The following is a 56037-nucleotide window of genomic DNA, read 5'->3' as shown; positions in this document are numbered from 1 at the left end:
GCGGCCGGAGGCCGAAGTCGACGCACAGGACGCGGAACAGATGAGCGGTGACTCCGCTCTCAAGGACAATGCAACCCCGGAGGGGGAGCTCTTGTCCGAGGAGATAGAAGGCGCGGTGCAGCGCACCATCGAGAAACTGCCCGACGACCTTCGCATGGCGATTACGCTGCGCGAAATCGAGGGACTGAGTTACGAAGAAATCGCGCAGACGATGGGATGTCCGATCGGTACCGTACGGTCGCGCATCTTCAGGGCCCGCGAGGCCATCGACCGGACCTTGCGTCCTTTGTTAGACGAAGAATGACGAGAAGCACCATGAAAGAACAAGTCACCAAGAATGAACGTCTATCCGCCCTCGTAGACGGAGAAACGGATGACTTCGAGACGCGGCGCCTGATCGACGAGCTGGTCAAGTCCGAAGAGGATCGCAATCAGTGGGAACGCTATCACCTGATCGGTGACAGTCTCCGCGGCGGGCTGCGCAACACGGCCCCCGCACATTTCATGGATGACATCCGCACGGCCCTGGCGGACGAACCCGCCCTGCAGGGTGTGCCCCGGCGCGAATCGCCGCGCTGGCTGAAGCCCGTCGCCGGCACCGGAGTGGCCGCGGCCGTGGCGATGGTCACGCTGGTGGGTATGCAGATGCTGGGGGATCAACCCGGTCAGGATGCGACCCCGGTGGCCGTGGAAAGCGGTACCCCGGCGGCTACGGGCGACGTGCAGACGGCCAGCTCCCGCGCCGGTGCCGAAGATCCCGCACAGGCGGAAGTTGGCGAGTCCCTGGATCCGCGGTTTGCCCGCTACCTCGAAAATCATGCCGAACTGACCGGCCCGGGCTCTTCGGCCTTGGGACGCGTACGCTACTCGGTCAGCGACGAGTAATACGTCATGTGGCGTGGGCTGCCGCTCGTTCTGGCCGCAACCGCGCTCTGCCTTCCGGCGCAGGTACTGGCGGACGAGGTCTCGCCGTCGGAATGGCTTGAGCGCATGACGACAAGCCTGCATGCGGAGAGCTATCAAGGCACCTTCGTGCTGCAGCGCGATGACCGCATCGATACCATCCGTGTGGTACATGTCGCCGATGATGGCGGTTACCGAGAACGCCTCGAGACCCTGACTGGCGCCGAACGCGAGATCCTGCGCTCGGTGGATCGCCTGAGTGCAATCAAGGGCGCGCGCGGTGCCTCGGGAGACGGGGCGCAGTCACCGTTGGGCCCTGCCGGCGCGCCGGTCTCCCTGTTGGAAACACATGACCTCTATGCGCTGAAGATCCAGGGCCTGGACCGCGTGGCCGGTTATCCATGCACCCTGATTATGGCGCGCGCGCGGGATGCCCTGCGCTACAGCCATCGCTACTGTCTCCATATGGACAGCGCCCTGCCGCTCCTGAGCGAGCTGTACGATCCCAAGGGCAAGCTGCTGGAACGGCTTGCCTTCACCGATCTGGAGTTGAGTGACGAGATCGCCGAGAGCGAACTCGAGCCGACGACCGATCAGGCCGAGCACATCGAGGTGCGCGCCGATCGCGGCCACAAGAAGCCCCAGTGGGACGACGACAATGGCCTGGGTGGCTGGAAGTTTGGTGAACTCCCCCCTGGCTTTCAGGCAGTCGCCGCCACGGAGCGCTCGCTGGGTAACGGGGACGAGGTCTCGCGCCACTTCGTGCTGAGTGATGGTCTGGCCTCGGTGTCGGTCTATGTAGAGCCGGCGGATGGCGAGAAGAGTTTCGAGGGTACAACCCGTGCCGGCGCCACGCATGCCGCTGCACGGGTGATGGCCGGACATCAGGTCACGGCGGTCGGCGATGTCCCCCATATTACGGTCCAGCAGGTGCTGGACGCGGTCTATTACCAAGGCGCCGCGGGCGAGTAAGGCCGGTGGGGCACTGGATCGAGGAACAAGGTGTCGTGCTCGCGGCCGAGGCGCACAGCGCGCGCGTGCGCATCGAGCGCCAGTCCACCTGCGGAAGCTGTTCGGCCCGCACCGGCTGCGGTAGCGGTGTGCTGTCCGAGGTGCTGGGGCGAAAGGCCGTGGAGGTGACCATCGGCCACCCGGGTCAGCTCCGCGCCGGCGATCGTGTGATCATCGGGATTCGCGACCAGGCCCTGGTCTCGGGGGCCCTGGCGATGTATCTGCTGCCACTGCTGGGCCTGGTCGCCGTGCCGGGGCTGCTGATGCTGGCCTGGCCGCTGCTGGGCGAGGGCTGGCTGATGCTGGCCGGTGCGGCGGGTTTCGTGCTGGGGCTCGGCGGGGTTCGGTACTGGATGCGCCACCGCGCACCGGATCTGGCGCCGGTATTCCTGCGCCGCGAGCCCGACGCCGGTGTGGTCCGGGCGCAGGGCCGTCCGCGTCCGATCGAATAATGCAGGCAATCGCCGGGAACTTGTCCCGGTACGAATTTTCTAGAGCATGAACGCACGAGCAAGAGCGGGTTCAATCATGACGCGACCGATGCAATGGGCCCTGCTGGGGCTGATCCTGTTTGCCTTCTCCCTGCCGGCTTCGGCGCGCATGCTGCCGGATTTTGTCCCGCTGGCGGAGGAGCACAGCCCCGCGGTGGTCAATATCTCCACCACGCGTGAGCGTGAGGGTGGCCAGACGGGCGGACACCCCGATTTCGAGGGCTCCCCGTTCGAGGACCTGTTCGAACGCTTCTTTGGCGCCCCCCCAGGTGGCGGACGAGGCGAGGGCGGCGAAGGCCGGATGCCGGAGCGCAGCTCGCTGGGGTCCGGCTTCATCTACACCGAGGATGGCTACATCATCACGGCGAATCACGTTGTGGAGGGGGCCTCCGAGGTCGTCGTGCATCTCTCCGACCGGCGCGTGTTCGACGCCGAGGTGGTCGGCAAGGACCCGCAAAGCGACGTGGCCCTGCTGAAGATCGATGCCGATGACCTGCCGACGCTGGAGCTGGGTTCCTCGGACGACCTGAAGGTCGGCGAGTGGGTGCTGGCGATCGGCTCGCCGTTTGGCTTCGACCACTCCGTGACGGCCGGGATCGTCAGCGCCAAGGGGCGCAACCTCCCGACCGAGAATTATGTCCCGTTCATCCAGACCGATGTCGCGATTAATCCGGGGAACTCCGGTGGGCCGCTGCTGAACCTGGACGGCAAGGTCGTGGGGATTAATGCCCAGATCTACAGCCGTACCGGTGGCTTCATGGGGCTGTCGTTCGCGGTCCCGATCGAGATGGTCGAGGACGTGGTCAAGCAGCTGCGCGAGCACGGCGAGGTCACGCGCGGCTGGCTGGGTGTGCTGATCCAGGAGGTCACGCGCGATCTGGCCGAGTCGTTCGGCATGGACAAGCCCAGCGGCGCCCTGGTCGCCCGCGTGCAGTCGGACAGCCCGGCGGAGAAGGCCGGCTTCGAGACGGGAGATGTGATCCTCAAGTTCAATGGGATCGAGGTCCCGAACTCCTCCGCGCTGCCGCCGATCGTGGGCCGCACGCCGGTCGGTACCGCGGCCGAAGTGGAGATCCGCCGCGGCGAGGAGACCAGGACCCTGACGGTCGAGATCGAACGCCTGCCGGACGATATCGCGGCGGAGCGCGGCGGTCGCCAGCCGGAGCAGGAAGAGCGTGCCGAGCCGCAAAGCCTGCTCGGGATGCACCTGGAGCCGCTGGATGCCGCCCAGGCCGACGAGCTGGGCCTCGACGGCGGGCTGGTGGTTACGGAGGTGACGGGTAATCCGGCCCGTTCCTCCGGCATTCGGCCAGGCGACGTGATTGTGCAGTTCGGTCGCCACTCGGTGGATTCGCTGGAAGAGCTGGAAGAGCAGATCGAGGCGGCCGGCACCGGGCGCACGGTCCCGGTCCTGATTCAGCGCGACGGCAACCCGACCTTTATCGCCCTGCGCATCCCGTCCGAATGATGGTCGTGCCCTGGCCCGGGCGTTGTGCGCCCGGGCGGCGGCAGCGATCATGATGCGGACTCTGACGCTGTATCACCGCGAAGGCTGCGGGCTTTGCGAGCAGATGCTCGCGGAGCTTTCGGCCCTCAAAAGTCGTTATACTTTCGCCCTCGAGATCGTCGACATCGACGAGGACCGGGACCTGCGCGTGCGTTTCAACGCGAAGGTCCCGGTGCTTGCGGTCGACGGCGACATTCTTTGCTGCCATTTCCTCGACCGAAAGGCACTGCTGGACCTACTGGCCCCTGCATGACCGAAACTCGCCTGACCCGCAATTTTTCCATCATCGCGCATATCGACCACGGCAAGTCCACGCTGGCCGACCGCCTGATCCAGGGCTGCCATGGCCTGACCGAGCGCGAGATGTCCGAGCAGGTGCTGGACTCGATGGACCTGGAGCGCGAGCGCGGGATCACCATCAAGGCACAGAGCGTCTCGCTGTTCTACGACGCCCAGGACGGCCAGCGTTACCAGCTGAATTTCATCGATACCCCGGGGCATGTGGATTTTTCCTACGAGGTGTCGCGTTCGCTGTATGCCTGCGAGGGCGCACTGCTGGTGGTCGATGCCTCCCAGGGTGTGGAGGCGCAGAGTGTGGCCAACTGCTACACCGCGATCGACCAGGGGCTCGAGGTCGTCCCGGTGCTGAACAAGATCGACCTGCCGGCGGCCGAACCCGACCGCGTGGCGGCCGAGATCGAGGACGTGATCGGCATCGAGGCCACCGACGCCGTGCGGGTCTCCGCCAAGACCGGCGAGGGCATCGCCGAGCTGCTGGAGGAGATCGTGCGCCGCATCCCGCCGCCGGAGGGGGACGCCGAGGCCGCGCCCAAGGCGCTGGTGATCGACTCCTGGTACGACAACTACCTGGGCGTAGTCGCGCTGGTGCGGGTGAAGGCCGGGCGCTTCTACGCGGGGCAGAAGATCAAGGCGATGTCGGTTGGGCGTGCCCACGAGGTCAGTCGGGTCGGGGTGTTCACGCCCAAGCCGGTGGACCGCGAGACCCTTGAGGTCGGCGAGGTTGGCTACCTGATCGCGACCATCAAGGACATCTCCGGGGCCAAGGTGGGCGACACCTTCACCGACTTCAACAACCCGGCCTCCGAGCCGGTGCCGGGCTTCCAGGAGGTCCAGCCGCGGGTGTTCGCCGGCCTGTTCCCGGTCAGCGCGGATGACTTCAACGACCTGCGCGAGGCGCTGGACAAGCTGCGCCTGAACGATGCCGCATTGTCCTTCGAGCCGGAGACCTCGCAGGCGCTGGGGTTTGGTTTTCGCTGCGGCTTCCTCGGCATGCTGCACATGGAAATCGTGCAGGAGCGCCTGGAGCGCGAGTACGACCTTGACCTGATTACCACCGCGCCCACGGTGGTCTACGAGGTGGAAAAGAGCGACGGCGAGGTGGTGATGGTGCACAACCCATCCGGGCTGCCGCCGAGCAACGAGATTGCCGAGATCCGCGAGCCGATTATCGAGGCGAACATCCTCGTGCCGCAGGACTACGTCGGCGCGGTGATCACCCTGTGCATCGAGAAGCGCGGGGTGCAGACCAAGATGCAATACCTGGGGCGTCAGGTGCAGTTGTCCTACGAGCTGCCGATGTCCGAGGTGATGCTGGACTTCTTCGACCGGCTGAAGTCCGCAACCCGTGGCTACGCCTCGTTCGACTACCAGCCGCGGCGCTTCCAGGCGGCGCCGCTGGTGCGCGTGGATATCCTGATCAACGGCGAGCGGGTGGATGCCTTGTCCGGGATCGTGCATCGTGACCATGCGGAGTCGCGCGGTCGCGAGCTGACCGAGCGCATGGCCAAGATCATCCCGCGGCAGATGTACGAGGTGGCGATCCAGGCGGCGATCGGCTCGAAGATTATCGCGCGATCCACGGTCAAGGCGATGCGCAAGAATGTGCTGGCCAAGTGCTACGGCGGCGACGTCTCGCGCAAGCGCAAGCTGCTGGAGAAGCAGAAGGCCGGCAAGAAACGCATGAAGTCGATTGGCAAGGTAGATGTGCCGCAGGAGGCCTTCCTGGCGGTGCTGTCGGTCGGCGACGACAAATAACGCGCCCGGGTCGGAGCGGGCACGCCGCAAGGCGGTGATCGAGGACAATACATGGCGAATCTGGAACTGATCCTGGTACTGGCCACGGCCGCAACGGGCCTGATCTGGCTGGGCTGGGTGCTCCTGCGGCGGCGGCTGAGCCCCGAGCGTCAGGCGCGCATGCCGTGGTTCGTGGACTATTCGCGTTCGTTCTTCCCGGTGCTGCTGATTGTGCTGGTGCTGCGCTCGTTCGTGGCCGAGCCGTTCCGCATCCCGTCGGGCTCCATGATGCCGACCCTGCTGGTGGGCGACTTCATCATGGTGAACAAGTTTTCCTACGGGATTCGCCTGCCGGTTACGCGTACCAAGGTCTTCGATATGGGCGAGCCCGAGCGTGGCGAGGTCGTGGTGTTCAAGTATCCGCGCAACCCGCAAGAGGACTACATCAAGCGAGTGATTGGGCTGCCGGGGGATACCATCGAGTTCCGCGATCGCGTGCTGTACGTCAACGGCGAGGCACAGTCGGCCGAGCGCGTGGGTACCTTCGAGGGCGAGGGGTCCGGGGAGATGATGTCCGGTGCCTCACTGTACGAGGAGACCCTCGACGGGCGCACCTACACGACGCTGATGCGCGAGGAACGCCCGAGCCTGGATGGCTCGGTGACGGTCCCCGACGGCCACTATTTCATGGTCGGCGACAATCGCGACAACTCGAACGACAGCCGGACCTGGGGGTTCGTCTCCGAGGATCTGCTGGTGGGGCGTGCCCTCTTTATCTGGCTGCATTGGGATTACAATGAAGGGCACAGGGACTTTTCCCGGATTGGCCAGGCGATTCGCTAGGCCTGTTTCGCGGGCGCAGGCAACCAGGGGGTAGGGCGATGCGGCATTCCAGACATTCCATGCGCGGGGCGGGTGCCCTGACGGTGATGGCATTGATCCTGCTGGCGCTGCTGGTCGGGACCTTCGTGATCAAGATGGGTACGCAGTACACCCAGTACCTGACGGTGCGCTCGATCATGCAGGACGTGGCGACCCAGCCCGGTGCGGCCGAGAAAAGCGAGCGCGAGCTGTGGCGCGAGATGAACCGCCGCTTCCAGATCAACTCGGTGTACGACGGGATCGAGGAGGACGACTTCTCGGTGACCGAGGAGGGCGATCGCCGGCAGATGCATCTGGAATACGAAGTCCGCCGCGAGTTCCTGGGGAACGTCGACGTGGTCGCGCGTTTCTCGCGTAGCGAAACCCTAGCGCCCTAGGGAAACGCTGTGGGATTGTCGGACCGTAACCTTCAACGATCGAGTGCGAGTCGCGATTTTCGCGATCTGCTGCCGGAGGCGGTGCGCGAGGGCGATGGCGTCCGCCAGGCCCTGACCCATCGCAGTGCCGGCGGGCGCAACAACGAGCGCCTGGAGTTTCTGGGCGATGCGGTCCTGGGTCTGGTCATCGCCGATGCCCTGTACGAGCAGCTGCCGGACGCGCCAGAAGGGGATCTCACGCGCCTGCGCGCGGCGCTGGTCAACCGCGAATCGCTGGCGGCCCTGGCGCGAGAGTCGGGACTGGAAGGCACGCTCAATCTCGGCCAGGGCGAACGCAAGAGCGGCGGCCAGCGGCGCGATTCCATCCTCGCCGACGCGGTCGAGGCCCTGATTGGCGTGACCTACCGCGAGGCCGGCATGCAGGCTGCGCGCGACTTCACCCTGGCACTTTATGCCGAGCGCCTAGGGAATCTGCCCTCCGCCGAATCCCTGAAGGACCCGAAGACCCGTTTGCAGGAACAATTGCAGGGTCGCAATGCGGAACTGCCCGTTTACGAAGTGCTGGAGGTGGTTGGCCCCGATCACCAGCGCCGCTTCACCGTCTTCGTACACCTGCCTACTCAGGGCTGGGGGCAGCAGGGCGAGGGCTCCTCTCGGCGCCGCGCGGAGCAGGCCGCGGCCGAGGCCGCGCTGCAGCGGTTGCAGCAGCAGGCACAGGAGCAGTGAACGGCATGGATAGCACTTCCGAGTCCGGAACGCGGTGCGGTATGGTCGCGCTGGTCGGCCGCCCGAATGTTGGCAAGACTACGCTGATGAACCGCCTGGTGGGCGAGAAGCTCGCAGCCACGACGCGGCGTCCCCACACCACGCGCAATCGCATCCTCGGCATCGTGACCGAGGGGAACGACCAGATCGTGCTGATGGACACCCCGGGGATCGATACCGAGCGCACGCGTCTGGTGAACCGGGTGCTGAACCGCACGGCCAGTCAGGCCCTGGCCGACGCGGATCTGGTGTGTTTCCTGGTCGAGGCGGGACGCTTTGGCGAGGGCGACGAGCGCATCGAGCAGCTGATTCGCCAGTCCGAGCGGCCGGCGCTGCTGGTGATCAACAAGGTCGATCGGGCGCGGGAAAAAGAAGAACTGCTGCCGTTTATCGCGGCGCGCATGGAGGCGATGCCGTATGCAGGTGTTGTCCCGCTGTCGGCGAAGACGGGCTCCAACGTCGCGGGCCTGATCGACGAGATCCGCGGCCACCTGCCCGCGGGGCCCTTCCTCTACGACCCCGAGCAGCTGTCCGATCGCCCGGAGCGCTTCCGCGCCGAGGAGATGATCCGCGAGTCCCTGCTGGAGAGCCTGGGGCAGGAGGTCCCGTACTCGGTGGCGGTGCGCGTGGAGCAGTGGTCCGACGAGCCGCGGACGACGCATATCGATGCCGTCATCATGGTCGAGCGCGACAGCCAGAAGGGGATCGTGATCGGCAAGGGTGGACAGCGCCTGAAGCGGATCGGGCAGGCGGCGCGTCTGCAGCTGGAAGAGCTGCTGGGGCGGAAGGTCATGCTGCGCCTGACGGTACGTGTCGAGGCGGACTGGACCCGGAATCCCCGCGCCCTGCGCGAGCTGGGCATCGAAGAACCCCGGTGAAGGCGCCGCGGCGCGCATGAGTGGCGCGGCGACGGCCGTCACCCAGGGTGTAGTGCTGCATGCGCGGGCACTGCGCGAGAACAGCCGCGTGCTGGAACTGCTGACGGGCGAGGCCGGGCGTGTGGCGGCGGTGGTGCGTGGCAAGGCGGGGTCGGTACAGCCCTTTGTGCTACTGGATCTGGCCTGGCGCGGCCGTGGCGAGCTTCCCACGCTGCAGGTGGCGGAGCAGCAGCGGGTCTTTCCGTTGACCGGGCGGGCGTTGGTCTGCGGTTTGTATCTGAATGAGCTGGTGTTGCGTCTCTATCCGCGTGACGCGCCGATCCCCGAGGCGTTGCCGGCCCTGCTGACGGCCTACGCGCGGCTGGCGGCCCGGGAGCGCGCGGACGTGGTGTTGCGCCGCGCCGAGTGGGCGCTGCTGCTGCCGATCGATTCCGGGCTCGAGCATGTCGATGCCGCCGAGCTTGATCCGGCGGCCTGGTATCGGTACGAGCCCGAGATGGGCCTGGAGCCCACGGCACCGGGGCGCGCGGGTGCCATCGCCGGGGAGGCCCTGTGGGCGCTCGCTTCGGGGCAGCCGGTCCCCGATAATCATGCCCGTCCGGCGCGTGACTTCATGCGCGCCCTGATTGACCATCACCTGGCCGGCCGCGTGCTGCGCACGCGAGCGCTGCTGTAGCCCCGGCCCTGACACGCATTCAAGCCCATACAAGGCCACACGTACCATGTCGCATCCCGCACCGCTCAAGCTGGGGGTCAACCTCGACCACATCGCCACGATTCGCCAGGCCCGCCACACGCCGTATCCTGACCTGATGCAGGCGGTACGCCTGGCCGAGGCCAGCGGCGCGGATTCGATCACCCTGCACCTGCGCGAGGATCGCCGCCATATCCAGGATGACGATGTCTTCGGGATCAAGCCGCGGCTTACGGTGCCGATGAACCTCGAGATGGCCGCCACCGAGGGCATGCAGGCGATCGCCTTGAAGCTGCTCCCCGAGGCTTGCTGCATCGTGCCGGAAAAGCGCGAGGAACTGACCACCGAGGGCGGGCTGGATGCGGCCGGGCAGCTGGAGCGGCTGCGTGATTTCGTGGCCCCGCTGACCGCGGCCGGGATCGAGGTCTCGCTGTTCGTGGAGCCGGATGTTCGCCAGATGGAGGCGGCGGTCAAGATTGGCGCTCCGGTGGTGGAGCTGCATACGGGCGCCTATGCCAATGCCCGTGATGCAGCCGAGCGCGAACGTTTGCTGGCCGGGATCAACCAGGCCGCCACTGCCGGTCAGGCCATGGGGCTGGTGATCAACGCCGGTCATGGGCTCGACTACGACAATGTACGTCCGATTGCCGCGAATCCGGTCTTTCACGAGCTGAATATCGGCCACTCCATCGTGGCCCGGGCGTTGTTTACGGGGTTGCCGGAGGCAGTCAGCCACATGCGCGGTTTGATGGATGCCGCCCGCGCTGGCCTGCCAGTCGGCCAGTACCCGGTGTGATCGCCGCATGATCCTCGGGATCGGCACCGACCTCGTCCAGGTGGCGCGCATGCAGGGCATGTGGGAGCGCCATGGCCGGCGGCTGGCCGAGCGTATCCTGCATCCGGTCGAGCACGCCGACCTGCCGTCGGAGCATCCGGCGGGATTTCTCGCCCGGCGCTTTGCGGCCAAGGAGGCCCTCGCCAAGGCGCTGGGATGTGGGGTCGGGGCCGACATGGGGCTGGCCGAAGCCGGGGTGACCCATGATGCCCGCGGGCGCCCCGAATTCGTGCTGGAAGGCCGCGCACGGGCGACCGCCGAACGCCTTGGGGTGAGCGCCATTCACCTCAGTATTAGCGACGAGCGCGAGTATGCCCAGGCCTTTGTGGTCCTCGAGGGTGGTGAGTAACCCGCTTTTCCCTCCGGTCGTGGTTGCCCGGGTGGGACCGGCTCCCTAGAATATGGCCCCTTATGCCCATCCGTGTCGGGTGAACGGATGGTGCCAGCCCTGAGCGAGTGACGGAGTCCAGTCCATGCCCTGGAACGAACCGGGAAATAGTAACCGCGACCCCTGGAGTGGGGGCGGCGGTGGCCAGCGCGGTGGTGGTAGCGGTGGCGGCGGGGGCAACCAGCCTCCCGATCTGGAAGAAATGATGCGCAAGCTGTCGCGCCAGCTGAATGGAATCTTCGGCGGTGGTGGCGACAGTGGCTCCGGGGGTTCCTCCGGTGGTGGCATGGGCCGTGGTACCCAGGCCCTGGTCAGTCTCGGGCTGATCATCGCTCTGGTCGTCTGGCTGGCCTCCGGCTTCCATATCATCTCCGAGGGCGAGCGCGGTGTTGTGCTGCGCTTTGGCGCCTTCCAGGAAGTGAAGAACCCGGGTCCCGGCTGGCATCTGCCCTATCCGATCGAGCGGGTCGAGATCGTCAACGTCGATAACGTGCGAACCATCGAGCACCGCGCGTTGATGCTGACCGGAGACGAGAACATCATCGATATCGATATCGCGGTGCAGTACCGCATCCTCGATCTGGTCGATTTCCTCTTCAACGTGCGCAACCCGGACTCCACTGTGAATCACGTAATGGAATCCGCGATCCGCGAACGTGTCGGGCGTTCCAACCTGGACTTCATCCTCGGCGAAGGGCGTGGGGAGATTGCCTCGTCGGCGCGTGTGGTGATGCAGGAGAATCTGGATTCCTACGGGGCCGGGGTTACGGTTACCGCCGTGTCCATGCAGCAGGCCCAGCCGCCCGAGCCGGTCCAGGAGGCCTTTGCCGACGCGATCCGCGCCCGCGAGGACGAGGTTCGCTTCCGCAACGAGGCCGAGGCCTACGCCAACGGCGTGATCCCGCGGGCCCGTGGTCAGGCGGCGCGTATCATCGAGGAGGCCGAGGCCTATCGTGATCAGGTCATTGCGCAGGCCGACGGTGATGCTGCGCGCTTCGATCAGTTGCTGGTGGAATACCAGCAGTACCCGGAAGTGACCCGCGACCGTCTGTATCTGGAGGCCGTCGAGGCCGTGCTCGAGGATTCGCGCAAGGTCATGCTCGACGTGGGCAGCAGCAACAACCTGATGATGCTGCCGCTGGATCAGCTGTTCCGTGGTACCGGTACCCGATCCAACTCGGGTGATACGCCGACCCCGCAACCCATCGATACCAGCCGCGGTGGCCTCGGTGCCACTCCTGGGTCAGGTGTCAATCGACTGGGTAGCCGTGATCCGGCGGCCCAGCGCTCGCGGGAGGTGCGCTAATGCTACGCATAGCCGGTATCGCCGTTGTTGTCATCGGGATCGTGGTGGCGCTGTCGACCTACACCGTCGATGAGCGCGAGCGCGTGATCAAGTTTGCCCTGGGGGAGATCCGTCAGGTCGATCCCGAGCCTGGTCTGCATTTCAAGTTTCCGCTGATCCAGAACGTCGAGAAGTTCGATGCCCGGATCATGACGCTGAACATCCCGCCGGATCGGTTCCTGACCTCCGAGGCGAAGAACATCATCGTCGACTTCTACGCCAAGTGGCGTATCGATGATATTGGTCAGTTCTACCGCGCTACCCGCGGTGACGAGCGGCTGGCCGAGGAGCGTCTGGCCCAGATCCTGCGCGACGGCATGCGTAACGAGTTCGCACGCTTCGAGTTGCAGGAAGTCGTCGCCGGCGAGCGCCTGGCGATCATGGGGGCGGTACGGCAGACCGCGCTGGAGACGGCGCTGGAGCTGGGGATTGACCTGGTCGACGTGCGCGTACGCCGGATGGATCTGCCCGACGAGGTCTCCGAGTCGGTGTACGAACGTATGCGTGCCGAGCGTGAGCGCGTGGCGCAGGACTTCCGTGCCCGTGGCCAGGAGGAGGCCGAGCGCATCCGCTCGCGCGCCGACCGTGACCGCACGGTCATCCTCGCCAACGCCTATCGCGACTCCGAGGAGATCCGGGGTGCCGGTGATGCGCGTGCCACCGAGACGCTGGGCCGCTCGTTCGGCGAGGACGAGGAGTTCTTCCGCTTCTATCGAAGCCTGATCGCCTACCGCAACAGCATGAGCGGCGAGAAGAGCACCTTTATCCTGGAGCCGAACTCCGAGTTCTTCCAGTTCTTCAACGCGCCGGGCGGGGAGCGGCCGGCGCCGCTGCCGACCCAGTAACACCGGGGCCGGGCGCCATCGCAGGTGTCCGGTGCGCGGTGACCGTTTGACTCGGGCCCGGTCTTCCGGGCCCGAGTCATGCCGGGACCCGGCCGGCGCGCATTGGGTGACACAAGGGAAACACTGATCAATGTACACACTCGCCGGACGCAAAAGCGCCTTGAGTGCGAGCGTGGACATTGATCAGTGTTTCCCTAGGACAAGGGCAGGGACGAGATGACCGAGATCAACCGCTGGCTACTGCCGGATGGCCTCGACGAGGCGCTGCCGGACGCCGCGCGGCGCCTGGAAGGACTGCGCCGTCGGGTGCTGGACCAGTTTGATACCTGGGGCTATGACCTGGTAATGCCGCCGCTGGCGGAATACCTGGAGTCCTTGCTGGTGGGCGCGGGCCATGCGCTGGATTTGCAGACCTTCAAGCTGACCGACCAGATGAACGGTCGGCTGATGGGGGTGCGCGCGGACCTGACCCCACAGGTGGCACGCATCGACGCCCATCGCCTGAAGGTCGAAGGCCCCAACCGCCTCTGTTATGTCGGCAGTACGCTGCGTACGCGTGCGGACGAGTGGTCCGGATCGCGCAGTCCCCTGCAGGCCGGGGCCGAGTTGTTCGGCCATGATGGTCTGGATTCCGACCTTGAGATCATCCGCCTGATGCTCGCCACACTGGAGGTTTGCGGGGTCTATCAGCCCAGCATGGATCTGGGTCATGTCGGTATCTATCGCGCGCTGGCGCGCGAGGCCGGTCTGGACAACGCGCGCGAAGAGGCCTTCTTCGACCAGTTGCAGCGCAAAAGCGTCCCCGAGATCGAGGGGACCCTCGAGGCGTGGGAGACGGAAGGCATGGATGCGGCTGTCTGCCGGCGGTTGCGCGCTCTGGTGGATCTCAATGGTGACGCCGGTGTCATTGCCGCGGCGCGTGAGGCCCTGGCCGGTGCGCCGGCCGAGGTCGAGGCGGCCCTGGATCACCTGCAGGCGGTGGCGGAACGTCTGGAGGCGACACAGCCGAACGTGGACCTCCACGTTGATCTCGGCGAGTTACGCGGCTATGCCTATCACACGGGCCTGGTGTTCGCGGTGTTCGTGCCAGGCTCCGGGCAGGCAATTGCACGCGGCGGGCGCTACAACGATATTGGTCGCGTCTTTGGCCGGGCGCGCGCCGCGACCGGCTTCAGTACCGATCTGCGCGAGTTGCTGCGCCGTGCCGAGGTGGCGCCGCCGGTGCCGCGTCGTACGGTGCGCGCGCCGGCCTCGGGTGACGTGGCCATGGAGGCCGCAATCGCCGACCTGCGTGCGCGCGGTAATCGCGTGGTGCGCGATCTGGAAGGGCAAACCAATGAACCCCCCGCCGATGCGCGCCTGGAGCTGCGCGACGGGGCCTGGACGGTAGTGGAGTACTGAGCCGATGGGACGTTTCGTAGTCGTACTGGGCAGTCAGTGGGGTGACGAGGGCAAGGGCAAGATCGTCGACCGCCTGACCGAGGACGCAGCCGCTGTTGTCCGTTTTCAGGGTGGGCACAATGCCGGGCATACCCTGGTGATTGATGGCGAGAAGACCGTGCTGCACCTGATCCCGTCGGGGATCCTGCGCGAAGGCGTGGAATGCATGATCGGCAACGGGGTGGTGCTTTCGCCCGAGGCGCTGATTACCGAGATGGAAGAGCTCGAGGCCAAGGGCGTGCCGGTTGCCGACCGCCTGCGGCTGTCGGACGCCTGCCAGTTGATCCTGCCCTATCACGTGGCGCTGGACCATGCGCGCGAGAAGGCGCGCGGCAAGGCTGCGATCGGGACCACCGGGCGCGGGATCGGCCCCGCCTACGAGGACAAGGTCGCGCGTCGTGGCCTGCGCCTGGACGACCTGTTCCACCGCGAGCGTCTGGCCGCCAAGCTGGGCGAGGTGATGGACTACCACAACTTCGCATTGAAGCATTATTTCAAGGCCCCCACGATCGACCAGCAGGAGGTGCTGGAACAGTGCCTGGCGCACGCCGAGCGCCTGCAGCCGATGGTCGCGGATGTCGCCGGGCGACTGCACGAGTTGCGGGCCCAGGGCCGGGACGTGATGTTCGAGGGGGCACAGGGCACCCTGCTGGACATCGACCACGGGACCTACCCGTTCGTCACCTCGTCCAATACCACCGCCGGGGGCGCCTCGACGGGCTCCGGTGTCGGTCCGCGCGATATCGACTACGTGCTGGGGATCACCAAGGCCTACACCACCCGTGTCGGGGCCGGCCCGTTTCCGACCGAGCTGTTCGATAACATGGGCGAGCACCTGGCCACCCGCGGCAACGAATTCGGTTCCACCACTGGGCGCGCACGGCGCTGTGGCTGGTTCGATGCGGTCGCGCTCAAGCGCGCGGTCGCGATTAACAGCATCAGCGGCCTGTGCATGACCAAGCTGGATGTGCTGGACGGGCTGGAGAGCGTGCAGATCTGTGTCGGCTATGACTGTGGCGGCAAACGCCACGAGGTACCGCCGTCCGGAGCCGAGGCCTATGCGGCCTGCAAGCCGATCTACGAGGAGATGCCGGGGTGGCAGGAATCCACCGTGGGGATTCGCGAATACGAAAAGCTGCCGGCCGCGGCGCGAGCCTATCTGGAGCGCCTGTCCGAGGTGGTGGGTGTCCCGATCGACATGATCTCCACCGGGCCGGATCGCGACGAGACGCTTGTGCTGCGCGACCCGTTCGATTGCTGATCCAGGCGCGTTTGGGATATCGCTTGGACGTGCGGTGCGGGCCAGGCCCGTGCCGTACGCGCGGACAGACATAGTTCCACCGCTACACGGAGATCCGTGCGGAGAACGGGGCGGGTATTTTCGTCTCGGGGGATCGGGAAGCAGAGAAATGGTGCCGAGGAGAGGACTTGAACCTCCACGAGCTTTCGCTCACTAGCACCTGAAGCTAGCGCGTCTACCAATTCCGCCACCTCGGCACGAGGTCGGATCGCCGGTTCGAGACCGGGTCCTGCGCTTCAGGAGCGCGCAATATAGTGCGCGGCCAAAAGCCTGTCAACGCCCGCAAGAATGTCCTGTGCCATGGGCGCGGACGTGAGGCTGGGTTCGCGCGTCCCTCGGCGCTTCCGGCAGCAAATCTTTACTTGCCGCATAATAGGGCGCTTGCGTTGCCAGCCTTCCGCTGGCGGCCACCGAATCATCCAACGAGTTGTTTGAATGCCAAGAAAAAGAAGCAAGGCGCCGGCCGATCCCAATTTCGAGCGCGAGGCGCAGAAGTACGACAATCCCATCCCCAGCCGCGAGTTCATCCTCGGGCTCCTGCAGGAAGCCGACAACCCCCTGTCCTACGACGAGATCGCCGAGCGGCTGGAGATCGTCGACGACGACCGTCTCGAGGCCCTGCGCCGTCGCCTGAAGGCGATGGAGCGCGACGGGCAGGCCCTTTGCAACCGGCGCGGCGCCTATCTCCCGGTCAACCAGGAAGACCTGATTCGCGGTCGCGTGATCGGCCACCCGGACGGCTTCGGTTTTCTGGTGCCGGATGAACAGGACGACGATCTGTTTCTCTCGCCGCGCCAGATGCGCGGTGTGTTCCATGGTGACCGCGTGCTGGCGCGGGTCATGGGCGTGGATCGTCGCGGTCGCCGCGAGGGCGGCATCGTCGAGGTCCTCGAACACAACACGACCCAGGTGGTCGGGCGCCTGCGCATCGAGGACGGGGTGGGCATCCTGACCCCGGACAACAAGCGCATCACGCACGACATCCTGGTGCCGCCCGATGGTCTGGGCGAGGCCGAAGACGACCAGATCGTGGTCGTGCGTATCCGCGAGTCCGCGTCGCGCACGGCACGCCTGCGCGGGGACGTCATCGAGGTGCTGGGCGAACACATGGCGCCCGGCATGGAGATCGATATCGCGATCCGTGCGCACAGTCTGCCGCACGAGTGGCCAGAGGAGGTCGCTGCCGCAGCCGATGAGCTGGGGGCCGAGGTCAACGAGAAGGCCAAGAAGGGCCGCCTGGACCTGCGCGAGCAGCCATTTGTGACTATCGATGGCGACGACGCGCGGGACTTTGATGACGCGCTGTACTGCGAGCGCGACGGCAAGGGCTGGCGCCTGTGGGTGGCCATCGCGGACGTGTCGCACTACGTCGAGCGGGATGCGGCGCTGGACCGCGAGGCACGTACGCGCGGGACCTCGGTGTATTTCCCGAACAACGTGATCCCGATGCTGCCGGAGGTCCTGTCCAACGGGCTCTGCTCGCTGAACCCGAAGGTCGATCGCTTGAGCATGGTCTGCGAGATGGAGATCGGTGCTCGCGGTGCCCTGAAGAACTATCGCTTCCACGAGGGGCTGATCCGCTCGCATGCGCGCCTGATCTACGAGGACGTCGCCGCGATGCTCGATGGCGACGAGCAGCTGCGCGAGCAGAATGGGCATGTGATGCCCCACCTGGAGGTCCTGCACGAGGTCTTCAAGGCGCTGCACGCCGCGCGCAACCGCCGCGGGGCGATCGACTTCGATACCACCGAGACCAAGATCCTGTTCGGCGAGGATCGCAAGATCGAGCAGATCGTGCCGACCGAGCGCAACGACGCGCATCGCATGGTCGAGGAATGCATGATCATGGCCAACGTGGCGGCCGCGCGCTTTCTCAAGAAGCACAAGGTGCCGGCGCTCTACCGTATCCATGACCAGCCGCCGACGGACAAGGTCGACGACCTGCGTGACTTCCTCAATGGGGTGGGTCTGGCGCTCGGCGGGGGCAGCGAGCCGAGCCCCCGCGACTACACCGAGGTCCTGAAGGCGGCGAAGAAGCGTCCCGACCAGCAGCTGATCCAGACCGTGCTGCTGCGCTCGCTGAGCCAGGCGGTGTACGCGCCCGAACTGGACGGCCACTTCGGGCTGGCGCTGGATGACTACGCCCACTTCACCTCGCCGATCCGGCGCTACCCGGATCTGCTGGTGCATCGCGGGATTCGCCATGTGCTGCGCAAGGGCAGCAACAAGGCCTTCCCGTATTCGCACAACGACATGGAATCGCTCGGCGAGCACTGCTCCATGGCTGAACGCCGTGCGGATGATGCCACGCGCGACGCGGTCGCCTGGCTCAAGGCCGAATACATGCAGGACAAGGTCGGCGACACCTTTGACGGCGTCGTCTCCGGGGTGACCGGGTTCGGTCTGTTCGTCGAGATCAAGGACGTCTACATCGAGGGCCTGGTGCACGTGACCGCCCTCGATAACGACTTCTATCACTTCGAGCCGTCGCGCCACACGTTGACCGGCGAACGCGGCGGTCGCGTATTCCGTATTGGCGATGAGTTGCGCGTGCAGGTCGTGCGCGTCAGCCTGGACGATCGCAAGATCGATCTGGCTCTGGCCGAAGAGTCCAAAGTCGAGGCCGCGCCAAAGAAGAAGGGCGGCCGTGGTCGCAAGCGCAAGGACGCCGAGGCCGTGCAGCCGGCACCGGAGGCCGCGCCCGAGCAGGCCCAGGACGACGGCCCGCCGAAGAAGAAGCGCCGCCGCCGCGGTGGGCGCGGTCGTGGCAAGTCGCCGGAGTCTGTTGCTGAGGCCCCGACCGAGGCCCCGGCTGTCGACACTTCAGAGACGCCGTCGGGTGCCGATGGCGAGCCCGGCGGCAAGTCCGGCCGGCGTCGTCGTGGTCGGCGGCGCCGTTCGTCCAGCGCCTCCTAAGAATCCAGGCGATGGGCAAGGGCGGCAAGGGGCCTCGCGGCGAGTCCTTCGGCGGGATCCATGCGGTCGCCGCCGTGTTGCAGCATGCCCCGGAGCGCGTGCGTCTGCTGCAGCTGGCGAGCGGCACCCTAGAGCCCGCGCTGGCTCATTTGCTGGAGCAGGCCCAGGCGCGCGGGATCTCGATCGAGCGGGCGGGGCGCGACAAGCTCGACCAGCACCATCCCGGCTTCCAGCATCAGGGCGTGATCGTGCATTGCGCCCCGCGCCCGGTAGTGGACGAAAAGACCCTGGTCCGGCGGGTACAGGATGGGCTGGACCTCGTGCTGGTGCTGGACGGGGTCACCGATCCGCACAACCTGGGCGCCTGCCTGCGCACCGCGGACGCGGCCGGCGCCGGTGCCATCGTGACACCCCGACACCACAGCGCGGCGCTCACGCCGGCGGCGATCAAGGTCGCCTCGGGCGCGGCGGAAACCGTGCCGGTGGTCGCGGTCGGCAACCTCGCGCGGACCCTGGCGGCATTGAAGGATGCTGGCATGTGGACCGTGGGTCTGGACGGTGCCGCGCGCGAGGACCTCTATGCGGTGGATCTGCGGCCGCCGACCGCGATCGTGATGGGGGCCGAGGGCGAGGGCATGCGACGCCTGACCCGCGAGGCCTGTGATCATCTCGCGAAAATCCCGATGCGGGGCACGGTGGAGAGCCTGAACGTCTCCGTGGCGACCGGGATCACACTGTTCGAGGTCCGGCGCCAGCGCCAATCCTGACGGCGCCGGCCCTGATACACTCGGTACATGCGCGTGCATCCTCGACCGTTCCTCTGGCTGTTGCTGCTGTTGCCCCTGCTGGTGATGGCGCAAACCGTGCATGCGGCCGACATGGCGACCATGCACATCGAGCCCGTGGAGATGGACGCCGCCATGCACTGCGATGGTGCGCACTGCGATCATCACGCCGAACATGAGTGTTCCAGCCACGGTGGCTGTTGCATGGCCCCGCTGGCGACGGTTGTCTCGCTCACGCCGCAACTGGCCCGGGTACCCGCCGAATCGCTGTTGCGGCCGGCCCGGTCATCCGCCGCACCCCCGAGCCCGCCACCTAGATCCTGATTCCCCTGTCTTGGATGCGGCCTGGCCGTGTCCGTTTTGATGATTGCGACAGCGAGGAATCCAGATGTCTTTTGCAACCGTTTTTCCGGTCAGCACCCTGCTGGCCATGAGCCTGACCCTGGCTGCGCCACTCGCGGCGAGCGAGGCCCACGACCACCATCATGGCGAGCCGACCCACGATCACCATGACCATTCCGGCCAGGGTGACCACCACGGCCATGACCATCACGCGCACGATGACCACATGCACGACCACGACGCGCACGAGCATCGCTGGGAAGCGCCTTCCGACGCAGCCGAGCGGGACAACCCCCACGCGGCGGACGATTCATCCATACGCATGGGGCGGGAGGCCTACAGGGCCCAGTGCCTGGCCTGCCACGGGGAGGCCGGCGCCGGTGACGGCCCGCAGGCGCGTGCGCTGGAGTCGCGTCCAGCCGATCTACGGGAACACGCCGGGGGACACACCGCAGGCGAATACCACTGGGTGATTCGCGAGGGCTCGGGCGAGATGCCCGCCTTTGCCGGTGTGCTGGACGACGACGAGATCTGGCACGTGGTCAATTACATCCGCTACGAGCTGGCCGATGTCGACGACGCCCCCTCGGATGACCACGATGGTCATCACGCGCCTGACGGGCACGACGACCATGATCAGCACAGCGGGGGCCATCATGGGCATGCGCATTAAGTCGGTCGGGGCACCGGTGGTCACGCTGGCCCTTGCCGGTCTGCTGACCGGGTGTGGCGACGAGGCCCCGGAGGCAGCGAAGGAGCGCGCGCCGTATCCGATCCAGGGGCTGGCCAATATCGAGCTGTATGGCGATCCGCAGGTGGGTCGGGAGCGCTTCGCGCAGAGCTGCGCAGAGTGTCATGGTGCCGATGCCCGCGGTACCGAGCAAGGGCCGGCGCTGATCCACCGGATCTACGAGCCGTCGCATCATGCCGATATCACCTTCTTTATCGCGGTCGAGCGCGGGGTGGTCGCGCATCACTGGGAATACGGCGACATGCCGCCGGTTCCCGGGCTGGATCATCAGGATGTGGCGGATATCGTCGCCTGGGTGCGGCACGAACAGCGTGACGACGGGATCATCCCGGACGACGAGTGGCCGGTGGACGAGGACTGACATCGTCACCCGGCTCGGCGCGACGGCGCTGCCGAGGGCCGTCGGGCTTGTTGCCGGGGCCCAGTTCGTTTAAGGTATCGCGCCTTTCCGTCTGCCGGTTTTCCGGCGGGCGGAATCCTTGCCTCACCGCTGCGTCGGGAGGCTGATACCCGCAAGGAGTCGAACAATGCGTCATTACGAAGTTGTGTTCCTGGTCCACCCGGACCAGAGCGAGCAGGTCCCGGCGATGATCGAGCGCTACAAGGGCCTGGTCGAAGGTCACGAGGGCAAGATCCACCGCCTGGAAGACTGGGGCCGTCGTCAGCTGGCCTACCCGATCCAGAAGCTGGTCAAGGCCCACTACGTGCTGATGAACATCGAGGCCTCGGAAGAGGCGCTGGAAGAACTGGTCAGTGCCTTCCGGTTCAACGATGCCGTGCTGCGCCACCTGGCCATGCGCATGGAAGAGGCCGTCACCGAAACCTCCCCGCTGGCCAAGGGCCAGGAAGAGGAAGGTGCCAAGGGCCGTCGCCGCGAGCGTGACGACGAAGGTGGCCAGGCCGCCTCTGACGACTCGGCCTCCGCCGAGTAAGTCCCGCCCGTCCGTTGACCGAATTTTTGAAGGAGATCTGACATGGCCCGTTTTCCGCGTCGTCGCAAGTACTGCAAGTTCACCGCCGAAGGCATCGAGTACATCGATTACAAGGACCTGAACCTGCTGAAAGGTTTTGTAACCGAGACCGGCAAGATTGTGCCCAGCCGCGTGACCGGCACCAGCGCGAAGTATCAGCGCCAGCTGGCCACGGCCGTGAAGCGCGCGCGCTACCTCGCGCTGCTGCCGTACAGCGACAACCACTGATCCGCGCTCCGGTTCGCCCGGACGCACGGCCATGCGTGTACTGGCCGAATTCGTGATGAAAAGCCGGGGCCGCGCCGTGGGCGCGGTCTCCGGCTTTGGCGTTGCGGGGCTCTTCCTGCCGCCGATCGCGATCGTCAGCAGTGCCCTGATCGCACTGGTCGGCCTGCGTGTCGGTCTGGGGCAGGCCCTGCTCGTCGCCGCGTTGTCGGCGCTGGTGCTCGGAGCTGCGATGTTCGTGCTGATCCCGGAGGCCCCGCCGATGGCGGGTGTGGCCGCGGGGTTTGTGCAATGGGCACCCGTGGTCCTACTGGCCGAGGTCCTGCGCCGTACGGTGTCCTGGCGCATGACGCTGAAGGCCGGCGCGATGGTCGCCGGGCTTGGCGTACTGGCAGTACATGCCCTGGTACCGGATCTGCAGACGGCCTGGTCCGAGGCGGGCATGGCCCTGCTGGGACCGCTGGTCGAGGGTACGGATACCGGGGCGCAGGAGCTGGAGGCCGCGCTGCGCCGTGCGGCGCCCTACCTGACGGGGCTTTTTGCCGGGATCGTGCTGCTGAGTCTGACGCTGAGTCTGCTGATCGGCCGCTATTGGCAGGCGCTTCTGTATAACCCGGGGGCGTTTGGCGAGGAGTTCCGCGCGCTGCAGTTCGGTCGCGCCATGAGCGGCGTGACCGTCGCGCTGGGGCTGGTCGGGCATCTCGGCCCGGTGCCGCTGGCCACCGAGCTGGCGTTCATCCTTGGGGTGCTGTTCTTCCTCCAGGGCATTGCACTGGTGCATGCACTGACGCATCACCAGGGCATGAGCAGCTTCTGGCTGGTGGGCATGTACGTGCTGATGGCGCTGGCCCTGCCGCAGATGTTCCTGCTGCTGGCGACGATCGGGGTGATCGATGCCTGGGCGGACATCCGCTCGCGTCTTGGCGCGCTGGGCGGGCGAAAGGGTCCGGGTGACGGACCGGACGGTGACAACAATTCGTGAGACCGGTCGGCGACCGGTGTAGAATGCCTCGTTTTTGGGGCTGACCCAACGTTACAGGAATACCGAAGATGGAAGTCATTCTGCTGGAAAAGATCGATAACCTGGGTGGTCTGGGTGACCGCGTGACCGTGCGCTCCGGCTTCGCCCGCAACTACCTGCTGCCGCAGGGCAAGGCCAAGTTCGCCACCGCGGAGAACATCGCCGAGTTCGAGGCCCGCCGTGCCGAGCTGGAAAAGGCCGCCGCCGAAGCGCTGGCCGCCGCCGAGGCGCGCAAGGCACAGCTGGAAGGCACCGTGCTGGAAATCACCGCCAAGTCCGGTGGCGAAGGCAAGCTGTTCGGCTCCATCGGGCCCGCCGATATCGCCGATGCGCTGACTGCCAAGGGCACCGAGGTGGAGAAGAAGGAAGTGCGCATGCCGGAAGGACCGCTGCGTACTACGGGTGAGTTCGAGGTCGGACTGCATCTGCATACGGACGTGGATGTCGACATTCACGTCGTGGTCATCGGCGAGGAGTGATCCTCCGCATGTCGGGAGAGTGGCCGCAGGTCGCTGACGCCCGGCAGGCTGGCCGGTTCACACGGTGCCCTCGGGCATGAACCGGCCAATGACGCCGAATCCGCGCATCCCCCCGCACTCCGAGGAGGCCGAGCAGTCGGTCCTCGGGGGGCTGATGCTGGATAACGCCGCCTGGGATCGGGTGGCGGACCGCATTACCGATGAAGACTTCTATCGCCACGACCACCGCCTGATCTTCCGGGCGGTGGCCGCGCTGGCCGAACGCAACGCCCCGTTCGACATGGTGACCGTGTCGGAGCAGCTCGAGCGCAGCTCCGAGCTGGAAGACGCGGGCGGCATGGCCTATCTGGGCCGTCTGGCGGCCGAAACCCCCAGTGCCGCGAACATCGTGGCCTACGCGGATATCGTTCGCGAGCGGTCCATCCTGCGTTCCCTGATCTCGGTGGGCACCGAGATCGCCGACTCGGCCTTTGTGCCCGAGGGTCGGGAATCCAAGGAGCTGCTGGACCAGGCCGAGCAGAAGGTGTTCCGCATCGCCGAGCAGGGTGCGCGCGGAGCCCGGGGTTTCCGCGGCATGAAGCCGCTGCTGACCGCCGCGGTCGAGCAGATCGAGTACCTCTACGAGACGCAGAACCCGATCACCGGCGTGGCGACGGGGTATCAGGACCTGGATGCCCTGACGTCGGGGCTGAACCCCGGCGATCTGGTGATCGTCGCCGGTCGACCCTCGATGGGCAAGACCTCGTTTGCCATGAACATCGCCGAGTATGTGGCGATGAAGAACGCCGAACCGGTGGCGATCTTCTCCATGGAGATGCCCGGCGAGCAGCTGGCGATGCGTCTGTTGTCGTCCATGGGCCGGATCAACCAGCAGAAGCTGCGCTCCGGGCGCCTGGAGGACGGCGACTGGCCGCGACTGACCAGTGCCGTGCAGATGCTCTCCGAGGCGCCGCTGTTTATCGACGACACCCCGGCGCTGTCACCTACCGAACTGCGCGCCCGTACGCGCCGGCTGATGCGCGAGCACAAGGGGCTCAAGCTGATTGTGGTCGACTACCTGCAGCTGATGCAGTCGCCCGGCAGCAGCGAGAATCGCGCGAATGAAATCTCGGACATCTCGCGGTCGCTGAAGGCCCTGGCGAAGGAGCTGAGCGTGCCGATGATCGCGCTGTCACAGCTCAACCGCTCGCTGGAACAGCGCCCGAACAAGCGCCCGGTGATGTCCGACCTGCGCGAGTCCGGGGCCATCGAGCAGGACGCCGACATTATTGCCTTCGTCTACCGCGACGAGGTCTATAACGAGGAGTCCCCGGACAAGGGCACGGCCGAGATCATTATCGCCAAGCAGCGTAATGGCCCCATCGGTACCGTGCGCCTGACCTTCCGCGGGCAGTTCACTCGCTTCGAGAACTACGCCCCCGACGTCTACGGCGGGATGGAGCAGTAGGGGGACACCCAGCCATGTACACACTTGCGTTGGCGCCCAATGCTTCTCGATCCCTGGCCCGAGGCGGCGCGTGAGGCGCGCGGCCAGCATCCAGCTCCACCCCGAGGCCCTGCGGCACAACCTGGCCGTGGCGCGAGGCCTCGCACCCGGTGTCCCCATGTGGTCGGTGATAAAGGCGGAAGGCTACGGCCACGGACTGCTGTGGGCGGCCGAGGCACTCGCCAGCGAAAGCGACGGGCTGGCCGTCTCCCAGGTCGGTGAGGCGCGGGCACTGCGCGATGCCGGCTTCGACGGCGCGTTGCTGGTGCTGCAGGGTCCGCGCGATCCCTCCGAGGTGCATGCCTGCACCGAATTCGATCTGCAGCCCGTGCTGCACGACGCGGCACAACTCGACCATCTCGAGACCGCCCGAGTCACGCTTCCCATCGTCTGGATCAAACTGAATACCGGGATGAACCGGCTGGGTTTCGTGCCGGCGGAGGCGGCCTCGGTCGCCAGGCGACTGCAGGTTACCGGCCACGGGCAGGGCGGGTTGCACTGGATGACCCACATGGCCTGTGCCGACGAGCCGGAGCATCCACAAAATGCCCGCCAGCTGGACCGTTTCGCGACGACGGTGGCGGAATTTTCGGGACGCCGCAGCGTGGCCAATTCGGCGGCCCTGTTTGCCGGCTGGGGTCGGGGCGGGACGTCCGATGCCCCCGGTGAATACTGGGGCCGGCCCGGTATCATGCTCTACGGCGCGCATCCGGCCTCGGTACCCACCGAGCACCTCCCGGAGGCTCCGGACAGCGACCTGCGCCCGGCGATGACCGTGCAGGCCCCGATCATCGCCACCCAGCCGCTCGAATCCGGCAGTACCGTCGGTTATGGGGCGACCTGGGCTGCCGATGTGCCGGGCCGGGCCGGGATCGTCGCGATGGGGTATGCCGACGGATACCCGCGCCATGCCCCGTCGGGCACACCAGTGCTGGTGAAGGGGGCGCTTTGCCCGCTGATCGGGCGCGTGTCCATGGACATGCTGGCGGTGGATCTCTCCGGGGTGCCCGATGCGCAGGTCGGGGACCCGGTGACCCTGTGGGGCGAAGGCCTTCCCGTGGAACGCGTGGCGCGTGCGGCGGGGACGATCAGCTACGAGCTGCTGACGCGTGTGGCCGACCGGCTGCAGCCGGCGCGCTGATACACTGTGGCATTCCGCATTCAAGGATGCCGCGATGACCGACTTCGACCCCGCTGATTACGACCCGCAGACTGTAGCCATCCGGCACGGCTACCGGCGTACGCCCGAGGGCGAGCACTCCGAGGCGATCTTCCCGACCTCCAGCTTCGTGTTCGGTTCGGCCGCGGAGGCCGCCGCGCGCTTCGGCGGGGAGTCGCCCGGCAATATCTACTCGCGCTTCACCAACCCGACCGTGCGTACCTTCCAGGACCGCCTGGCCGCGCTGGAGGGGGGCGAGGCCTGTGTGGCCACCGCCTCCGGTATGTCCGCGATCCTGGCGACCATGATGGGCCTGCTGAAGGCCGGCGATCACGTGGTCTGCTCGCGTTCGGTGTTCGGCACGACCACGGTGCTTTTCAACAACTACCTCGGCCGTTTCGGTGTCGAGGTGACCTACGTCGAGCTGTCGAACCTCGAGGCCTGGGAGGCCGCCACGCAGCCCAATACCCGGCTGTATTTCTGCGAGACGCCGTCCAACCCGCTGGGCGAGGTGGTGGACATTGCCGCGCTGGCGGAGATCGCGCATCGGCACGACGCGCTGCTCGCGGTGGACAACTGCTTCTGCACGCCGATCCTGCAGCGCCCGCTGGATCTGGGCGCCGACATCATCATCCACTCGGCGACCAAGTTCCTCGACGGCCAGGGGCGCTGCCTGGGCGGCGCGGTGGTCGGCGATGCCGAGCGCGTGGGCAAGGACGTCTACGGCTTCCTGCGCACCGCCGGGCCGACCCTGTCGCCGTTCAACGCCTGGGTGTTCCTGAAGGGGCTGGAGACCCTGGCCCTGCGCATGCGCGCCCACAGCGACAACGCCCTGGCCCTGGCGCAGTGGCTGCAAGCCCACCCGAAGATCACCGCCGTGTATTACCCGGGGCTCGAATCCCACCCGCAGCATGCGATCGCCAAGCGCCAGCAAAGCGGCTTCGGCGGCGTGCTGAGCTTCGAGGTCGCCGACGGGCGCGAGGCCGCCTGGTCGGTGATCGACGCAACGAAATTCCTGTCGATCACCGCGAACCTGGGCGATGCCAAGACCACCATCACCCACCCGGCCACCACTACCCACGGTCGTGTGGACCCGGACAAGCGGGAGGCCCAGGGCATTACCGAGGCTCTGGTGCGGGTCGCCGTGGGGCTGGAGGCGGTCGCCGACATCCAGCGCGACCTGGCCCGCGGGCTCGACGCGCTCTGACGCGGCTCCCGGGTCGACCGTACGGATATGTCCAGACCCGAGTCCGGTGATCCCCATCCGAAGCCGCGCCGGCGTCCGCGCTGGCGGATCCTGCTGACCGTTGTCATCGGGTTTCACCTGCTGGGATTCCTGTCGTCGCTGGATGCGCTGATGTCCACGCGGACGCCGCAGGGCGCGGTGGCCTGGATCGTGTCACTGAACACCGTCCCCTATGTGGCCGTGCCGGCCTACTGGGTGTTCGGCGCCAGCGAGTTTCGCGGCTATGTGGTCTCGCGCCGCGACGAGGATTCCAGTCTGGCGCGGGCCCTGCAGCCGAAGACCGAGGAGCTGTGGTCGCACCAGTACATCGCACAAGAGCCGAGCAAGCACCTGGACGGGGTGCAGCAACTCGCCCGCTGGCCGTTTCTGCACGGCAACGAGGTCGAGCTGCTGGTGGATGGCGAGGCGACCTTCGACAGTATCTTCGAGGGGATCGAGCAGGCCGAGCGCTACCTGCTGGTGCAGTTCTATATCGTGCGCGACGACGCGATCGGGCGCGAACTCAAGCGGCGGCTGGTGGAGCGGGCGCAGGACGGGGTCGAGGTCTATTTTCTCTACGACGAGATCGGCAGCTACCGCCTGCCCGGCAGCTATCTGGACACCCTGCGCGAGGCGGGGGTGCATGTGCAGCACTTTCACTCGACCCGCGGGCGCGGCAATCGCTTCCAGCTGAACTTCCGCAATCACCGCAAGATCGTGGTGGCCGATGGCGAACAGGGCTGGGTCGGCGGACTGAACGTGGGGGACGAGTACCTCGGGCGGGACCCGAAGATCGGCCCCTGGCGCGACACCCACCTGCGCATCGAGGGGCCGTCCGCCCTGGCCCTGCAGTCGGTGTTCCTGGAGGACTGGCACTGGGCCACCGAAGAGATCCCGGAGCTGGACTGGCAGCCGGCGACCATGGCGGACGATGGCGTCCCGGTGCTGATCCTGCCCTCAGGACCGGCCGACGAGTTCGAGACCGCCAGCCTGATGATGCAGCAGGCGATCCATTCGGCCGAGCGGCGCATCTGGATCGCCAGCCCGTACTTCGTGCCCGACGAGGGCGTGCAGGGCATGCTCAAGCTGGCGGCACTCAGTGGCGTCGACGTGCGCGTGCTGATCCCCGAGGTCACCGACAACCCGCTGACCACGCATGCGGCCTACGCCTTCCTGGGCCCGCTACTGGATGCCGGCGTGCGCGTCTACCGCTATCAGGAGGGCTTCCTGCACGGCAAGGCCTTCGTGGTGGACGACATGGGTGCGGCGGTGGGGACCGTGAACCTGGACAACCGCTCGTTTCGGCTGAACTTCGAGGTCACCGCGCTGGTGCTGGATCCGGGATTTGCCCGCGAGACGGCGCGCATGTTCGAGGCCGACTTCGCCCGCTCGCGCGAGATGACCCGGCAGGACGTGGACGACCTGCCGCTGTGGCGCCGCGTGGCCGCGCGGGCCGCCTATCTGCTGGCGCCTGTGCTGTAGCGCTCTGGGCGATGAACGGGCGGCTTGATCTGTGTCACGCCGAACGCCGGACCGGCTGCTAGACTTGCAGGCAGAATACCTTTTCGAGACCAGCCCGTGTCACGAGCCTCGCGCCATCTGCTGAATCTACTGATCGTCGCCGCCCTGTTGCTGGCGCCGATCGCCGGTGCGGGGATGATGCACGGTGGCGCCGCGGGCGGCATGACCGCGGCGGACCACTGCCTGGATCATGGAGCGGGATCACCTGCAGACCCCATGTCATCGGACCTTTCGCCGGACCTTGTGATCCAGGCTGCGCCTTCGGCCTGCGAGATGCCCTGTGCGGTCTGTGGCGCCTGCGGGGTCTCGGGTTTGCCTTCACCCGCCGGCACGCCGGTCACGGCGGCCGCGCCCGTTTTCGCCCCCCTTCCCGTCGCCATGGGCCCCGGTATCCCTGCGGCACCGGATCTTCGCCCACCCCTCTGAGTCCTCCCTGGCCGGGGTTCCGCCCGGCCCCGGGTGATCGTGGATCGCCCACTCGGTGCGCGGTGTCGCGCATTGCGGTTGTCACTAGTTCCCTGGGAGGACTACACCATGATGCATGAACAAGGTTTTGGCTGGATGACGGGCCTCGGCTTCGGCCATGGCTGGATTGGTCTACTGATTCTGGCGCTACTGATCCTCGGGATCGCGGCCCTGATCAAGTATCTGTTCAGTAATCGCTGAGGAGTCGCGCGATGACGACGGAAACGAAGCCAGCGGACGCCCGCGAGGCGGTGGTGATCGTCCCCGGCATGGGGTCGGACCACTGCGCGGGGATTGTCCGCGCGGCGCTGGAGAAGACCCCGGGTGTAGCCTCGGTGGGGACCAATATCGCCCGCCACCGGGTGACCGTGGGATACGACCCCGAGCAGGTGGACCCGCAGGGGTTGCGGGCCGCCGTGGAGGGGGCCGGCTACGACGTTGCCCAGGTCGAGGGCGCGGCGGGCGGTGCCGGTGCGGTGCGCCTGGTGGTGCCCGGCATGGGGTCGGATCACTGCGCGGGGATCGTGCGCGGTGCGATCGAGAAGCTGGACGGCATCCAGGCGGTGCGCACCAACATCGGCGATCACCGTGTGACCGTAGAGCCCGGTCCCGGCGGCCCCGATGCCAAGGCCCTGCGCGCCGCGGTCGAGGGGGCCGGCTATGACGTGGCGGCGGTGGAGACCGAGGAGGCCGGCAGCGAGGCGGACGACGCCGAGATTGACGCCGCCTATCTGAAGCAGGCCTGGCGCCGGCTGTGGATCGCGATGATCCCGACCATCGCGATCATGGTGCTGATGATGCCGCACATGTTCTGGCAGGAGATCCCCGGCTATCTGCTGATCATTGCCGTGTTGGCCTTCCCGGTGGTGTTCATGGCGGGCGGTGCGGCCACCCACCGTTCGTCCTGGCGCGCGCTGAAAAGCGGCAGCCTGAACATGGACGTGCTGATCTCCATGGGCTCGCTGCCACCCTACCTGCTGGGGCTGATCGGCTTCTTCTATCCGATGACCTCGTTCATCGAGATGGCCGCGACCATCATGGCCTTCCACATGCTCGGGCGGTATCTGGAGTACCGCGCCAAGGGCGAGGCCTCCTCCGCGATCCGCAAGCTGCTGGATCTGGGCGCGAAGACCGCCCGGGTCGAACGCGATGGCGAAGAGGTCGAGGTGCCGGTGAAATCGCTGCAGGTGGGCGAGCTGATGATCGTGCGCCCGGGCGAGAAGATCCCCACCGATGGCGAGGTGGTCGCCGGCGAGAGCACGGTGGACGAATCCATCGCCACCGGCGAGTCGGTACCGGTAGACAAGGGCGAGGGCGATAGCGTGCTCGGCGCGACCCTGAACCAGCAGGGGCGGCTGAAGGTGCGCGCGACCCGCGTGGGGGCCGACACCTTCCTGTCGCAGGTGATCCGCCTGGTGAACGAGGCCCAGGGTTCGCGGGTGCCGGTGCAGGAGCTGGCGGACCGCATCACCGCGCGCTTCGTGCCGGCGGTGCTGGTCATTGCGCTGGCCGCGTTTGCGGCCTGGTTGGCGTTCTCCGGGGCGCTGCAGCCGATCCTGATCTGGGGCGAGGGCTTCCTGCCCTGGGTGGACTCGGAACGGCCGCCGATCGTGCTGGCCATCCTCGCGGCCATTGCCGTGCTGGTCATTGCCTGTCCCTGCGCGCTGGGGCTGGCCACACCCACCGCCCTGATGGTGGGCTCCGGTATGGGCGCCGAGCGCGGAGTGCTGATCCGCTCGGGCTCCGCGATCCAGACGCTGAAGGACATCCGCGTGATCGTGCTCGACAAGACCGGGACCATCACCCGCGGGCAGCCGGCACTGACCGACGTGATCGCGGCCGAGGGCTTCGATGACGCTCGCGTGCTCGGTGCGGCCGCGGCCGTGGAGGCCGGCTCCGCGCACCCGCTGGCCGAGGCCATCGTGCAGGGTGCGCGCGACCAGGAACTGGCGATCGCCGAGGTCGAACAGTTCCAGTCGCACACCGCGCGCGGGGTGGAGGCCCGCCTCGACGGGGAACGCGTCCTGGTCGGTAGCCAGCGGCTGCTGGAGGAGCAGGGCCTGGATCCGTCCGGCCTGCTGGAATCGCTGCGGCGGCTCGAGGATGCCGGCAAGACCGCGATGCTGGTGGCCATTGGAGATCGACCGGCCGGCATTGTCGCGGTCGCCGACACGCTCAAGGAAGAGTCGCAGAGCGCCATCGAACAGCTGCATGCCCTCGGCATCCGCTGCGTGATGGTCACCGGCGACAACGAGCGCACCGCCAACGCTGTGGCCGCGCAGGTCGGGATCGACGAGGTCCGCGCCGGCGTGCTGCCGGAGGGCAAGGTCGAGGCGATCCGCGAACTGCAGGCGGAGTACGGCGACCACGTGGCGATGGTGGGCGACGGCATCAACGATGCCCCGGCGCTGCAGCAGGCGAACGTGGGCATCGCGATTGGGGCCGGCGCGGACGTCGCCATCGAGGCCGCGGACGTCACCCTGGTGCGCGGCGAGCTGACCAAGGTCGTCGAGGCCGTCCGACTCTCGCGCCTGACCTTCCGCAAGATCGTGCAGAACCTGTTCTGGGCCTGGGGCTACAACTCCGCGGCGATCCCGATCGCCGCGGCCGGCCTGCTGCACCCGATGATCGGCGTGATCGCGATGACCGCCAGCTCGCTCTCGGTCATCGGCAACTCCATCCTGCTGCGCCGCACCATGCCCAAATCACAAGGAGAACTATAATGAAACGACGTCAGTTTCTCGGGCTGGCCGCGGCGCTGCCCGTGGTCACCACGTTTGGCGGCTGGACCCTGTTCAACCATGCGGTCTCCGCCCCGCGTTTCGACAACACGCTGTTCCTGCCCGGGAGTGACGGGCCGTTTGCGGTGCTCGCGCCCGATGCGCCGTTCACTCTGGTGGCCGAACAGGGGTGGTTGCCGGTGCCGGGCCGTAGCGAGACGCCATTCCTGTGGTATCGCACGCAGGTGAACGGGGCCGATTATCAGAATCCGATCCTGCTGCTGCGCACGGGCGACGAACTGGACGTGACCCTGGACAACCAGCTCGACGAGGGCACGATCATCCACTGGCACGGCCTGCATGTGCCGGGACGGGAGGACGGGCACCCGATCCATACGGTCGACCCCGGTGACCAGTACGAATACCGCTTCAAGGTGACCAACCGCGGCGGTACCTACTGGTATCACACCCATGCCCACCACCGGACTGCGCGTCAGGCCCACCAGGGGCTGGCCAGCTTCCTGCTGGTCGGGGACGACGACAACGATGCCCTGAACGAGGCGCTGGACCTGCAGCTGGGCAGCACCGATCTTCCGCTGGTGCTGCAGGACAAGCGCTTCGACCGGCTCGGGCATCTGGTGTACCAGCCGAATCCGATGCAGGGGATGATGGGCTATCTCGGGGACGAGGTGCTGGTGAACATGACGCCTTCCGCCAGCCACGAGGTCGAGCGTCGCATCCATCGCCTGCGCTTGCTGAACGGATCCACCGCCCGGATCTATCGCCTCGCCCTGCGGTCCGATGGCGACACGGTCCCGTTCCAGGTCATCGGCACGGACGCGGGTCTGCTGGAGTCGCCCCGGGAGGTGAACGAGGCCTTCCTGTCACCGGGCGAGCGTCTGGAGGTGCTGGTCGACTTCGCGGCCTTTGCCGGGGGCGACCGGGTGGAACTGCACAGCCTCGAATTCGACCCGATGGCCGGCGGCGGCATGATGGGCCGCGGTAGTATGGGACGAGGCATGGGTGGCGGTGGCATGGGCCGGATGATGGGCGGCGCGATGCACGACGGCGACCCGCTCGCGCTGCTCGAATTCGTGGTCCGCGAGGGCGAGGCCGTGACCGCCCGGGTGCCCGAGCGCCTGTCACGGATCGAACCCATCGACGTCACGGATGCCAGGGAACGGGACATCCGCCTGGACATGGCCCCGATGCAATGGCGCATCAATGGCGAGGTCTATGACCCGGACCGCGTGCCGATCGAGGTGGATGCCAACACGAAGGAGGTGTGGGTCATCCGCAATGCGGACCACAGCATGCCGCATCCGATGCACATCCATGGCTTCTCGTTCCAGGTCCTGTCGCGCTCCGGCGGCCCCGATTTCGTGCGCGAACAGGCGGTCAACGACGACGGGCTGACGGTCGCGGATCTCGGCTGGAAGGACACGGTCCTGCTGTGGCCGGGCGAGACCGTGCGCATCGCCATCGACTTTACACACGACTACGATGGCGACCAGCTCTACGTGTTCCACTGCCACAACCTGGAGCACGAGGACAACGACATGATGGTGAACGTCCGCGTGCGTGCCTGATGGCACGCCTGCACGTACAGGGAGATCCATGAACGCGACACCGCGACCGGAGGCAAACCTCTACCGGGCGGCCGAGGCCGCCCTGCTGGAATCCGATCCGGAGGGCAAGTGCGAGCGCGTGCTGGGGCTGATGGACGCCTGGTGGTCCGGAGCGACGGCGCCAGCCACGGCGCCACCCCCGCGGCGCCTGGAGGTGCCCGGCCGCCCCGAGCGTCCGGTGCTCGTGCATCCGCGCGAGTTGCCGCGGCGCGGGCTGCACAGCACGGCCGGGCGGGTGGCGCTGGTGCACGCGGTCGCGCATATCGAGTTCAACGCGATCAACCTGGCACTGGATGCCGTCTATCGCTTTCGCGACATGCCGGCACCCTTTGTTAGCGACTGGCTGCAGGTGGCGGCCGAGGAGGCACGTCATTTCCGGCTGTTGCGTGCGCGGCTCCACGAGCTGGGGGCGGACTACGGCGACCTGCCGGCCCACAACGGGCTGTGGGAGGCGGCACTCGCGACCGACCAGGATGTGATGATCCGCATGGCCCTGGTGCCGCGCGTGCTGGAGGCGCGCGGGCTGGACGTCACCCCCGGCATGATCGAGCGCCTGATGGCCGCGGGCGATCACGCAACCGTGGCGCTTCTCGAGATCATCCAGCGCGAGGAGGTCGCCCACGTGGCGATCGGCTCGCGCTGGTTTCGCGAGCTGGCGCACGTACGCGGGCTTGATCCCGAGCCGCTGTTCCTCGAGCTGTTGGCCGAGTACATGCCGGGCCGCGTACGCCCGCCCTTTGCCCACGAGGCCCGCCGCGCCGCCGGCTTCACCGACTCCGAGATGGCGCAACTGGAGGCCCAGGCCACCGCCGAGCCGTCGCCATAGCCCCGACCGCCTGCCTTGATGAGGCTGGTCCTGGTTCGGCATCCGGTGTTTACGGTGGTTTCGGCTCGCATACTGCCATGCGCTGTCTCGCCAGCGCGCCGCGCCCGTTGTTGATCAAAAACGGGCTTCTTTGCTCGTGCAAAGAAGTACCCAAGAAACACGCCCGACTGCCGCGACCCCGGCCCGCTATGCGGGCCGGGGTTTCCCTCGCTCCGAGGGTTTTCGCGGGCGGCGCTGAAACTCGCTGCGCCTCCGGCTTCGCTCAGACAGTCAGCGCCTCTCTTCCCGCGAAAACCCTCTCCACTCGGCGCGACGACAACGGGGGTGAAGGTCAAGACAACGGCTGTCCCAACGATTGTGCTTACGGATGGAGGCTAGGTCTTCGGACATCTTCGGCACGCGCGGCCTTCGGCCATAGCGTGCCGCGCCCGCCAGCGGGCGCCGGGGGGAGTAGGATGCCGATGAGCGCAGCGAATCGCATCAGGGTTGCCCCGACGTCGGAACGGTGCGTTTCGCTGTGCTCAACCGCACCCTACGGCGTTGGAGTTGGCTGCAGGCGCGGGGATAACTTCTGTTTTGACCTTCTCCCCCCGTATGAAGCCCCTTGCTCCAGGGTCCTCGGGACGGAAAAGAGGCGCTGACTGTCTGAGCGAAGCCAAAGGCGCAGCGAGTTTCAGCGCCGCCGGCCCGAGGACCCTGGAGCAAGGTCCCCGGGCGGAATCCGGGTGCCCTTCTTTGGGTACTTTCTTGGGCAAGCAAGAAAGTACCTCGCGGCGCGCTGGCGAAACAGCGCAGGCAGGCGGCCGGCCGAAGGCACGTAAACACCGGATGCCGAACCAGGGCCAGCCACAACAAGGTAGGTGGTCCGACGAACCCACCATAAACACCGACGACGACCAGGCCCAGCCGTACAACGGCGCGAAGCGCGTGGTTCAGGCGTGCAGCAAGTGCGCGGGGTAGGGCGAGCCGTCCAGTTCGCGCAGGACGGGGCCGGTCGCCGCGACCTCCAGGTAGCCCGGGTGCTCGTCCCAGGCCGGGAGCACGCAGCGCTGCCGTGGCTGGCCGTCGACCGTCAGGTCGTGGATCGCGGGCCGGTGGGTATGGCCATGGATCATCAGCGGGACATCGGCGTCGCGGAAGGTATCCGCTACGGCGTCGGCATTCACATCCATGATCGCGTCGGCCTTCATCCGGCTGTTGTCACGACTGGTGGCGCGCATGGACTCCGCCTGCCGGATGCGTTCCTCCAGCGGCTGGGCCAGGAAGGCCCGCTGCCATTCGCCGCCGCGTACCTGCTGGCGAAAGGCCATGTGTTCGGTGTCGTCGGTGCACAGGGAATCGCCATGCAGCAGCACGGCGGGCCCGCAGGGCAGGGCCGCGTGCAGCGGCTCGGGCGCCAGCTGCATCCCGGCGCGGGCGGCATAGTCCGGGCCCACGAGAAAATCCCGGTTGCCATGGATGAAGGCCACCGGGATCTCGAGTGTCTGCAGGGCCTCGGCGAGCTGTTCGGCGGCCGGGAATCCGGCGTCATCGCCGACCCAGTATTCGAACAGGTCGCCGAGGATGTACAGCGCCGAGGCGCTGCGCGCCGGTCCCTTCAGGAAGGCGAGTGTGGCCTCCAGCAGGGGGCCGGGCTCGCGATCCAGGTGCAGGTCGGAAATGACCAGGGCCGGCGCGCTGGAAGCCACGGGGTGGCTCAGTCCTCGACGCGCTTCACGCTTTCCATCACGACCGGCTCCTGCGGCACATCCTGGTGCATGCCGGAACGGCCGGTGGGTACGGACTCGATCTGGCGCACGACGTCCATGCCCTCGGTCACCTTGCCGAAGACCGCATAACCCCAGCCCTGCGCATTCGGGGCCGTGTGGTTGAGGAAGTCGTTGTCGTTCACGTTGATGAAGAACTGCGCGGTGGCCGAGTGCGGATCCTGGGTGCGGGCCATGGAGATCGCACCCACCTCGTTCTTCAGACCGTTGTCCGCCTCGTTGCGGATGGGCTCGCCAGCGGACTTCTGGCTCATGTTCTTGTCGAAGCCGCCGCCCTGGACCATGAAGCCCGGGATCACGCGGTGAAAGATCGTGCCGTCGTAGAAGCCGTCATCCACGTAGGACATGAAGTTGGCGACCGTCTCCGGGGCGGCCTCGGCATTGAGTTCCAGCACGATGCGGCCATGGTTGGTTTCGATCGCGACCTGCGGATTGGTATCGGCCATGGGGGCTCCTGAAAGCAGTAGGGCAAGAAGGGCGGTGGCCAGCACAATGCCGAGCCGGAAACGGGATCGCTGCACGGGACTGGCCCTCCGGATGAGTGTCGGGCGGCCATGGTACCCGGCAGGCGGGGTGCCTGCCAGCAACGCTACTAGGGAGACGCTGATTGAATCGCACGTCCGCGTTGGTGCCCCCTGTTTTCCGAGACAAGGCGCGTCGTGCAGCGGGTAGTGGTTCTACCCGCCCGTTTTTGATGGATTCGGGGCGCAACGCAGGATCGAGGAGCAGGGGGCACCAACCCCACAAGACATTTAGTGCAGGGGCTCGGCCGCTTTTGCGCGGGAACGGCGTTGCGGTTCCCTTGTGCAGAATGACTGCACGGCAGTCACCGCGCCTTGTTCGCACGCAAAAGCGACTCGAGCGCGGACGCGCGATTCAATCAGCGTCGCCCTAGGGCCACGGCAGGCCCGGCTGGTGGCCCGCGGGGTGCTCCGCTACCATGCGCGCGATGACGACACCGCCGACCAAGACTCGTTTCGCGCCCAGTCCCACCGGGCTTCTCCACCTCGGCAACGTGCGCACCGCGTTGTTCAGCGCGCTGTTCGCCCGCTCGCGCGGCGGGCATTTTCTGCTGCGGATCGAGGACACCGACGCCGAGCGCTCGCGCCCGGAGTTCGTGGTCGCGCTGATGCGCGACCTGCGCTGGCTGAAGCTGGACTGGGACGAGGGCGTTGACGCCGGTGGCGATGCCGGACCGTATGCCCAGTCCGAGCGCGGCGGGATCTTCGATGGCTATTACCAGCAGTTGATTGATGCCGGTCAGGCCTACCACTGCTTCTGCTCGCCCGCCGAGCTGGAGCGGGGACGCAAGCGCATGCGCGCCCAGGGCAAGCCGCCGCGCTATCCGGGGACCTGCTCCCACCTGAGCGCGGAGGAGGCCGAGCGGCGCGCGGCCGAGGGGCAGAAGCCGACCCTGCGCTTTCGTGTGCCGCTGGGTCGGACGGTCCGTTTCGAGGACGGGGTACGCGGGCCGGTGAGCTTTCGGACCGACGAGATCGGCGATTTCGTGATCCGCCGCTCCGACGGCACGCCCGCCTTCTTCTTCTCCAATGCGATCGACGACGCCCTGATGGGCGTGACCGATGTGGTGCGCGGCGAGGACCATATCGCCAACACCCCACGCCAGATGCTGTTGCTGGAGGCGCTGGGGCTGGCGGCGCCGGCCTACCATCACCTGCCGCTGGTGATGGGGCACGACGGTGCGCCGTTGTCCAAGCGCAATGGGTCGGCCAGTGTCGAGGAGTTGCGCACTACGGGTTACCTGCCGCTCGCGATCCTTAATCACCTGGCACGCCTCGGGCATCGCTACGAGTCGGACGAGTTACTGAGTGCGCAGGAACTCGCGGCCGGGTTCAGCCCGGAGCGCATTGGTCACAGCGCTGCGCGCCACGATGCGCAGCAGTTGGAACACTGGCAGACCGAGGCCCTGCGCCAGCTGTCCGATGCCGATCTGCTGGCCTATCTCGATGACTTCGATGTGTTCGGGCAGCTGTCAGAGGACCAGCGCCCGGCACTGGCGGGGCTGTTGCGTGACAACATCACCCGCGCCGAGGACGCCCGTATCTGGGTGGAGGCCTTCGCCGCCGATCCGGCCCCACTGAGCGAGGCGGCCGCCGCCGAGCTGCAGCAGGCGGGCGCGGATTTCTACCGCGCCGCCCTGGACGCCCTGGAAGAGGCCGAGGATTTCCCGGCCCTGGCAAAGGCTGTCGGCGCGGCGACGGGTGCGAAGGGGCGCAAGCTGTTCATGCCGCTGCGTGCGGCGCTGTCCGGCCAGACGCATGGGCCCGAGCTGCCGCGCATCTTCGAGTATCTAGGGCGTGAACGGGTGCGTGCGCGCCTGCAGGCCGCGCTTGAGCAGGCGGGCTGAAGCGCCCTTCAGTCTCCCTCGGGCGATTTCGTCGCCGTCACCTTCAGCTCGAGTGCGCCGCGCGCCAGGCGGGCCTGCAGCGGCGCGCCGATCTCGGTTCTTGCGGCGTCGCGCAGGACCTGTCCTTCTTTCGTTTGCAGGATCGCATAGCCGCGTTCCAGGACCGCCTGGGGGCCGAGGGCGCTCAGCTGGCGCCGGGTGGCCTGCAGCCGCTGCTGGCGGATCGTCAGGGCCTGACGCATCTGGTATTCGAGATCCCGGTGCAGGCGTGCCAGGCGCTCGCGGTGTGTGCGGATGTCGTGTGCCGGGGCGGCGCGCGCGAGACGCTGGTGCAGATGGTCGAGGCGCATCCGCGCGGAGGCGATGCGGTTGCCGGGGGAGGCCCCGGCCAGGCGCAGGCGTAGATGCTGCAGGCGCTGGCCGGCCTGCTCGTGCCGGCGCTGCCAGGCGCGTTGCAGGCGCTCGTGCTGGTCGTCCAGGCGCTGCGCGTTGCGTTCCATCAGCTGGCGCGGGTGGCGCCGTTCGAGTCGGGTCCACAGGGCGTTCAGCGTCTGCCGGTGCTGGGCAACGCGCTGGCCTGCAAGTGTAGTCATCCGGTCGCGCGCCCGTTCGATCCGGTGGCGCAGGGTGGCGCCATCCGGGCTGACTGCCTCGGCCGCCGCGGTCGGGGTGGAGGCGCGCAGGTCGGCGACGAAGTCCGCAATGGTGGTATCGGTCTCGTGCCCGACACCCGTCACGACCGGGATTGGCGACGCGGCGATGGCGCGGGCCACGCTTTCCTCGTTGAACGCCTGCAGATCCTCCAGCGAACCGCCGCCGCGCGCCAGGATCATCACGTCCACGATGCCCTCGCGGGCGGCCTGCTCCAGGGCCGCGACGATCTGGCTGGCGGCCTGCGCGCCCTGTACCGCGGTGGGGTAGAGGGTAAAGGGCAACAGCAGAGGGAAACGCCGCGCCAGGGTGCGTTCGATATCGTGCCGCACATCGCCCTGGGTGGAGGTGATCACGCCGAGGCGATGGGTCCAGGTGGGGAGGGGCTTCTTCCGCTCGAGGTCGAACAGGCCCTCGGCGGCGAGCTTTTCCTTCAGGCGCTGGAAGGCTGCCAGGAGCTGGCCCTCGCCGGCCGGCTGCAGCTGCTCGACGATGATCTGGAACTGGCCGCGTGCCGCGTAGATCCCGGCACGGCCCTGGATCTGCACCGCGTCGCCATCGGCGAAGCGGGCAGCGTTGCGGGCATTGCCGCGAAAGAGCACACAGCTGACCGAGCTGTTCGCGTCTTTGAGCGAGAAGTACTGGTGGCCGGAGGCGTACTGGCGCAGGTTGGAGACCTCTCCCTCCACGCGTACCCGGCCCAGGCCGTCGCGCAGCAGGCCGTCGGCACACTGGTTGAGTTCGGTGACGGTCAGTACGGGGGCGTCGCTCATGGTTCGGGATTCACGGACGTGGTGTTCGGGATGTGCGTGGCGAAGGGCTATTGTCGCCGGAACACGCGGTGCAGGACATCGGTGCCGCGTCCCTGCGGGTTGGCGCGCAGGCGGGCCTCTTCCTCCGCCAGCATGAAGAACAGGCCTTCCATCGCATGCTCCAGGACGTGCTCGACCGGGTCGAAGCGCACGCGCGCGAGGAAGGGGATGTCGCGCATGCGCTCCTTCAGCTCACCGTAGGTGTCCAGGGCCTCCACCTGCTCCAGGCTCTGCTGGATGGCCGGGCGCATCGTCTCGGTGATTTCGGCGCGTGCGTGGTGTTCGAGATGCCGGGTGGCGGCGTCGTCGTCGCCGACCAGGATTTCGCGGGCGTTGTCCAGGTCGAGCGCGAACACGGCCCGAACCAGTGGCTCGCGGGCTTCGCGTATAGCGGCCTCGGCGGCCCGGTTCATCCGCTCCTCAAGCTGGTTCAGCGGCGTGGCCATGCCGATGCGATCCAGCGACCGACGGGCGGTCGCGAGTACCTCCGGCAGCGGGACGCGCACGTCCGGGTTGCCGAAGAAGCCGTTGCGCTGGGACAGGGTCTCGGTGGCCGAATGGGAGGCGATGATCAGGGCCTCGTGTACTGCCTCGATGATCTCGGCCGTCGTGAGGTCGGAGGCGTCCGGGCGGCGGGTCAGCGCGCGCAGCACGTCGGGGTTGAAGGGCCACCAGCTGGCGCTGGCCGTCGGTGCCGCGGCAACCGTCAGCAGCCCGGGTGCGAGCATCAGGGCAAGCAGTCGGCGGCGGCTCAGGCAGGGCATGAAGGGGCTCGGTGGCTTGAAACGAGGACGGTCATCGTAGCAGGGTGCCGATTTCGCGTCTGCCGGGCGACATGTACGGCGTTCGCCCGGTCTGCTTGTCGGGAGGTGGCCGGAAAATTTATACTGAACGGCTATTTATCATTCCGGGAAAGATATCGGTTCTTTCCCCCGCTGGACTGTCCTGGAGCGATGCATGCGGATACTCGGTGAAGCCCTGACCTTCGATGACGTGCTGCTGATCCCGGGGCATTCGAATGTCGTCCCCCGCGATGTTGATCTGACCACGAACATCACCCGCGAAATCCAGCTGAGCGCGCCGGTCGTCTCCGCCGCGATGGATACGGTGACCGAGGCGCGTCTGGCGATTGCCATGGCGCAGGAAGGCGGGCTCGGGATCGTGCACAAGAACATGTCAGTCGAGGCCCAGGCCGCCGAGGTCCAGCAGGTCAAGAAGCACGAAAGCGGGGTAATCAGCGAGCCGATCACCATCGGCCCGACCGCGACGATCGGCGAGGTCGTGGAGCTGACCCAGGCCAATCACATCTCCGGCGTGCCGGTGGTGAACGGCAATGACCTGGTTGGCATCGTGACCTCCCGCGACCTGCGCTTCGAGACTCGCATGGAGGCCCCGGTCACCGAGATCATGACCCCCCGCGAGCGGCTGGTCACCGTGCCCGAGGGCGCGGACCGCGGTCACGTGCTGGAGCTGCTGCACAAGCACCGCATCGAGAAGGTGCTGGTGGTCAACGACGACTTCCAGCTGCGCGGGATGATCACCGTCAAGGATATTCAGAAGTCCACCGAACACCCGCACGCCTGCAAGGACGATCGCGGTCGCCTGCGCGTGGGCGCGGCGGTCGGCGTGGGTGCCGGTACCGACGAGCGCGTGGCCGCGCTGGTCGAGGCCGGGGTGGACGTACTGGTGGTGGATACCGCGCATGGTCACTCGCAGGGCGTGCTGGATCGCGTGGCCTGGGTGAAAAAGCACTATCCGGACGTGCAGGTGGTCGGCGGCAACATCGCCACCGCCGCCGCCGCGAAGGATCTGGTCGCGGCCGGGGCCGATGGCGTGAAGGTCGGGATCGGCCCGGGCTCGATCTGCACTACCCGTATCGTGGCCGGCGTGGGCGTGCCGCAGATCACCGCGATCTCGGATGTGGCCGAGGCGCTGAAGGGTACCGGTGTGCCGATGATCGCCGATGGCGGCGTGCGCTTCTCTGGCGACCTGGCCAAGGCCATCGCCGCCGGCGCCAACTGCGTGATGCTGGGTTCGATGTTCGCCGGGACCGAGGAGGCCCCGGGCGAGGTCGAGCTCTATCAGGGCCGCTCCTACAAGATCTACCGCGGTATGGGTTCGCTGGGTGCGATGCAGCAGGGCTCCTCGGACCGCTATTTCCAGGACCCGAACAGCTCGGCCGACAAGTTCGTGCCCGAGGGCATCGAGGGCCGGGTGCCGTACAAGGGCTCGATTGTCGCGATCATCTACCAGTTGATGGGCGGGCTGCGCTCGTCCATGGGCTATGTCGGCGCGCACGACATCGAGGAGATGCGCAGCAAGCCGCACTTCGTGCGCGTGACCGCCGCCGGCATGCGCGAGAGCCATGTGCACGACGTGGCGATCACCAAGGAAGCCCCGAACTACCGAATGGACTGACCGGCCCGTCACGGCCCGGTCCCGATACCCCACCGGCCGTCCGGCCGGTATAGCGGATGACCTCATGACCCAGGATCTTCACGCCCACCGCATTCTGGTGCTGGACTTCGGCTCCCAGTACACCCAGCTGATCGCCCGCCGCGTGCGCGAGGCCGGGGTCTACTCCGAGGTGCACGCCTGGGATATGCCGGCGGCGGATATCCGCGCGTTCAATCCCACCGGCATCATCCTGTCCGGCGGCCCGGAGTCGGTGAACGTCGACCAGCCGCCGCGCGCCGAGGATGCGGTGTTCGAACTGAGCGTGCCGGTTCTGGGTATCTGCTACGGCATGCAGACCATGGCCGCGCAGCTGGGCGGGCGGGTCGAGCCGTCCGAGCGCCGCGAGTTCGGTTATGCCCAGGTACGCGCGCGCGGCCACACCCCGTTGCTGCGCGACATCGAGGACCACACCACACCGGAGGGCTACGGCCTGCTGGACGTGTGGATGTCGCATGGCGACCACGTGACTGAGCTGCCGGAGGGCTTTCGCCTGATGGCCTCCACCGACTCCGCGCCCATCGCCGGCATGGCCGATCCGGAGCGCGGCTTCTACGGCGTGCAGTTCCACCCCGAAGTCACGCACACGACTCAGGGTCAGCGCATCCTGGAGCGCTTCCTGCACGAGATCTGCGGCTGCGAGTCGCTGTGGACTGCGGACAACATCATCGACGACATGGCCGCGCGGGTGCGCGAGCAGGTCGGGGACGACCACGTGGTGCTGGGCCTGTCCGGCGGGGTGGACTCCTCGGTGGTCGGGGCGCTGCTGCACAAGGCGATCGGCGACCAGCTGACCTGCGTGTTCGTGGATACCGGGCTGCTGCGCCTGGGCGAGGGCGACCAGGTTATGGCGACCTTCGCCCGCCACATGGGCGTGAACGTGATCCGCGTGGACGCCGAAGACCGCTTCATGCGCGCGCTCGCCGGGGTCGAGGACCCGGAGGCCAAGCGCAAGGTCATCGGCGGGCTGTTCATCGACGTTTTTGACGAGGAGGCCGCGAAGCTGAACAACGTGCAGTGGCTGGCCCAGGGCACGATCTACCCGGACGTGATCGAGTCGGCCGACTCCAAGACCGGCAAGGCGCATGTGATCAAGTCGCACCACAACGTGGGCGGGCTGCCGGAGAACATGAAGCTGGGGCTGGTGGAGCCACTGCGCGAGCTGTTCAAGGACGAGGTGCGCAAGATCGGTGTGGAGCTGGGCCTGCCCACCGAGATGGTCTACCGCCACCCGTTCCCGGGGCCGGGTCTGGGCGTGCGCATCTTGGGCGAGGTGAAGAAAGAATACGCCGAGCTACTGCGCCGGGCGGACGCCATCTTCATTGAGGAGCTGCGTGCCGCGGATCTATACGACAAGACCTCGCAGGCGTTTGCGGTGTTTCTGCCGGTGAAGTCCGTTGGGGTGATGGGCGACGGCCGGCGCTACGATTACGTGGTCGCGCTGCGCGCGGTGGAGACCATCGATTTCATGACCGCGCGCTGGGCGCACCTGCCGTATGACTTCCTCGACCACGTCTCGCGCCGGATCATCAACGAGATCCCCGGCATCTCGCGCGTGACCTACGACATCTCCGGCAAGCCCCCGGCCACGATCGAGTGGGAATAGCCGCTGCGGGGGGTGGCTAACTCAGCCCCCGGCCAGGAACAGATAGCCCGCCGTACCGGCGATGCCTGCGGCCACGGCGGCCGCGACCCAGCCCGCCAGGGCTAGCAGGCGACGCCGATCGCCCGGCGGGGCGGGGCTCGTTGAAGGCGTGCTCCCGCTGATCGCGGGTGTCGCCTCCAGTTCGCTGTCGCGTCCGCTGCGCAGGAGATCCAGCATCGCTTCGATCTGCTGGTCGTCGAAGCCGAAGGGATCGAACCGGCGCTGCCCGAATTGCTGCAACAGGGCGCGTACCTCGCCGGCCGCGGGAACATATTTCATCGACCACTCTCCGAAGCCTGCGCGCTCCAGCTCGCGTTCGCGCAGTACGGTGATCTCTTCGTGGCGCGGGTCGCAACGGATGCGCTCCAGAGTCGCGTAGACGGCCTTGGGCTCGCCCTCCAGGCACTGGAAGAAGTGGCCGTCGCCGTAATAGAGGGCACCCACGATGCCGGCCCGGGGGTTGTTCTGGCGCGACTGCAGCAGGATCCGCCCGACCTCGGGCTCGATGCCCTGGGCGGGATGTTCGTGGCGCGCAAAGGCCGCGCGGCTGACATACACCAGCTGGAGCGTCATCAGCGGAACATCTCTGAATGGATATGTAGGGAAGACCACGCCCGGGGTCGGACGTTCCGCAGTGGGATGAGCGTCGACCCTATTCGATGATCTGGTTGACGTGCTCCAGGCCAATCGCGTCGCTTTCCCAGTCCAGGTCCCGGGTGGACGAACGCGGGGCCAGGCGGCGCAGCGAAGCGACCCCTTCGCGATCGATGTGGGCCAGACGGTGGGGGGTGCCGACATGGCTTTCGATGTTGGCGGCCTGTACGACGTCGCTGTAGCTGATCGGGGACTCGGCATCTGGTTCGCGCTGGAGGTTCTCGTGGTCCGCGACCGCGCGGATGATCTCCGGCTCGAAGTTCCAGTTCTTCAGCATCGCTCGGCCGATCGCGACGTGTGCGGCATCTGCCGCTGCCTGCAGGGCGCGTGGATCCTCGTAGATCGCCGGCGTCTTCTCCGCACGGCGCAGGATCGGGATCATCCCGATGTCGTGCACCAGGCCGGCGAGCAGGGCGGTGTCCGGGTCCAGATGCGGATGCCGGCGCGCCAGCAGATAGCTGATGATCGCGACCTCGAGGCTGTGGTTCCACAATGCTTCCATGCGTTGCCGGATCGCGTCGTTGCCACTTTGAAAGACCTCTTTCATCGACAGGGCGATGATGGTCTGGCGCGCCCGCTCCATGCCCAGTCGGGTCACCGCGGAGCGGATGGTCGCGCAGCGGCTCAGTCCCCGATAGGCGGGGCTGTTGGCATGGCGCACCAGCCGAGTCGCCAGCGCCGTGTCACGCGAAATCAGGTTGACCAGATCGGCGATGGAGCTGGTGTCGTCCTGCACGATAAACAGCGCCTGCACGGAAATATCCGGAAGGGTCGGGATATCGATCTGCTGACGTTCCAGATCCGAGCGCAGTCGCTCGAGGAATTTTTCCACTTCCGCGCGGGTGGCCAAGGGTCGTCCCTGTATGGCTGGGAGGTCAGGCGGGATTATGCCACAGGGTGCCCCTGGCGCCGATCCGAACATGGCCTTGGTTGACGGGTTTGCGGTCGCCGCCGATGATGGAGAAAGAACCCGACAGGAGGTCGTGATGCGCCGCTTCGTGCTGGATACCAGTGTGTTCACCAACCCGCATGTGGCGGGCCAGTTTGGCGCGGACGCGGAGGACATCCTGCGCACCTTTCTGCATCTGGCGCGCGATTGCCCGGCCGAGTTCTACATGCCGCTGTCGGTGTACGAGGAATTCCGCGGCATGCGCGACCTGGAGGCCCTGGCCGCGGATTTTGAGACCGTGGTCTGGGTGCGCTCGCCGCGTCGCTTCGCCCTGACACTACCCAGCGACATCCTCTACGAGTTCATCGACGAGGTGCGCACGCGTATCGACCGCGGGCTGCGCATCGCCGAGGAGCACACGCGCCAGGCGGGTGCGGCGGAGTCGCTCAAACCCGAGCTCATCACCCAGCTGCGCGAGCGCTTTCGCGAGGCCATGCGCAAGGGCCTGGTGGACTCGCGCGAGGACGTCGATGCCGTTCTGCTGGCGATGGAGCTGGATGCGGAGCTGGCCAGTGCCGATGAGGGCATGCGCAAACTGGGCAACCGCATGGGCATCAAGCTCGTCACCGCCGATTATCTGCGCCGGGTGATGGAGAACCTCGCAGAGGCGGAGCGCCCCGGCATTTGAGCGCGCCGGCTCAATCGTACTGGCGTTCGCCGGCCAGGGCGGAGGCCAGTGTGCCGGTGATGCGGTCGAACTGGCGGTCGAATTCCAGCAGCCAGTAGCCATCTTCCTGGCGCGGTGCGTCGTCGGCGAAGGCCACGTGGCGTCCGCCGGTGGCACGCATGTGGTTCATGAAATGCAGCGCGTTGGCACGCTCGCGGAAGCGGCAGCGATAGCGATGGCCGACATGGCCCTGCCGGCGGTGCTGCCCGACCGCCCCGTAAAGCCCTGAAAGGAGCGCATCGCCGAGAATCTGTTCCAGATCGGTGTGGTGCCGGGACGGGTGCTCGGACAGAAAAATGGCGAGGCGCGTCAGGCGGTTGGTGAAATACTCTGGCGGCAGGTCGAGCAGTTGTTCCGAACATACGCGAATATCGGAGATGCACGAGCTCCCGGTGACATATTTGGCGCGGTGCTGCCCGTCCACGGTCTTCAGGACCAGCCCCTCGGCCCCTTCCTCGTCCAGCCGCCGTATCAATTGCCCGAGCGCCTGGGTGTCGTGTGGGGTGAACTGTCCGTGCAGGGGCGCCGGGGGCAGTGCGTGGTGCTCGATCAAAGAGAATTTCTCTGGCTGGGGCACGAAGCCGGGCTGGCCGAGGCGCATCAAGTCGAAGACGAACAAGCCCACATCGTGTGCGACCCGGGGGGTGGAACCTTCCAGGTACGGCGTATCCGGACCGGCGATCTCTGCGCACAGGATCAGGTCGGGCTCGGCGTCGAAGATCACCGGGTCCATGAAATCCGTCACCCGGTCTGTGCTGAACGCGCAGACGTAGCCGCCGCGGCTGAAGGCATAGATGCGCCCGTGCCAGCGCAGGATGCGCACGTTGAAGCCGTCGATCTTCTCCTCCGCCCAGAAGGGCTGGTCGAACTGACGGGGCAGCCCGGCTTCCAGCGACTGGATGCGTCCGATTGCCGGGTAGCCGGGGATTATTGAACCGTCCGGCAATACTACGGATCCGCGCGGGTAGTGATTAACCGGTTCCAGCAGCCGTGCGTACTCCAGCCCGTCAAACGTCAGGGCCTCGGCGCGGCGATTTGCGACGGCATCCTGCAGTGTTTCGTGGTCGATCATGCGTTCTCTTCTGTCGGGGTCTTCCTCAGGCCCCGGATCTGATCCTTCAGGGCCTCGGTGTGGCGGCGGGCCTTGCCGGCCTGGGTTACCAGGCGCCGCGCCATGCTGATGATCCGCAGCTGTCGTTCCATCTCGGCCATGCTCAGCGAGCCGAAGGTGCCTTCGCGCAGCAGGGCGGCCTTCAATTCGGCATAGGCGGATTCCACCGTGTCTACAGCCTCTGCGGCGGCCAGTTCATGCCCATTGTCGCCATCGTCCGCCTCCAGGTTGCACAGGTCCAGGGCGCGGATCGCCTGTTCCTGCCAGGCGCGGCGCTGTTCGGTCACGATCGGGCGCTCCTCGCCGCTGGACTGGCGGCGCAGGTCGGCGATGTCGTCGGCCAGTATGGCGACCTCGCGATGGTAGCGGGCAATGCGCACGGCTTCGGCGATTCCGTGCCCGACCTGTTCCGGCATTGGGTGGTTCGCGGTATGGGCCGCGAAGTCGGCGATGGCCTGGGTCAGCTGCTCCGCGGCCAGGCGCCTGCGGTCCAGGGTGCCGGCCGCCGGCGGCGCGGTCTGCAGGGCTTCGCGGGCCATCGAGTGGCCGATGTCGGCCAGGCGCTCGGTCTCCTGGATCAGCGACTGCAGGGCGAGATCCGGGACCCCGGAGCTGCTGCGGTCCAGGTATTGTGGCCGGGCGATGTCCTCCTCGATAGTGCGGAAGCGGCCCTGCAGCCAGCGGATCATCGGCGGGGCGACTGGCACCATCAGCGCCACCCCGAGCAGGTTGAACGCGGTATGAAACAGCGCCAGCAGCACCGCCGGCGCCGGGGCCTCGCCGGTGCTGCCCCAGATCCAGGCGATCGCGGCCAGGAACCAGGGCAGGATCAGTAGCGCAACGATCGCGGTCAGGCCGTTGAAGATCACATGGGCCGCAGCGACGCGCTTGGCGTTCGGGGTTGCGCCGATTACGACCAGCAGCGCTTTCACCGTGGTGCCGAGGTTGGCGCCGATCACGGCCGCGGCGGCCGCTTCCAGCGGTACCGCGCCACTCATCGCGGCGGTCAGGGCCATGGCCATGGAGGCCGAGGAGCTCTGCATCAGCACGGTCAGGAGTGCCCCGATGCCGACCATGATCAGGAGCCCGGCGAAACCGGGACGCGCCAGCGCGCCCAGGTCGAAGGTGGCGCTCAGTCCCTCGAAGGCCTCGCGCAGCACGTCGATCCCGAAGAACAGCAGACCGAAGCCCGCCAGCGCCAGGCCCAGATAGCGCGGCCGTGCGGCCTTCATGAACAGGTAGAGCAGGGCGCCGATGCCGATCGCCGGCAGGGCGAAGGCCTCGATGCGGATGTTGAAGCCGATCAGTGCGACCAGCCAGCCGGTCATGGTCGTGCCGACGTTGGAGCCGAAGATCACCCAGACCGACTGGCCCAGCGTCAGCAGGCCGGCGTTGGCGAAGCCGATGGTGGCGACCGTGACCGCGCTGGAGGACTGCACCAGCGCGGTCACGCCCATGCCCGAGGCGAGGGCACGCGGCCGGGTGCGGGTCCATTGCCCGAGGATGTGCCGCAACGCCCTGCCGCCGGCGGTCTTCAGGCCGTCGGTCAGCAGGGTCATCCCGAGCAGGAACAGCCCGAGACCGCCGAGGAAGCCGGCGATCAGGGCGTAGGTGCTGACGGCTTCGGCCTCCGGCATCGGTCCTTATTTTTCGCGCAGTTACAGCGTAATGGTCTCGCCGAAGGCGGGTGCATGCGCCTCGGCCCCCAGCTCGTCACGCAGGCCGGTGGCCAGGGCCTCGCGCGCCTCCGGCTCGCCGTGCACGAGGTGGAATACCGGCTGGTCCTGAAAGGCGCGCGCCCAGTCGATCAGCTGGCTGCGCCCGGCATGGGCGGAAAAGCCGCCCAGGGTGTGGACTTTCGCGTTCACCGCGACCTCGTCGCCCAGGAGCTTGACTCGCTCGGCGCCGTCGACCAGGCGCCGGCCCAGCGTGCCTGTCGCCTGGAAGCCGACGATCACCAGATGCGCCTCGCGCCGCCACAGGTTGTACTTCATGTGGTGCCGGATGCGCCCGCCATTGCACATGCCGGAGCCGGCGATGATGATCGCGCCGCCGGTGATCCGGTTGATCGCCATGGATTCCTCGACCGTGCGGCAGACCTGCAGCCCCGGCAGGTAGGCCGCCGGATCCCCATTCGCGGCCTGGTGCAGCCGGTCCATGTCCTCCGGGTCCAGCGTGCGGCGCAGGCGGGCGTACAGCTCGGTGACCTTGATCGCCATCGGACTGTCGAGGAAGACCTTCTGCTGCGGCAGGCGCCCGGCGTGGTGCAACATGCTCAGGTGGTAGAGGATCTCCTGGGTGCGGCCCACGGCGAAGGCTGGGATCAGCACGTTGCCGCCGCTCTTGTCGGCCTCGGCCAGGACCTGCGCGAACTCCTCGACCGTCTCCTCCATCGGGCGGTGGTCGCGGTCGCCGTAGGTGCTCTCCAGCAGCACGTGATCCGCGTGTTCCGGGCGTGCCGGGTCGTGCATCAGCACGGCGTCGGCGTTGCCGAGATCGCCCGAGAACACCAGGTGCCGATCGCGCCCGCCGGAGGGCACGATCAGGTCCACGATCGCGGAACCGAGGATATGCCCGGCATCGCGGAAGGTCAGGCCAATTCCGCCCGCGATCTTGCGCGCCTGGCCGTAGGGCACGGCCTCGCACAGCCCGAGGGTGGTGGCGACGTCGTCGATGTCATAGACCGGCTCCAGCAGCGGCTTGTCCGCGCGCCGGCGCCACTTGTTCTCCCACTCGATGTCCTTGCTCATCACGAACGCGGCGTCCTCGAGCATGATCTCGAGCAGCTCCTCGGTGCCTGGCGTGCAGTAGATCGGGCCGCGGTAGCCATCGCGCACCAGCTTGGGCAGGAGCCCCGAGTGGTCGAGGTGGCCGTGCGACAGCACCACTGCGTCGAGTGTTTCCGCCAGTTCGACGAGCGAGGCGCGGTTGGCCTCGTCCGCTTCGCTGTTGCCCTGGTGCATGCCGCATTCCAGCAGGATGCGGGCGTCGTCGGTCTCGAGGAGATAACGCGAACCGGTGACCTCGCCGGTTGCCCCCTGAAAGGTCAGTTGTGCCATGGGGGGAAGTGTACGCGGGACGTGGGTGTAATGGGCAAGCAAAGCGTTCGCACTTGATCCGGATCAACCCCGGGCGTGGCAGTTGACCGCATGGGTTGACCCACCCCGGCCGGCGGGCGAGGCTGTCAACAGGACCACGGGGTAGGTTGCAAGGCGATGCGGCTGAGCAGTCCGGCGTTTGCAGACGGAGAACGGATGCCGATCGAGGTCTCGGCGCGGGATGCCAACGAGTTGCCGCAGCTGGACATTCGTGATGTGCCGGCGGGTGCACGTAGTCTCGCGTTGATCCTGGAAGACCTGGACTCGCCGCTGGGGGAGGTCACCCACTGGCTGGTCTGGAACCTGCCACCGGATACGCATTGCGTGGATGCCCTGCACCTGCCCCGCGAGGGGCGCGTGGGGATGGATGCCTTCGGCAAGGTCGGCTATCTCGGCCCGGTGCCGCCGGAGGGCTGTCATCACTACCGCTTCCGCCTGCTGGCGCTGGATGCCGAGCTGGAGCTGGAGGCGGGGGCGACCCGCAGCCAGTTCGATGCCGTGGCCGAGGGGCACGTGCTCGACGAGGCGGACCTCACCGGGGCGCTGTGCTCGGCGGACGCGGGCGCGGATCCCGATGCGCCGGCCTGATTCCGCCCGCGGGGAGGCCGCGGCATGAGCCACTATCGCCCGGAGGCCTTCTTCGCCACGGTGAACCCGACGGTGTTCACTGCCTCCGCGATTATGGTGGTGGTGTTCGTCGCCTTCGGGGTGATCTTCCCCGACACCGCCAGCGAGGTGTTCGCCAGGATCCACGGCTTCATCACCGAGTATCTCGGTTGGGGCTACCTGTTGGTGGTGACCTTCTTCCTCGGCTTTCTGATCTGGCTGGGCTTCAGCCGCTACGGGGCCATCCGCCTGGGGCAGCCGGATGACCGGCCGGAGTTCGGTTTTGCCGCGTGGTTCGCGATGCTGTTCTCTGCCGGCATGGGGATCGGGCTGGTTTTCTGGAGCGTGGCCGAGCCGATCCTGCACTATCAGCACCCGCCGACCGGCGATGGCGAGACCGACGCGGCCGCGCGCCAGGCGATGGTCTACACCTTCTTTCACTGGGGACTGCACGCCTGGGCGGTGTACGTGGTGCTGGGGCTGTCGGTCGCCTATTTCAGCTTCCGTCACCGCCTGCCGCTGACCATTCGTTCGATCTTCTACCCGCTGCTGGGGGACCGCATCTACGGCCCGATCGGGCATGTGATCGACATCCTCGCGGTATTCGGCACCCTGTTCGGGTTGGCCACCTCGCTGGGTTTCGGGGCGATGCAGCTCAATACCGGGCTCAACGTGCTGGTCGACATGCCGGTCTCGCACTGGTGGCAGGTGGGCATTATCACCGCGATCACCGCGGTGGCGGTGCTGTCGGTGATCTCCGGGCTGGACCGCGGGCTGAAGTGGGTCAGCGTGTTCAACCTGGTACTGGCGATCAGCTTCATGCTGTTCGTGCTGATCGCCGGGCCCACATTGTTCATCCTGCGCTTCTTCCTCGACTCCACCGGCGGCTATCTGCAGCAGATCGTCCAGCTCAGCCTGCACACCGATGCCATCGGCGGCTCGCAGTGGCAGAAGGACTGGACCATGTTCTACTGGGCGTGGTGGATCGCCTGGTCGCCGTTCGTCGGCATCTTCATCGCGCGCATCTCGCGCGGGCGCACCATCCGCGAGTTCATCGTCGGCGTGCTCGCCCTGCCCAGCCTGTTCGTGTTCGCCTGGATGGCGATCTTCGGCGGCACCGCGCTGCACATGGAGCTGTTCGACGATGGCGCGGGTATCGCCGCGGCGGTCGCCGAGGACACCACCGTGGCCCTGTACGCGACCCTGGCGCAGCTGCCCTGGACCACGATCGCCTCCGGCGTGGCGACCCTGCTGATTGCGACCTACTTCATCACCTCGTCGGCCTCGGGCACCTATGTGGTCGATGCGCTGATCTCGCGCGGCTCGAAGCACTCGCCGAAGCGCCAGCGGGTGATCTGGGGCATTACCGAGGGGGCAGTGGCCGCCACCTTGCTGATCGTTGGCGGCGAGCGCGCGCTGGACAGCCTGCAGACCGGTTCCCTGACCGCCGGGCTGCCGGTCGCCATCATCCTGGTGTTCTGCTGCATCAGCCTGATGCGCGCGCTGGGCCGCGAGTACCGGGTCGAGGGCGTGGATCCGCCCTGGCGCTGACCCATCGCTCGGGCAGCGACCGGGCTGGGTGTGCTGCGGTCAGCTCTGGACCTGCCAGCTCCCGTCCGGCTGGCGGCATGCCGTGCCATAGACCTGTTCGCGCTGACCACCGATGGTCGCATCGATGGTGTACTCGCGGCAGGGTCCGGTCGCGGTATCAAAGGTCCGGGTGGGGGTCACCGCATACTGGTGTCCGGTATCCGGATTGACCCATTGCGCTGGCACCCCCGTGCGTACGGTTTCCAGGGTCTGGGCGGTCTTCATGCGGTCGACGTCGTCCATCGAGCGGCCGACTGCGCCGCCGATCGCCGCGCCGGCCAGGGTGCCGGCGATGATCGCGGCGGTGCGCCCACGCCCCGCGCCGACCTCGGCGCCGAGCAGGCCTCCCAGGGCGCCGCCGATCACCATGCCGGCCTGCTCCTGTCCCCCGTAGTGTGCACAGCCGGAAAGGGCAAGCGCCCCGGCCGCAAGGATCGTGTAGGTCGTCTTGCGCAGCATGGCATCCCTCCGCGCGAAGCTGTTGGATATGACCGGGCTCGACCAACAGCGCGCCGCTTGTGAGCTTGCCGGTCCGGAACCATCGGGTGCAGCGCCGTCAGGGCGACCTGCGGTCCTGGGTGTTTCTACCGAGTATAGGCACGAGTGGCGCGGCCTGCCCGCGAAGGCTTTCCGGGCCGGCACAGTGTCCCATGGCAGGGTGGGGGTTAGCGGCGACGTTCCAGACGCTGGAAGGTGAAGGCGCAGGCGTGGCGGTCGTCGGGTTCGTGGTGTTCGGACCAGACGCAGTCCCAGTCATCGGGGTTGATGGCCGGGAACCAGGTGTCCCCGGCATGGGGTTCGTGCACGCGTGTCAGGTGCAGCACGGAGGCCCGGGGCAGGGCCTCGGCAAACAGCCCTGCGCCGCCGATCACGAAGGCCGGGCCCTCGGGGATGGAGGTGAGGGCGCTGTCCAGGTCCGGATAGACCTCCACGCCGTGGGCCTGCCAGTCTGCCTGGCGGGTCAGCACCAGGTTGCGGCGCTTCGGCAGGGGGCGACCGATGGACTCGAACGTGCGCCGGCCCATGATCATCGGGTGCCCGTTGGTCACGCGCTTGAAGTGCTGCAGGTCCTTCGGCAGATGCCAGGGCAGATCGTTGTCGCGTCCGATTACATGGTCCGGGTCCAGCGCGACGATCAGGTGGATCTCGGGGGCCGCCATCAGATCGCCACCGGCGCCTTGATCGGCGGGTGCGACTGGTAGTCGCGCACCTCGATGTCGTCGAAGGTGAACGCGAACAGGTCCGTGACGTCGGGATTCAGGTGCAGGGTGGGCAGAGGCAGGGGTTCGCGGCCCAGCAGCTCGTTCACCTGCTGTTCGTGGTTGTGATACAGGTGGGCGTCGCCGAAGGTATGCACGAAGTCGCCCGGTTCCAGGCCGGCCACCTGCGCCAGCATGTGCGTGAACAGGGCATAGCTGGCGATGTTGAACGGCACACCCAGGAACACATCGGCACTGCGCTGGTAGAGCTGGCAGGACAGCCGGCCGTCGGCGACGTAGAACTGGAACAGGGTGTGGCAGGGCGCCAGCGCCATGCGCCCGGCGGTCGCGTTCTCCTGTGGTGAGACGGACTCGTCCGGCAGGTCGGCCACGTTCCAGGCGCTGATGATGTGGCGCCGCGAGTAGGGGCGTTGCTTCAGGTTGTCCACCAGTTCGGCCAGCTGGTCGTGCCCGGCCCAGTTGCGCCACTGTGCCCCGTAGATCGGGCCCAGATCGCCGTCCTCGGTGGCCCACTCGTCCCAGATGCGGACCTTGTGTTCCTTGAGATAGCCGATGTTGGTCTCGCCGCGGATAAACCACAGCAGTTCGTGGATCACCGAGCGCAGGTGGGTGCGCTTGGTGGTGACCAGCGGAAAGCCCGCGGCCAGGTCGAAGCGCATCTGGTAGCCGAACACCGAGCGCGTGCCGGTGCCGGTGCGGTCCGGGCGGTCGGTGCCGTGTTCACGAATGTGGCGGACGAGGTCGAGGTATTGCTGCATGTCAGGCGTTCTCGGTGGCCGGGCGGGATTCCGGCACGGCATTCTTGCGTGACCAGAGGATCAGACCAATCCCGAACAGGATGACCGGCAGGCTCAGTACCTGGCCGAGCGTCAGCCAGTCGAAGGCCAGATAGCCGATATGCGCATCCGGCACGCGCACGAATTCGACCAGGAAGCGGAAGCCGCCGTAGAGCGTCAGGAACAGCCCGGAGACCAGCCCCGTGCGGCGCGGATGACGCGAGACGATCCACAGCACCACGAACAGCACCAGCCCCTCGAGGAACGCCTGGTAGAGCTGCGATGGGTGGCGCGGCACGTAGTCGGCGGCCGGGAAGATCATCGCCCAGGGCAGGTCGGTGGGTTTGCCCCACAACTCGCCGTTGATCCAGTTCCCGATGCGTCCCGCGCCCAGGCCGATCGGGATCAGCGGTGCAATGAAATCCGTCAGGCGGAAGAAGCCCACGCCCAGCCGGCGTGCATAGAGCCAGGAGGTTACGAGTACCCCGACCAGGCCGCCGTGGAAGGCCATGCCACCTTCCCAGACACGGAACAGGCTGACCGGATCGGCGAGTGTGGCATCCAGGTTGTAGAAAAGGGCATAGCCCAGGCGCCCGCCGATAATCACGCCGATCGCGCCCCAGAACAGCAGGTCGCCGACCTGAACCGGTTGCAGGGGCGCCCAGCCCTGCGTGCGCGCACGCCAGGCGCCCAGTGCCCAGAAGGCCACGAAGCCGATCAGGTACATCAGCCCGTACCAGTACAGGGTCAGGGGGCCCAGCGACAGGGCTACCGGATCGATAAACGGGTGCGTGGGCATGGTCGCTTGCGGATGGAAAATCGGCTGCACATGCTACCCGGCCTGGCCCTGGCGTGCACCTGTACCCGTCGGGGCGAATCCGCTTTCCAGGGAGGTCGTGCGATGAATCGACTGGCCGGGGCCAGCAGCCCGTATCTGCTACAGCATGCCGACAACCCGGTGGACTGGTATCCGTGGGGCGAGGACGCGCTGCAGCGCGCCCGCCGTGAGGACAAGCCGATCCTGCTGTCGATCGGCTACTCCGCCTGTCACTGGTGCCACGTGATGGCGCATGAATCGTTCGAGGACCCGGCCACCGCCGAGGTGATGAACGAACGTTTCATCAACATCAAGGTGGATCGCGAAGAGCGTCCCGACCTCGACCGTATCTATCAGAACGCGCACATGCTGCTGTCCCAGCGCCCGGGAGGCTGGCCGCTGACGGTGTTCCTGACCCCTGACCAGGTGCCGTTCTTTGCCGGCACGTACTTCCCCAGCACTCCGCGCCACGGACTGCCGTCGTTCGTCGACCTGATGAACCGGGTGGCCGATTTCCTCGCGGAGCATCCCGACGAGATCCAGCGCCAGAACGAATCGCTGCAGCAGGCGCTGGCACGCATCTACCGCCCGGCGGGCGGGGCGATCCCGGCGGTCGGCGTGCTGGACAAGGCGCGGGC

The 56037-nt window shown here is 67.1% G+C and carries 56 protein-coding genes and 1 tRNA gene (2 of these 57 only partly in view); 43 read left to right on the top strand and 14 right to left on the bottom strand.

The window, feature by feature from the left end; translation table 11 throughout:
- The 18 genes from rpoE to F791_RS0108260 form a co-directional block, all read left to right on the top strand.
- Window positions 1–304, top strand: partial view of an RNA polymerase sigma factor RpoE gene (gene rpoE / locus F791_RS0108345; protein ID WP_018138078.1) — the 3' portion only. Its footprint begins 278 nt before the window's first position; only the last 304 of its 582 coding nucleotides appear in the window; its start codon lies off the left edge, out of view; its stop codon occupies window positions 302–304.
- Window positions 305–315: 11 nt separating this feature from the next.
- Entirely contained in the window at window positions 316–885 is a 570-nt protein-coding gene (locus tag F791_RS0108340) for a sigma-E factor negative regulatory protein (RefSeq protein WP_018175440.1), read from the top strand.
- Window positions 886–891: 6 nt separating this feature from the next.
- The gene (locus tag F791_RS0108335; RefSeq protein ID WP_018175441.1) at window positions 892–1875 is read left to right on the top strand and encodes a MucB/RseB C-terminal domain-containing protein; all 984 of its coding nucleotides are present in this window, start codon (window positions 892–894) and stop codon (window positions 1873–1875) included.
- 5 nt (window positions 1876–1880) lie between these two features.
- Entirely contained in the window at window positions 1881–2366 is a 486-nt protein-coding gene (locus tag F791_RS0108330; protein ID WP_018138081.1) for a SoxR reducing system RseC family protein, read from the top strand.
- A gap of 88 nt (window positions 2367–2454) precedes the next feature.
- On the top strand, window positions 2455–3873 hold the full coding sequence (locus F791_RS0108325) for a DegQ family serine endoprotease (protein WP_019592447.1): 1419 nt from the start codon (window positions 2455–2457) through the stop codon (window positions 3871–3873).
- A 52-nt stretch (window positions 3874–3925) separates the two neighbouring features.
- Window positions 3926–4165 carry a glutaredoxin family protein gene (locus F791_RS0108320; RefSeq protein WP_026182191.1) on the top strand — a complete coding sequence of 80 codons (240 nt, stop codon included), beginning with the start codon at window positions 3926–3928 and terminating at the stop codon, window positions 4163–4165.
- Window positions 4162–5967, top strand: a complete 1806-nt coding sequence (lepA, locus tag F791_RS0108315; protein WP_019592446.1) for a translation elongation factor 4 — start codon at window positions 4162–4164, stop codon at window positions 5965–5967. Before F791_RS0108320 ends, lepA begins: the two co-directional genes overlap by 4 nt.
- Before the next feature lie 51 nt (window positions 5968–6018).
- Complete coding sequence (gene lepB, locus F791_RS0108310) at window positions 6019–6789, top strand: signal peptidase I (RefSeq protein ID WP_018138085.1); 771 nt, start codon at window positions 6019–6021, stop codon at window positions 6787–6789.
- Between the two features lie 59 nt (window positions 6790–6848).
- Window positions 6849–7205, top strand: coding sequence for a DUF4845 domain-containing protein (locus F791_RS0108305; RefSeq protein WP_017925696.1), 357 nt, complete (start codon window positions 6849–6851; stop codon window positions 7203–7205).
- A gap of 15 nt (window positions 7206–7220) precedes the next feature.
- Window positions 7221–7931 carry a ribonuclease III gene (gene rnc / locus F791_RS0108300; protein WP_018994078.1) on the top strand — a complete coding sequence of 237 codons (711 nt, stop codon included), beginning with the start codon at window positions 7221–7223 and terminating at the stop codon, window positions 7929–7931.
- Window positions 7932–7972: 41 nt separating this feature from the next.
- Window positions 7973–8848: a GTPase Era gene (gene era, locus F791_RS0108295; protein WP_018138087.1), complete on the top strand. Its 876-nt coding sequence runs from the start codon at window positions 7973–7975 to the stop codon at window positions 8846–8848.
- A gap of 16 nt (window positions 8849–8864) precedes the next feature.
- Window positions 8865–9524 carry a DNA repair protein RecO gene (locus tag F791_RS0108290; protein ID WP_018138088.1) on the top strand — a complete coding sequence of 220 codons (660 nt, stop codon included), beginning with the start codon at window positions 8865–8867 and terminating at the stop codon, window positions 9522–9524.
- 46 nt (window positions 9525–9570) lie between these two features.
- Window positions 9571–10338 carry a pyridoxine 5'-phosphate synthase gene (locus F791_RS0108285; protein WP_018138089.1) on the top strand — a complete coding sequence of 256 codons (768 nt, stop codon included), beginning with the start codon at window positions 9571–9573 and terminating at the stop codon, window positions 10336–10338.
- A 7-nt stretch (window positions 10339–10345) separates the two neighbouring features.
- Entirely contained in the window at window positions 10346–10726 is a 381-nt protein-coding gene (gene acpS, locus F791_RS0108280) for a holo-ACP synthase (RefSeq protein ID WP_026182192.1), read from the top strand.
- A 124-nt stretch (window positions 10727–10850) separates the two neighbouring features.
- The gene (gene hflK, locus F791_RS0108275) at window positions 10851–12071 is read left to right on the top strand and encodes an FtsH protease activity modulator HflK (protein ID WP_038038384.1); all 1221 of its coding nucleotides are present in this window, start codon (window positions 10851–10853) and stop codon (window positions 12069–12071) included.
- Window positions 12071–12955 carry a protease modulator HflC gene (hflC, locus tag F791_RS0108270; RefSeq protein ID WP_018138092.1) on the top strand — a complete coding sequence of 295 codons (885 nt, stop codon included), beginning with the start codon at window positions 12071–12073 and terminating at the stop codon, window positions 12953–12955. The genes hflK and hflC overlap by 1 nt, the downstream gene beginning before the upstream one ends.
- Window positions 12956–13171: 216 nt before the next feature.
- A complete protein-coding gene (locus tag F791_RS0108265) occupies window positions 13172–14356 on the top strand; it encodes an ATP phosphoribosyltransferase regulatory subunit (protein ID WP_018138093.1) in 1185 nt (394 codons plus the stop codon).
- A 4-nt stretch (window positions 14357–14360) separates the two neighbouring features.
- A complete protein-coding gene (locus tag F791_RS0108260) occupies window positions 14361–15656 on the top strand; it encodes an adenylosuccinate synthase (RefSeq protein ID WP_018138094.1) in 1296 nt (431 codons plus the stop codon).
- Window positions 15657–15805: 149 nt separating this feature from the next.
- Here the strand turns inward: F791_RS0108260 and F791_RS0108255 are convergent.
- Window positions 15806–15892, bottom strand: a tRNA-Leu gene (locus F791_RS0108255).
- 238 nt (window positions 15893–16130) lie between these two features.
- Between F791_RS0108255 and rnr the strand changes: the two genes are divergently transcribed.
- The 18 genes from rnr (at window position 16131) to F791_RS0108165 (ending at window position 34215) form a co-directional block, all read left to right on the top strand.
- Window positions 16131–18611, top strand: a complete 2481-nt coding sequence (gene rnr / locus F791_RS0108250) for a ribonuclease R (RefSeq protein ID WP_018994771.1) — start codon at window positions 16131–16133, stop codon at window positions 18609–18611.
- 11 nt (window positions 18612–18622) lie between these two features.
- On the top strand, window positions 18623–19378 hold the full coding sequence (gene rlmB, locus F791_RS0108245) for a 23S rRNA (guanosine(2251)-2'-O)-methyltransferase RlmB (protein WP_018994772.1): 756 nt from the start codon (window positions 18623–18625) through the stop codon (window positions 19376–19378).
- Window positions 19379–19405: 27 nt separating this feature from the next.
- Window positions 19406–19720, top strand: a complete 315-nt coding sequence (locus F791_RS0108240; protein ID WP_018994773.1) for a hypothetical protein — start codon at window positions 19406–19408, stop codon at window positions 19718–19720.
- A 64-nt stretch (window positions 19721–19784) separates the two neighbouring features.
- Window positions 19785–20411 carry a cytochrome c gene (locus F791_RS0108235; protein ID WP_026296448.1) on the top strand — a complete coding sequence of 209 codons (627 nt, stop codon included), beginning with the start codon at window positions 19785–19787 and terminating at the stop codon, window positions 20409–20411.
- A complete protein-coding gene (locus tag F791_RS0108230; protein WP_018994075.1) occupies window positions 20395–20850 on the top strand; it encodes a cytochrome c in 456 nt (151 codons plus the stop codon). Before F791_RS0108235 ends, F791_RS0108230 begins: the two co-directional genes overlap by 17 nt.
- A 166-nt stretch (window positions 20851–21016) precedes the next feature.
- On the top strand, window positions 21017–21421 hold the full coding sequence (gene rpsF, locus F791_RS0108225) for a 30S ribosomal protein S6 (RefSeq protein ID WP_012983301.1): 405 nt from the start codon (window positions 21017–21019) through the stop codon (window positions 21419–21421).
- Window positions 21422–21463: 42 nt separating this feature from the next.
- A complete protein-coding gene (gene rpsR / locus F791_RS0108220; RefSeq protein WP_018138099.1) occupies window positions 21464–21688 on the top strand; it encodes a 30S ribosomal protein S18 in 225 nt (74 codons plus the stop codon).
- Between the two features lie 31 nt (window positions 21689–21719).
- A complete protein-coding gene (locus F791_RS0108215; RefSeq protein WP_018175450.1) occupies window positions 21720–22667 on the top strand; it encodes a hypothetical protein in 948 nt (315 codons plus the stop codon).
- 68 nt (window positions 22668–22735) lie between these two features.
- Window positions 22736–23185 carry a 50S ribosomal protein L9 gene (gene rplI / locus F791_RS0108210; protein WP_018138101.1) on the top strand — a complete coding sequence of 150 codons (450 nt, stop codon included), beginning with the start codon at window positions 22736–22738 and terminating at the stop codon, window positions 23183–23185.
- A gap of 88 nt (window positions 23186–23273) precedes the next feature.
- Window positions 23274–24632 carry a replicative DNA helicase gene (dnaB, locus tag F791_RS0108205; RefSeq protein ID WP_018138102.1) on the top strand — a complete coding sequence of 453 codons (1359 nt, stop codon included), beginning with the start codon at window positions 23274–23276 and terminating at the stop codon, window positions 24630–24632.
- Between the two features lie 70 nt (window positions 24633–24702).
- Window positions 24703–25812: an alanine racemase gene (gene alr, locus F791_RS0108200; RefSeq protein WP_019592445.1), complete on the top strand. Its 1110-nt coding sequence runs from the start codon at window positions 24703–24705 to the stop codon at window positions 25810–25812.
- 34 nt (window positions 25813–25846) lie between these two features.
- Entirely contained in the window at window positions 25847–27037 is a 1191-nt protein-coding gene (locus tag F791_RS0108195; RefSeq protein WP_026333013.1) for an O-succinylhomoserine sulfhydrylase, read from the top strand.
- A 27-nt stretch (window positions 27038–27064) separates the two neighbouring features.
- Window positions 27065–28537, top strand: a complete 1473-nt coding sequence (cls, locus tag F791_RS0108190; protein ID WP_019592443.1) for a cardiolipin synthase — start codon at window positions 27065–27067, stop codon at window positions 28535–28537.
- Between the two features lie 96 nt (window positions 28538–28633).
- Window positions 28634–29002: a hypothetical protein gene (locus tag F791_RS13820; protein WP_081601197.1), complete on the top strand. Its 369-nt coding sequence runs from the start codon at window positions 28634–28636 to the stop codon at window positions 29000–29002.
- Between the two features lie 108 nt (window positions 29003–29110).
- Complete coding sequence (locus tag F791_RS13865; RefSeq protein ID WP_018138107.1) at window positions 29111–29242, top strand: hypothetical protein; 132 nt, start codon at window positions 29111–29113, stop codon at window positions 29240–29242.
- Window positions 29243–29253: 11 nt separating this feature from the next.
- Entirely contained in the window at window positions 29254–31764 is a 2511-nt protein-coding gene (locus tag F791_RS0108175; protein ID WP_019592442.1) for a heavy metal translocating P-type ATPase, read from the top strand.
- The gene (locus F791_RS0108170) at window positions 31764–33350 is read left to right on the top strand and encodes a multicopper oxidase family protein (RefSeq protein ID WP_019592441.1); all 1587 of its coding nucleotides are present in this window, start codon (window positions 31764–31766) and stop codon (window positions 33348–33350) included. Before F791_RS0108175 ends, F791_RS0108170 begins: the two co-directional genes overlap by 1 nt.
- Before the next feature lie 28 nt (window positions 33351–33378).
- A complete protein-coding gene (locus F791_RS0108165; protein ID WP_019592440.1) occupies window positions 33379–34215 on the top strand; it encodes a ferritin-like domain-containing protein in 837 nt (278 codons plus the stop codon).
- Between the two features lie 932 nt (window positions 34216–35147).
- Here F791_RS0108165 and F791_RS0108160 read toward each other — a convergent pair.
- The gene (locus tag F791_RS0108160) at window positions 35148–35903 is read right to left on the bottom strand and encodes a UDP-2,3-diacylglucosamine diphosphatase (RefSeq protein ID WP_019592439.1); all 756 of its coding nucleotides are present in this window, start codon (window positions 35901–35903) and stop codon (window positions 35148–35150) included.
- Window positions 35904–35911: 8 nt separating this feature from the next.
- Window positions 35912–36427 (bottom strand): peptidylprolyl isomerase, encoded by a 516-nt coding sequence (locus F791_RS0108155; RefSeq protein WP_018137548.1) that lies wholly within the window; start codon window positions 36425–36427, stop codon window positions 35912–35914.
- A gap of 494 nt (window positions 36428–36921) precedes the next feature.
- Between F791_RS0108155 and gltX the strand changes: the two genes are divergently transcribed.
- Window positions 36922–38349: a glutamate--tRNA ligase gene (gltX, locus tag F791_RS0108150; RefSeq protein ID WP_019592438.1), complete on the top strand. Its 1428-nt coding sequence runs from the start codon at window positions 36922–36924 to the stop codon at window positions 38347–38349.
- Between the two features lie 8 nt (window positions 38350–38357).
- On the opposite strand, the gene xseA is transcribed toward gltX, so the two are convergent.
- Both xseA and F791_RS0108140 read right to left on the bottom strand, forming a co-directional pair.
- Window positions 38358–39773 carry an exodeoxyribonuclease VII large subunit gene (gene xseA, locus F791_RS0108145; RefSeq protein ID WP_018994070.1) on the bottom strand — a complete coding sequence of 472 codons (1416 nt, stop codon included), beginning with the start codon at window positions 39771–39773 and terminating at the stop codon, window positions 38358–38360.
- Between the two features lie 47 nt (window positions 39774–39820).
- Window positions 39821–40576 (bottom strand): DUF4197 domain-containing protein, encoded by a 756-nt coding sequence (locus F791_RS0108140; RefSeq protein WP_018138427.1) that lies wholly within the window; start codon window positions 40574–40576, stop codon window positions 39821–39823.
- Between the two features lie 193 nt (window positions 40577–40769).
- Here F791_RS0108140 and guaB point away from each other — a divergent pair, with 193 nt between their 5' ends.
- Both guaB and guaA read left to right on the top strand, forming a co-directional pair.
- Window positions 40770–42230, top strand: a complete 1461-nt coding sequence (guaB, locus tag F791_RS0108135; RefSeq protein ID WP_019592437.1) for an IMP dehydrogenase — start codon at window positions 40770–40772, stop codon at window positions 42228–42230.
- 64 nt (window positions 42231–42294) lie between these two features.
- Window positions 42295–43872 carry a glutamine-hydrolyzing GMP synthase gene (guaA, locus tag F791_RS0108130; RefSeq protein ID WP_018175461.1) on the top strand — a complete coding sequence of 526 codons (1578 nt, stop codon included), beginning with the start codon at window positions 42295–42297 and terminating at the stop codon, window positions 43870–43872.
- Window positions 43873–43893: 21 nt separating this feature from the next.
- On the opposite strand, the gene F791_RS0108125 is transcribed toward guaA, so the two are convergent.
- Both F791_RS0108125 and F791_RS0108120 read right to left on the bottom strand, forming a co-directional pair.
- Complete coding sequence (locus tag F791_RS0108125; RefSeq protein ID WP_018138430.1) at window positions 43894–44484, bottom strand: BLUF domain-containing protein; 591 nt, start codon at window positions 44482–44484, stop codon at window positions 43894–43896.
- A 79-nt stretch (window positions 44485–44563) separates the two neighbouring features.
- On the bottom strand, window positions 44564–45415 hold the full coding sequence (locus tag F791_RS0108120; protein ID WP_018138431.1) for an HDOD domain-containing protein: 852 nt from the start codon (window positions 45413–45415) through the stop codon (window positions 44564–44566).
- A gap of 136 nt (window positions 45416–45551) precedes the next feature.
- Here F791_RS0108120 and F791_RS0108115 point away from each other — a divergent pair, with 136 nt between their 5' ends.
- Window positions 45552–46142 (top strand): RNA ligase partner protein, encoded by a 591-nt coding sequence (locus tag F791_RS0108115; protein ID WP_018138432.1) that lies wholly within the window; start codon window positions 45552–45554, stop codon window positions 46140–46142.
- Between the two features lie 10 nt (window positions 46143–46152).
- Here F791_RS0108115 and F791_RS0108110 read toward each other — a convergent pair whose 3' ends face one another.
- From F791_RS0108110 to F791_RS0108100, 3 genes are read right to left on the bottom strand one after another with little or no spacing between them, the layout of a single operon-like run.
- The gene (locus F791_RS0108110; RefSeq protein ID WP_018138433.1) at window positions 46153–47253 is read right to left on the bottom strand and encodes an RNA ligase; all 1101 of its coding nucleotides are present in this window, start codon (window positions 47251–47253) and stop codon (window positions 46153–46155) included.
- Window positions 47250–48929 carry a Na/Pi cotransporter family protein gene (locus F791_RS0108105; protein ID WP_019592436.1) on the bottom strand — a complete coding sequence of 560 codons (1680 nt, stop codon included), beginning with the start codon at window positions 48927–48929 and terminating at the stop codon, window positions 47250–47252. The genes F791_RS0108110 and F791_RS0108105 overlap by 4 nt, the downstream gene beginning before the upstream one ends.
- A 21-nt stretch (window positions 48930–48950) precedes the next feature.
- The gene (locus F791_RS0108100; protein ID WP_018138435.1) at window positions 48951–50351 is read right to left on the bottom strand and encodes an MBL fold metallo-hydrolase RNA specificity domain-containing protein; all 1401 of its coding nucleotides are present in this window, start codon (window positions 50349–50351) and stop codon (window positions 48951–48953) included.
- A gap of 195 nt (window positions 50352–50546) precedes the next feature.
- Here F791_RS0108100 and F791_RS0108095 point away from each other — a divergent pair, with 195 nt between their 5' ends.
- Both F791_RS0108095 and F791_RS0108090 read left to right on the top strand, forming a co-directional pair.
- Entirely contained in the window at window positions 50547–50978 is a 432-nt protein-coding gene (locus F791_RS0108095; RefSeq protein ID WP_018138436.1) for a YbhB/YbcL family Raf kinase inhibitor-like protein, read from the top strand.
- Window positions 50979–51002: 24 nt separating this feature from the next.
- The gene (locus F791_RS0108090) at window positions 51003–52547 is read left to right on the top strand and encodes a BCCT family transporter (RefSeq protein ID WP_018138437.1); all 1545 of its coding nucleotides are present in this window, start codon (window positions 51003–51005) and stop codon (window positions 52545–52547) included.
- A 39-nt stretch (window positions 52548–52586) separates the two neighbouring features.
- Here the strand turns inward: F791_RS0108090 and F791_RS0108085 are convergent, their stop codons facing one another.
- The 4 genes from F791_RS0108085 to lgt all read right to left on the bottom strand — a co-directional run bounded on the left by F791_RS0108085 (window position 52587) and on the right by lgt (window position 55411).
- On the bottom strand, window positions 52587–53045 hold the full coding sequence (locus F791_RS0108085; RefSeq protein ID WP_018138438.1) for an RT0821/Lpp0805 family surface protein: 459 nt from the start codon (window positions 53043–53045) through the stop codon (window positions 52587–52589).
- Window positions 53046–53251: 206 nt separating this feature from the next.
- Complete coding sequence (locus tag F791_RS0108080; RefSeq protein WP_018994783.1) at window positions 53252–53746, bottom strand: dihydrofolate reductase; 495 nt, start codon at window positions 53744–53746, stop codon at window positions 53252–53254.
- Window positions 53746–54564 (bottom strand): thymidylate synthase, encoded by an 819-nt coding sequence (locus F791_RS0108075; protein WP_019592435.1) that lies wholly within the window; start codon window positions 54562–54564, stop codon window positions 53746–53748. The genes F791_RS0108080 and F791_RS0108075 overlap by 1 nt, the downstream gene beginning before the upstream one ends.
- Window position 54565: 1 nt before the next feature.
- Window positions 54566–55411, bottom strand: a complete 846-nt coding sequence (gene lgt / locus F791_RS0108070; RefSeq protein WP_018138441.1) for a prolipoprotein diacylglyceryl transferase — start codon at window positions 55409–55411, stop codon at window positions 54566–54568.
- 72 nt (window positions 55412–55483) lie between these two features.
- On the opposite strand from lgt, the gene F791_RS0108065 reads away from it, so the two are divergent.
- On the top strand, window positions 55484–56037 hold the start of the coding sequence (locus F791_RS0108065; RefSeq protein WP_019592434.1) for a thioredoxin domain-containing protein. Its footprint extends 1480 nt past the window's final position; the window shows 554 of its 2034 coding nt (coding positions 1–554); the start codon lies at window positions 55484–55486; its stop codon lies beyond the right edge, outside the window.

This window comes from Thioalkalivibrio sp. ALRh, assembly GCF_000381425.1.
In the GTDB taxonomy this organism is placed as follows: Bacteria; Pseudomonadota; Gammaproteobacteria; order Ectothiorhodospirales; family Ectothiorhodospiraceae; genus Thioalkalivibrio.
This window is presented reverse-complemented; position numbering and strand designations above follow the sequence as displayed.

Excerpts from the sequence above, each read along its gene's own strand:
- F791_RS0108340 (WP_018175440.1), top strand. The coding sequence starts at position 316 with ATGAAAGAACAAGTCACCAAGAATGAACGTCTATCCGCCCTCGTAGAC.
- F791_RS0108335 (WP_018175441.1), top strand. The coding sequence starts at position 892 with ATGTGGCGTGGGCTGCCGCTCGTTCTGGCCGCAACCGCGCTCTGCCTT.
- F791_RS0108325 (WP_019592447.1), top strand. The coding sequence starts at position 2,455 with ATGCAATGGGCCCTGCTGGGGCTGATCCTGTTTGCCTTCTCCCTGCCG.
- F791_RS0108320 (WP_026182191.1), top strand. The coding sequence starts at position 3,926 with ATGCGGACTCTGACGCTGTATCACCGCGAAGGCTGCGGGCTTTGCGAG.
- lepA (WP_019592446.1), top strand. The coding sequence starts at position 4,162 with ATGACCGAAACTCGCCTGACCCGCAATTTTTCCATCATCGCGCATATC.
- lepB (WP_018138085.1), top strand. The coding sequence starts at position 6,019 with ATGGCGAATCTGGAACTGATCCTGGTACTGGCCACGGCCGCAACGGGC.
- F791_RS0108305 (WP_017925696.1), top strand. The coding sequence starts at position 6,849 with ATGCGCGGGGCGGGTGCCCTGACGGTGATGGCATTGATCCTGCTGGCG.
- era (WP_018138087.1), top strand. The coding sequence starts at position 7,973 with ATGGTCGCGCTGGTCGGCCGCCCGAATGTTGGCAAGACTACGCTGATG.
- F791_RS0108290 (WP_018138088.1), top strand. The coding sequence starts at position 8,865 with ATGAGTGGCGCGGCGACGGCCGTCACCCAGGGTGTAGTGCTGCATGCG.
- F791_RS0108285 (WP_018138089.1), top strand. The coding sequence starts at position 9,571 with ATGTCGCATCCCGCACCGCTCAAGCTGGGGGTCAACCTCGACCACATC.
- acpS (WP_026182192.1), top strand. The coding sequence starts at position 10,346 with ATGATCCTCGGGATCGGCACCGACCTCGTCCAGGTGGCGCGCATGCAG.
- hflK (WP_038038384.1), top strand. The coding sequence starts at position 10,851 with ATGCCCTGGAACGAACCGGGAAATAGTAACCGCGACCCCTGGAGTGGG.
- hflC (WP_018138092.1), top strand. The coding sequence starts at position 12,071 with ATGCTACGCATAGCCGGTATCGCCGTTGTTGTCATCGGGATCGTGGTG.
- F791_RS0108265 (WP_018138093.1), top strand. The coding sequence starts at position 13,172 with ATGACCGAGATCAACCGCTGGCTACTGCCGGATGGCCTCGACGAGGCG.
- F791_RS0108260 (WP_018138094.1), top strand. The coding sequence starts at position 14,361 with ATGGGACGTTTCGTAGTCGTACTGGGCAGTCAGTGGGGTGACGAGGGC.
- rnr (WP_018994771.1), top strand. The coding sequence starts at position 16,131 with ATGCCAAGAAAAAGAAGCAAGGCGCCGGCCGATCCCAATTTCGAGCGC.
- rlmB (WP_018994772.1), top strand. The coding sequence starts at position 18,623 with ATGGGCAAGGGCGGCAAGGGGCCTCGCGGCGAGTCCTTCGGCGGGATC.
- F791_RS0108240 (WP_018994773.1), top strand. The coding sequence starts at position 19,406 with ATGCGCGTGCATCCTCGACCGTTCCTCTGGCTGTTGCTGCTGTTGCCC.
- F791_RS0108235 (WP_026296448.1), top strand. The coding sequence starts at position 19,785 with ATGTCTTTTGCAACCGTTTTTCCGGTCAGCACCCTGCTGGCCATGAGC.
- F791_RS0108230 (WP_018994075.1), top strand. The coding sequence starts at position 20,395 with ATGGGCATGCGCATTAAGTCGGTCGGGGCACCGGTGGTCACGCTGGCC.
- rpsF (WP_012983301.1), top strand. The coding sequence starts at position 21,017 with ATGCGTCATTACGAAGTTGTGTTCCTGGTCCACCCGGACCAGAGCGAG.
- rpsR (WP_018138099.1), top strand. The coding sequence starts at position 21,464 with ATGGCCCGTTTTCCGCGTCGTCGCAAGTACTGCAAGTTCACCGCCGAA.
- F791_RS0108215 (WP_018175450.1), top strand. The coding sequence starts at position 21,720 with ATGCGTGTACTGGCCGAATTCGTGATGAAAAGCCGGGGCCGCGCCGTG.
- rplI (WP_018138101.1), top strand. The coding sequence starts at position 22,736 with ATGGAAGTCATTCTGCTGGAAAAGATCGATAACCTGGGTGGTCTGGGT.
- dnaB (WP_018138102.1), top strand. The coding sequence starts at position 23,274 with ATGACGCCGAATCCGCGCATCCCCCCGCACTCCGAGGAGGCCGAGCAG.
- F791_RS0108195 (WP_026333013.1), top strand. The coding sequence starts at position 25,847 with ATGACCGACTTCGACCCCGCTGATTACGACCCGCAGACTGTAGCCATC.
- cls (WP_019592443.1), top strand. The coding sequence starts at position 27,065 with ATGTCCAGACCCGAGTCCGGTGATCCCCATCCGAAGCCGCGCCGGCGT.
- F791_RS13865 (WP_018138107.1), top strand. The coding sequence starts at position 29,111 with ATGATGCATGAACAAGGTTTTGGCTGGATGACGGGCCTCGGCTTCGGC.
- F791_RS0108175 (WP_019592442.1), top strand. The coding sequence starts at position 29,254 with ATGACGACGGAAACGAAGCCAGCGGACGCCCGCGAGGCGGTGGTGATC.
- F791_RS0108170 (WP_019592441.1), top strand. The coding sequence starts at position 31,764 with ATGAAACGACGTCAGTTTCTCGGGCTGGCCGCGGCGCTGCCCGTGGTC.
- F791_RS0108165 (WP_019592440.1), top strand. The coding sequence starts at position 33,379 with ATGAACGCGACACCGCGACCGGAGGCAAACCTCTACCGGGCGGCCGAG.
- F791_RS0108155 (WP_018137548.1), bottom strand. The coding sequence starts at position 36,427 with ATGGCCGATACCAATCCGCAGGTCGCGATCGAAACCAACCATGGCCGC.
- gltX (WP_019592438.1), top strand. The coding sequence starts at position 36,922 with ATGCGCGCGATGACGACACCGCCGACCAAGACTCGTTTCGCGCCCAGT.
- xseA (WP_018994070.1), bottom strand. The coding sequence starts at position 39,773 with ATGAGCGACGCCCCCGTACTGACCGTCACCGAACTCAACCAGTGTGCC.
- F791_RS0108140 (WP_018138427.1), bottom strand. The coding sequence starts at position 40,576 with ATGCCCTGCCTGAGCCGCCGCCGACTGCTTGCCCTGATGCTCGCACCC.
- guaB (WP_019592437.1), top strand. The coding sequence starts at position 40,770 with ATGCGGATACTCGGTGAAGCCCTGACCTTCGATGACGTGCTGCTGATC.
- guaA (WP_018175461.1), top strand. The coding sequence starts at position 42,295 with ATGACCCAGGATCTTCACGCCCACCGCATTCTGGTGCTGGACTTCGGC.
- F791_RS0108125 (WP_018138430.1), bottom strand. The coding sequence starts at position 44,484 with ATGACGCTCCAGCTGGTGTATGTCAGCCGCGCGGCCTTTGCGCGCCAC.
- F791_RS0108115 (WP_018138432.1), top strand. The coding sequence starts at position 45,552 with ATGCGCCGCTTCGTGCTGGATACCAGTGTGTTCACCAACCCGCATGTG.
- F791_RS0108110 (WP_018138433.1), bottom strand. The coding sequence starts at position 47,253 with ATGATCGACCACGAAACACTGCAGGATGCCGTCGCAAATCGCCGCGCC.
- F791_RS0108105 (WP_019592436.1), bottom strand. The coding sequence starts at position 48,929 with ATGCCGGAGGCCGAAGCCGTCAGCACCTACGCCCTGATCGCCGGCTTC.
- F791_RS0108100 (WP_018138435.1), bottom strand. The coding sequence starts at position 50,351 with ATGGCACAACTGACCTTTCAGGGGGCAACCGGCGAGGTCACCGGTTCG.
- F791_RS0108095 (WP_018138436.1), top strand. The coding sequence starts at position 50,547 with ATGCCGATCGAGGTCTCGGCGCGGGATGCCAACGAGTTGCCGCAGCTG.
- F791_RS0108090 (WP_018138437.1), top strand. The coding sequence starts at position 51,003 with ATGAGCCACTATCGCCCGGAGGCCTTCTTCGCCACGGTGAACCCGACG.
- F791_RS0108085 (WP_018138438.1), bottom strand. The coding sequence starts at position 53,045 with ATGCTGCGCAAGACGACCTACACGATCCTTGCGGCCGGGGCGCTTGCC.
- F791_RS0108080 (WP_018994783.1), bottom strand. The coding sequence starts at position 53,746 with ATGGCGGCCCCCGAGATCCACCTGATCGTCGCGCTGGACCCGGACCAT.
- F791_RS0108075 (WP_019592435.1), bottom strand. The coding sequence starts at position 54,564 with ATGCAGCAATACCTCGACCTCGTCCGCCACATTCGTGAACACGGCACC.